The sequence below is a fragment of the Pseudomonas cuatrocienegasensis genome, assembly GCF_900110925.1.
GTDB classification, from domain to species: Bacteria; Pseudomonadota; Gammaproteobacteria; order Pseudomonadales; family Pseudomonadaceae; genus Aquipseudomonas; species Aquipseudomonas cuatrocienegasensis.
This window is the reverse complement of record NZ_FOFP01000001.1, coordinates 166,659-224,329: the sequence shown is the minus strand read 5'-3', so window position 1 is coordinate 224,329 and position 57,671 is coordinate 166,659. Positions and strand designations below refer to the sequence as shown.

Annotated in this window: 53 protein-coding genes and 2 pseudogenes (1 of these 55 only partly in view); 19 read left to right on the top strand and 36 right to left on the bottom strand. The window is 61.1% G+C overall.

Going from position 1 to position 57,671, the window contains the following annotated elements; all coding sequences use genetic code 11:
* Positions 1-396 precede the first annotated feature (396 nt).
* Positions 397-1,035 (top strand): dienelactone hydrolase family protein, encoded by a 639-nt coding sequence (locus BMW49_RS01115; RefSeq protein ID WP_244168293.1) that lies wholly within the window; start codon positions 397-399, stop codon positions 1,033-1,035.
* Between the two features lie 154 nt (positions 1,036-1,189).
* Here the strand turns inward: BMW49_RS01115 and BMW49_RS01110 are convergent, their stop codons facing one another.
* From BMW49_RS01110 to BMW49_RS01065, 10 genes are all read right to left on the bottom strand, one after another.
* The gene (locus tag BMW49_RS01110; RefSeq protein WP_139133795.1) at positions 1,190-1,711 is read right to left on the bottom strand and encodes a hypothetical protein; all 522 of its coding nucleotides are present in this window, start codon (positions 1,709-1,711) and stop codon (positions 1,190-1,192) included.
* Positions 1,712-2,030: 319 nt separating this feature from the next.
* Positions 2,031-2,807, bottom strand: coding sequence for a hypothetical protein (locus BMW49_RS01105; protein ID WP_069516939.1), 777 nt, complete (start codon positions 2,805-2,807; stop codon positions 2,031-2,033).
* The gene (locus BMW49_RS01100; RefSeq protein ID WP_069516940.1) at positions 2,804-3,385 is read right to left on the bottom strand and encodes an RNA polymerase sigma factor; all 582 of its coding nucleotides are present in this window, start codon (positions 3,383-3,385) and stop codon (positions 2,804-2,806) included. The genes BMW49_RS01105 and BMW49_RS01100 overlap by 4 nt, the downstream gene beginning before the upstream one ends.
* Positions 3,382-5,142, bottom strand: a complete 1,761-nt coding sequence (locus BMW49_RS01095; RefSeq protein WP_069516941.1) for a vWA domain-containing protein — start codon at positions 5,140-5,142, stop codon at positions 3,382-3,384. Before BMW49_RS01095 ends, BMW49_RS01100 begins: the two co-directional genes overlap by 4 nt.
* A gap of 359 nt (positions 5,143-5,501) precedes the next feature.
* Complete coding sequence (locus tag BMW49_RS01090; RefSeq protein ID WP_069516942.1) at positions 5,502-6,941, bottom strand: aminotransferase-like domain-containing protein; 1,440 nt, start codon at positions 6,939-6,941, stop codon at positions 5,502-5,504.
* A gap of 468 nt (positions 6,942-7,409) precedes the next feature.
* Positions 7,410-8,213, bottom strand: a complete 804-nt coding sequence (locus tag BMW49_RS01085) for an OmpA family protein (RefSeq protein WP_069516958.1) — start codon at positions 8,211-8,213, stop codon at positions 7,410-7,412.
* Positions 8,210-8,563: a DUF4398 domain-containing protein gene (locus BMW49_RS01080; RefSeq protein WP_069516959.1), complete on the bottom strand. Its 354-nt coding sequence runs from the start codon at positions 8,561-8,563 to the stop codon at positions 8,210-8,212. The genes BMW49_RS01085 and BMW49_RS01080 overlap by 4 nt, the downstream gene beginning before the upstream one ends.
* Before the next feature lie 10 nt (positions 8,564-8,573).
* Positions 8,574-9,401, bottom strand: a complete 828-nt coding sequence (locus BMW49_RS01075; RefSeq protein ID WP_069516960.1) for a substrate-binding periplasmic protein — start codon at positions 9,399-9,401, stop codon at positions 8,574-8,576.
* A 228-nt stretch (positions 9,402-9,629) separates the two neighbouring features.
* Positions 9,630-10,559 carry an electron transfer flavoprotein subunit alpha/FixB family protein gene (locus BMW49_RS01070; protein ID WP_069516961.1) on the bottom strand — a complete coding sequence of 310 codons (930 nt, stop codon included), beginning with the start codon at positions 10,557-10,559 and terminating at the stop codon, positions 9,630-9,632.
* A complete protein-coding gene (locus BMW49_RS01065; protein WP_069516962.1) occupies positions 10,560-11,309 on the bottom strand; it encodes an electron transfer flavoprotein subunit beta/FixA family protein in 750 nt (249 codons plus the stop codon).
* A gap of 311 nt (positions 11,310-11,620) precedes the next feature.
* Between BMW49_RS01065 and BMW49_RS01060 the strand changes: the two genes are divergently transcribed.
* Positions 11,621-13,285 carry an electron transfer flavoprotein-ubiquinone oxidoreductase gene (locus tag BMW49_RS01060; RefSeq protein WP_069516963.1) on the top strand — a complete coding sequence of 555 codons (1,665 nt, stop codon included), beginning with the start codon at positions 11,621-11,623 and terminating at the stop codon, positions 13,283-13,285.
* A gap of 76 nt (positions 13,286-13,361) precedes the next feature.
* Here BMW49_RS01060 and BMW49_RS01055 read toward each other — a convergent pair whose 3' ends face one another.
* The 17 genes from BMW49_RS01055 to BMW49_RS00975 form a co-directional block, all read right to left on the bottom strand.
* Positions 13,362-13,931 carry a DUF1285 domain-containing protein gene (locus BMW49_RS01055; protein WP_069516964.1) on the bottom strand — a complete coding sequence of 190 codons (570 nt, stop codon included), beginning with the start codon at positions 13,929-13,931 and terminating at the stop codon, positions 13,362-13,364.
* A 40-nt stretch (positions 13,932-13,971) separates the two neighbouring features.
* The gene (locus BMW49_RS01050; RefSeq protein WP_069516965.1) at positions 13,972-14,574 is read right to left on the bottom strand and encodes a DUF4823 domain-containing protein; all 603 of its coding nucleotides are present in this window, start codon (positions 14,572-14,574) and stop codon (positions 13,972-13,974) included.
* Between the two features lie 84 nt (positions 14,575-14,658).
* Positions 14,659-15,627, bottom strand: coding sequence for a GTP 3',8-cyclase MoaA (locus BMW49_RS01045; protein ID WP_069516966.1), 969 nt, complete (start codon positions 15,625-15,627; stop codon positions 14,659-14,661).
* A gap of 84 nt (positions 15,628-15,711) precedes the next feature.
* Positions 15,712-16,350: a TetR/AcrR family transcriptional regulator gene (locus BMW49_RS01040; RefSeq protein WP_069516967.1), complete on the bottom strand. Its 639-nt coding sequence runs from the start codon at positions 16,348-16,350 to the stop codon at positions 15,712-15,714.
* A gap of 397 nt (positions 16,351-16,747) precedes the next feature.
* Entirely contained in the window at positions 16,748-17,533 is a 786-nt protein-coding gene (locus tag BMW49_RS01035; RefSeq protein ID WP_069516968.1) for a TatD family hydrolase, read from the bottom strand.
* Positions 17,534-17,615: 82 nt separating this feature from the next.
* Complete coding sequence (locus tag BMW49_RS01030; RefSeq protein WP_003245164.1) at positions 17,616-17,972, bottom strand: PilZ domain-containing protein; 357 nt, start codon at positions 17,970-17,972, stop codon at positions 17,616-17,618.
* Between the two features lie 36 nt (positions 17,973-18,008).
* Positions 18,009-18,995 (bottom strand): DNA polymerase III subunit delta', encoded by a 987-nt coding sequence (locus tag BMW49_RS01025; protein WP_069516969.1) that lies wholly within the window; start codon positions 18,993-18,995, stop codon positions 18,009-18,011.
* Positions 18,988-19,620: a dTMP kinase gene (gene tmk / locus BMW49_RS01020; RefSeq protein ID WP_069516970.1), complete on the bottom strand. Its 633-nt coding sequence runs from the start codon at positions 19,618-19,620 to the stop codon at positions 18,988-18,990. The genes BMW49_RS01025 and tmk overlap by 8 nt, the downstream gene beginning before the upstream one ends.
* Before the next feature lie 9 nt (positions 19,621-19,629).
* Positions 19,630-20,685, bottom strand: coding sequence for an endolytic transglycosylase MltG (gene mltG, locus BMW49_RS01015; protein WP_069516971.1), 1,056 nt, complete (start codon positions 20,683-20,685; stop codon positions 19,630-19,632).
* 3 nt (positions 20,686-20,688) lie between these two features.
* On the bottom strand, positions 20,689-21,504 hold the full coding sequence (pabC, locus tag BMW49_RS01010; RefSeq protein WP_069516972.1) for an aminodeoxychorismate lyase: 816 nt from the start codon (positions 21,502-21,504) through the stop codon (positions 20,689-20,691).
* Positions 21,504-22,748 (bottom strand): beta-ketoacyl-ACP synthase II, encoded by a 1,245-nt coding sequence (gene fabF / locus BMW49_RS01005; protein ID WP_069516973.1) that lies wholly within the window; start codon positions 22,746-22,748, stop codon positions 21,504-21,506. Before fabF ends, pabC begins: the two co-directional genes overlap by 1 nt.
* A gap of 106 nt (positions 22,749-22,854) precedes the next feature.
* Positions 22,855-23,091 (bottom strand): acyl carrier protein, encoded by a 237-nt coding sequence (gene acpP / locus BMW49_RS01000; RefSeq protein WP_003245177.1) that lies wholly within the window; start codon positions 23,089-23,091, stop codon positions 22,855-22,857.
* A 197-nt stretch (positions 23,092-23,288) separates the two neighbouring features.
* Positions 23,289-24,032 (bottom strand): 3-oxoacyl-ACP reductase FabG, encoded by a 744-nt coding sequence (fabG, locus tag BMW49_RS00995; RefSeq protein WP_069516974.1) that lies wholly within the window; start codon positions 24,030-24,032, stop codon positions 23,289-23,291.
* A gap of 14 nt (positions 24,033-24,046) precedes the next feature.
* Positions 24,047-24,985, bottom strand: coding sequence for an ACP S-malonyltransferase (fabD, locus tag BMW49_RS00990; RefSeq protein WP_069516975.1), 939 nt, complete (start codon positions 24,983-24,985; stop codon positions 24,047-24,049).
* Positions 24,986-25,127: 142 nt separating this feature from the next.
* Positions 25,128-26,141, bottom strand: a complete 1,014-nt coding sequence (gene plsX / locus BMW49_RS00985; protein ID WP_083251673.1) for a phosphate acyltransferase PlsX — start codon at positions 26,139-26,141, stop codon at positions 25,128-25,130.
* 3 nt (positions 26,142-26,144) lie between these two features.
* A complete protein-coding gene (rpmF, locus tag BMW49_RS00980; protein ID WP_025167420.1) occupies positions 26,145-26,327 on the bottom strand; it encodes a 50S ribosomal protein L32 in 183 nt (60 codons plus the stop codon).
* Positions 26,328-26,340: 13 nt separating this feature from the next.
* Positions 26,341-26,868: a YceD family protein gene (locus BMW49_RS00975; RefSeq protein WP_083251674.1), complete on the bottom strand. Its 528-nt coding sequence runs from the start codon at positions 26,866-26,868 to the stop codon at positions 26,341-26,343.
* Between the two features lie 111 nt (positions 26,869-26,979).
* Between BMW49_RS00975 and BMW49_RS00970 the strand changes: the two genes are divergently transcribed.
* Entirely contained in the window at positions 26,980-27,558 is a 579-nt protein-coding gene (locus BMW49_RS00970; protein ID WP_069516978.1) for a Maf family protein, read from the top strand.
* Between the two features lie 49 nt (positions 27,559-27,607).
* On the opposite strand, the gene BMW49_RS00965 is transcribed toward BMW49_RS00970, so the two are convergent.
* Genes BMW49_RS00965 through rluC form a run of 3 tightly spaced genes read right to left on the bottom strand, consistent with a single transcriptional unit; the run spans position 27,608 to position 30,228 of the window.
* Positions 27,608-28,597: a S49 family peptidase gene (locus BMW49_RS00965; protein WP_069516979.1), complete on the bottom strand. Its 990-nt coding sequence runs from the start codon at positions 28,595-28,597 to the stop codon at positions 27,608-27,610.
* The gene (locus BMW49_RS00960; RefSeq protein ID WP_069516980.1) at positions 28,590-29,315 is read right to left on the bottom strand and encodes an HAD-IA family hydrolase; all 726 of its coding nucleotides are present in this window, start codon (positions 29,313-29,315) and stop codon (positions 28,590-28,592) included. Before BMW49_RS00960 ends, BMW49_RS00965 begins: the two co-directional genes overlap by 8 nt.
* Positions 29,275-30,228, bottom strand: a complete 954-nt coding sequence (gene rluC / locus BMW49_RS00955; protein WP_069516981.1) for a 23S rRNA pseudouridine(955/2504/2580) synthase RluC — start codon at positions 30,226-30,228, stop codon at positions 29,275-29,277. Before rluC ends, BMW49_RS00960 begins: the two co-directional genes overlap by 41 nt.
* 558 nt (positions 30,229-30,786) lie before the next feature.
* Here rluC and rne point away from each other — a divergent pair.
* Complete coding sequence (gene rne, locus BMW49_RS00950; RefSeq protein WP_069516982.1) at positions 30,787-33,900, top strand: ribonuclease E; 3,114 nt, start codon at positions 30,787-30,789, stop codon at positions 33,898-33,900.
* A gap of 514 nt (positions 33,901-34,414) precedes the next feature.
* On the opposite strand, the gene BMW49_RS00945 is transcribed toward rne, so the two are convergent.
* Complete coding sequence (locus BMW49_RS00945) at positions 34,415-35,758, bottom strand: dicarboxylate/amino acid:cation symporter (RefSeq protein WP_069516983.1); 1,344 nt, start codon at positions 35,756-35,758, stop codon at positions 34,415-34,417.
* 365 nt (positions 35,759-36,123) lie between these two features.
* Between BMW49_RS00945 and BMW49_RS00940 the strand changes: the two genes are divergently transcribed.
* From BMW49_RS00940 to BMW49_RS24410, 4 genes and pseudogenes are all read left to right on the top strand, one after another.
* Positions 36,124-37,122 carry an AraC family transcriptional regulator gene (locus tag BMW49_RS00940; protein ID WP_069516984.1) on the top strand — a complete coding sequence of 333 codons (999 nt, stop codon included), beginning with the start codon at positions 36,124-36,126 and terminating at the stop codon, positions 37,120-37,122.
* Between the two features lie 276 nt (positions 37,123-37,398).
* Positions 37,399-38,127: pseudogene (locus BMW49_RS25420) on the top strand (PAS domain-containing protein); the annotation flags it as partial.
* 147 nt (positions 38,128-38,274) lie between these two features.
* Positions 38,275-38,712 carry a methyl-accepting chemotaxis protein gene (locus BMW49_RS25415; RefSeq protein WP_244168299.1) on the top strand — a complete coding sequence of 146 codons (438 nt, stop codon included), beginning with the start codon at positions 38,275-38,277 and terminating at the stop codon, positions 38,710-38,712.
* 17 nt (positions 38,713-38,729) lie between these two features.
* Positions 38,730-38,831: pseudogene (locus tag BMW49_RS24410) on the top strand (AraC family transcriptional regulator); the annotation flags it as partial.
* A gap of 191 nt (positions 38,832-39,022) precedes the next feature.
* Here the strand turns inward: BMW49_RS24410 and BMW49_RS00925 are convergent.
* From BMW49_RS00925 to BMW49_RS00915, 3 genes are all read right to left on the bottom strand, one after another.
* Positions 39,023-40,339 (bottom strand): ATP-binding protein, encoded by a 1,317-nt coding sequence (locus BMW49_RS00925; RefSeq protein WP_083251681.1) that lies wholly within the window; start codon positions 40,337-40,339, stop codon positions 39,023-39,025.
* A gap of 62 nt (positions 40,340-40,401) precedes the next feature.
* Entirely contained in the window at positions 40,402-41,079 is a 678-nt protein-coding gene (locus BMW49_RS00920; RefSeq protein WP_069516986.1) for a response regulator, read from the bottom strand.
* Between the two features lie 118 nt (positions 41,080-41,197).
* A complete protein-coding gene (locus BMW49_RS00915; RefSeq protein WP_069516987.1) occupies positions 41,198-41,803 on the bottom strand; it encodes an outer membrane beta-barrel protein in 606 nt (201 codons plus the stop codon).
* Between the two features lie 437 nt (positions 41,804-42,240).
* Between BMW49_RS00915 and BMW49_RS00910 the strand changes: the two genes are divergently transcribed.
* The 8 genes from BMW49_RS00910 to BMW49_RS00880 all read left to right on the top strand — a co-directional run bounded on the left by BMW49_RS00910 (position 42,241) and on the right by BMW49_RS00880 (position 53,193).
* Positions 42,241-42,951, top strand: a complete 711-nt coding sequence (locus tag BMW49_RS00910) for a 4'-phosphopantetheinyl transferase family protein (protein ID WP_069516988.1) — start codon at positions 42,241-42,243, stop codon at positions 42,949-42,951.
* A gap of 62 nt (positions 42,952-43,013) precedes the next feature.
* Entirely contained in the window at positions 43,014-44,303 is a 1,290-nt protein-coding gene (locus tag BMW49_RS00905) for a M18 family aminopeptidase (protein WP_069516989.1), read from the top strand.
* Positions 44,303-45,739, top strand: coding sequence for a DUF3375 domain-containing protein (locus BMW49_RS00900; protein ID WP_069516990.1), 1,437 nt, complete (start codon positions 44,303-44,305; stop codon positions 45,737-45,739). Before BMW49_RS00905 ends, BMW49_RS00900 begins: the two co-directional genes overlap by 1 nt.
* A gap of 8 nt (positions 45,740-45,747) precedes the next feature.
* Positions 45,748-46,356 carry a DUF4194 domain-containing protein gene (locus tag BMW49_RS00895; RefSeq protein ID WP_069516991.1) on the top strand — a complete coding sequence of 203 codons (609 nt, stop codon included), beginning with the start codon at positions 45,748-45,750 and terminating at the stop codon, positions 46,354-46,356.
* Positions 46,353-49,736 carry an ATP-binding protein gene (locus tag BMW49_RS00890; protein WP_069516992.1) on the top strand — a complete coding sequence of 1,128 codons (3,384 nt, stop codon included), beginning with the start codon at positions 46,353-46,355 and terminating at the stop codon, positions 49,734-49,736. The genes BMW49_RS00895 and BMW49_RS00890 overlap by 4 nt, the downstream gene beginning before the upstream one ends.
* A gap of 165 nt (positions 49,737-49,901) precedes the next feature.
* Positions 49,902-51,203: an AAA family ATPase gene (locus BMW49_RS00885; RefSeq protein WP_069516993.1), complete on the top strand. Its 1,302-nt coding sequence runs from the start codon at positions 49,902-49,904 to the stop codon at positions 51,201-51,203.
* Positions 51,204-51,206: 3 nt separating this feature from the next.
* On the top strand, positions 51,207-51,938 hold the full coding sequence (locus BMW49_RS24405; RefSeq protein ID WP_139133796.1) for an HNH endonuclease family protein: 732 nt from the start codon (positions 51,207-51,209) through the stop codon (positions 51,936-51,938).
* Positions 51,939-52,011: 73 nt separating this feature from the next.
* Entirely contained in the window at positions 52,012-53,193 is a 1,182-nt protein-coding gene (locus tag BMW49_RS00880; protein ID WP_069516994.1) for a DUF3322 domain-containing protein, read from the top strand.
* A 46-nt stretch (positions 53,194-53,239) separates the two neighbouring features.
* On the opposite strand, the gene BMW49_RS00875 is transcribed toward BMW49_RS00880, so the two are convergent.
* Positions 53,240-53,962 carry a DUF7986 domain-containing protein gene (locus BMW49_RS00875; RefSeq protein ID WP_069516995.1) on the bottom strand — a complete coding sequence of 241 codons (723 nt, stop codon included), beginning with the start codon at positions 53,960-53,962 and terminating at the stop codon, positions 53,240-53,242.
* 95 nt (positions 53,963-54,057) lie between these two features.
* Positions 54,058-54,774 carry a UTRA domain-containing protein gene (locus BMW49_RS00870; RefSeq protein ID WP_069516996.1) on the bottom strand — a complete coding sequence of 239 codons (717 nt, stop codon included), beginning with the start codon at positions 54,772-54,774 and terminating at the stop codon, positions 54,058-54,060.
* 330 nt (positions 54,775-55,104) lie between these two features.
* Here BMW49_RS00870 and BMW49_RS00865 point away from each other — a divergent pair, with 330 nt between their 5' ends.
* The 3 genes from BMW49_RS00865 to BMW49_RS00855 all read left to right on the top strand — a co-directional run.
* Complete coding sequence (locus BMW49_RS00865; protein WP_069516997.1) at positions 55,105-56,163, top strand: ABC transporter substrate-binding protein; 1,059 nt, start codon at positions 55,105-55,107, stop codon at positions 56,161-56,163.
* Positions 56,164-56,341: 178 nt separating this feature from the next.
* Positions 56,342-57,148, top strand: a complete 807-nt coding sequence (locus BMW49_RS00860) for an alkaline phosphatase family protein (RefSeq protein WP_069516998.1) — start codon at positions 56,342-56,344, stop codon at positions 57,146-57,148.
* Positions 57,145-57,671 carry the 5' portion of an ABC transporter permease gene (locus tag BMW49_RS00855; protein ID WP_069516999.1) on the top strand. 343 nt of this gene lie beyond the right edge of the window, so the window shows 527 of its 870 coding nt (coding positions 1-527); its start codon is at positions 57,145-57,147; its stop codon lies beyond the right edge, outside the window. Before BMW49_RS00860 ends, BMW49_RS00855 begins: the two co-directional genes overlap by 4 nt.

Genomic DNA, 57,671 nt, shown 5'->3' with positions numbered 1-57,671 from the left:
GGCTCATTTAGCCAGCTAAACCTCGCATCTCGTGCCTTGCCTCGCGCTAAAACTGGCTCCGGCGCGGCCGCGAACGAAACGTCAACAGACCCTAGCACTGATAAACGAAATGGAACAACGCCCCGCTCTACACGCTAAAGCCCAGCTGCTCTGCGGTTTTCCTGAAGTTGTGCGGTGTGCCTATTCGGATGGGGGGCTTATCCATCCATGCGCTTGAGCTATCTCCCAGCACTGCTCGGTGCGGCACTTCTAGCGGCCTGCACCTCCTTCCCCAGCCCCGACCAACGCCGCCAACAAGCAGCCGATCTGGCGCAAGGGCAATCTTGGCAGGCGCTGCAGCTACAGGCCGGAATATTCCGACTGCAAGCCTATGCGCCGCGGGCTACGAGCGAGGTCTTGACGATCTACCTGGAAGGCGACGGCTTCGCCTGGCGCAACGCTCGCCAGCCTTCATCGGACCCGACACCCCTCAACCCGCTTGCCCTGCGCTTGGCTCTGGCGCAGCCCAGCGGCACAGCCGCTTACCTGGGCCGCCCCTGCCAGTATCTGGATAACGAGCGAGCCCCCTGCCATAAGCGCTACTGGACTGACGCACGCTTCGCCGAAGCGGTGGTGCACAGCCTCGACCAAGCTGCCAGTCAGTTGAAAAGCCGAGCAGGCGCGCAACGTCTGGTGCTGGTTGGCTATTCCGGTGGCGGTGCTCTGGCTCTGCTTCTGGCAGCACGGCGCAACGATGTGCAACGCGTGATCACGGTCGCCGGTAATCTCGATCACGCCGCCTGGACCCGTCATCATCGGATCACACCCCTGCAGAACTCACTCAACCCGGCGCAACTGCGTCAGCACCTGGCAGGCATGGAGCAGACCCATCTACTGGGTGAGCAGGACCGGGTAATACCGCCCCATTTGGTCGAAGCCTTCGTTGCAGGCTATCCACCAGGCCATCGCGCCCAGGTAAAGGTGCTGGCGGATTATGACCACCACTGCTGCTGGGCGCAGGACTGGGCAAGGTTATGGCGACTAATCAATCCGTGATCTGGCGAGCAACCTTAAGCGCCGCCAGCTGCGCAACAGATGACGCACAAGCGAAAAACACCTGCCACCCGACCTGAATCAACTGACTGACCTAACAGCTGGCGCTTGCGCAAAGGCTCAGGTCGCATCTGACTGCAGGCTGCAGAAACCTCCGCTACTGCCTGAACTCAAACTGCAACTGTGCGCCCTCGACCGATTGCCAGTAGTCATCACCATGCTCGTTGGTAATCAGCTTGCCATTGAGTTGGAAAGGGCTTTCAGCTGCGACCTTCTCGCCGAACAGAGGTGGCAACAGGGTGGCAGGTAGATCATTAAGCGGCTCCAGCGACTGGAGCGGATCAAACACATTGGGGTGCAGGCTCAGATCCAGCGGTGCCTTCGGCTTAGTGGGTTCAGGCGTGCGTGCAACAGCAGCAGGTTTTGACTTGGCTTGGGCCGCTGTAGCAGTTTTTGGGTCGCTAGCACCGGGCTGTGCAGGTTTATCCGCGATCAGTGCCGGCTCAGCCTTGCCCACTTTGCTATCAGCAGAGTGTTGAGCCGGTTGCACCTTGGCGGTTTCAGCCTTGGGCTTTTCGGAAGGGTTGGGGCTTTGCTCGCAGGCCACCAGTGACAGCAGTGTAAGCAGCAGTGCGAGGCGTCGAATAGGCAACATAAATAGACATAACGGCAGTGACACAAGCCACCATGCTGCCCCTACCCCACCACCCTGGCAAGGGTGCAATCCGTACGGCAGGTAACAGCACAGCGCTAGGGCCGCGAACGAAACGTCAACAGACCCTAGAGAAAGGCTCTGTCCCAGTACCCTGTTGCACGGCGCCGATGCTTTTGTGGCCGCGCCCCGCGGCGAATGCCATGGGCAACGCCGAAGTAACTGAATGGCTGCAATCGCTTCGCCCCGAGGCGGGGCTCCTACGTGTGTACGGTCGTTCACCCTGGTGCTGCGTGATGGCTGCACGAGATGCAGCGCGATTTTGGGACATGGCCTAGAGAAAGCCTTACTCAGGTTGCTGCAGTTGCTGCAACTGCGCGTCGATATCCAGCTCGGGGTGCTCGCGCATCAGTTGCAACAGCAAGGCATCGGCTTCATCCGTCCAGCCGTTACGGCGTAGTTCAAGCAAGCGTTGCAACTCGCTACGCAACGGCTGTTCGGCCTGACTGCCTGCAACTTCTGCCGCTTTTCCGGAGGCTGATACGGCAGGCGTACGGGCTGCTTGTGGCGGTTGCTCATGCAACACATCGGCTGCCGACTCTTCACGCAACAGCTGATTAGAGGCACCGGCTGAAAGCTTCTTCTCGGCCCTGGCGGCATCGCTACTGTTGCCCTGGGCCAGCGGTGCTGGCGGCGCCGCACGCGAACGCTCCGGCTCATCGGCAAGTGCAGCAGATTCCTCCAAGGGCGCGGGCATAGGCGCAGATTGTGGTGCCATCCGCGCCGCAGCCGGTGCCATGGGGGAGCCGCTGGGCACGGCATCGAAGGCATCCGGAGCCTGCTCGAAGGTGCGCCAGGTCAGGCTCAGGCCAATCCCCAGGCAGGCGACCCCGGCCAATGCCACCGACCAGCGTTGCCGACCACCAGTGCCGAATAGCCAGCTGTGCAGGCGTGCGCTCAGGCCAGGTTTGGCTTCGGTTGTGGCCGCGCTACGCGCTGCTGCGCTGGCCGCTGCGAGAATCTGCGCATCCAGCTGTGCGCTGGGCTCGCCGCCGCTGTGCTGGCGGAAATGCTCCAGCATCTGCCGTTCCTGCTCATCGAGCCTATGTTGATCGTGGTTCATACGGACAACTCCTCGGCGGCCGGGTCAGCCAGCAGCCGACGTAACTTCTGCAGGGCATAGCGCAAACGGCTTTTCACCGTTTCTGTGGGTATCTGGGTCAGCTCGGCAATCTCGGCCAATTCCAGATCAGCGTGGGCGCGCAGCAGAAACACTTCGCGCTGCTCCGCCGGTAAATCCGCCAGGGCGGCCTCTAAACGCTGCTGATCGCGGCTCAGGCTGAGCTGTTGCTCAGGCCCCGGCTGCGGGTCGTGCGGGGCATGCTGTTGTTCATCGTACTCGGCATGCCCCGCCTGGTGCCGCCCCTGCTTGCGCCAAGTGTCGATCAACCGGTTGCGGCCGATCTGGTACAGCCAGGTCTTGAACAGCACGGCATCGCGCTGTTCGCTCTGGCTGCGGATCAGGCTCATCCAGGTGTCCTGAAACACCTCCTCGGCCAGGGCATGGTCGCCACACAGCCCGAGCAGAAAGCGAAACAGGCCAAGTCGGTGACGCTGGTACAACTCGGCGAAAGCCGCCGCATCACCGCGGCGGTAACGCCGTAACAAGGCGGCGTCGTCATCCGTGAGGGGTCGATTCACTGCTGTACTCGTGCGCTAGTTGAACGGTTCGTCGCAGTTTGCAGGCTCTGCGCCAGTTCCACCAGCTGTACAAACTCGCCGCGCAAACCGAAGCGGTCATCGCCCTTGGCGCTGCGCGCCAGCTCGGCGCTGTCGGCCAGGCTGAAGCGCCCGGTGTAGGTAGCGCCCTTGAGCTGCTGGGCGAAGGCGGCCACGGCAGCAGCAAAACGCAGGTCTTCGCTGGCCTGGCTGATAGCACGCGTATCGACGGCCTGAATCGGCTGTTCCAGCAGTTTGCTGACGTCCTGCCCTGGCGCCTTGTAGCGAATACGCAGCCAGGCCAGCTCGCCTGCGGGGTTGCTCGCCTTGGCCGCTTGCTGATAGCGCAGCGGCTCCAGCCAGCCCTTGCCGCCCACCGGCACCACTTCATAGAGCGCGGTCACGGTATGGCCTGCGCCGATTTCACCGGCATCGACCTTGTCGTTGCTGAAATCCTCACGTTTCAGCGCACGATTTTCATAGCCCAGCAGGCGGTACTCGCTGACCTCGGCCGGGTTGAACTCGACCTGGATCTTCACATCGCTGGCGACAGTCGCCAGGGTTGAGCTGAGCTGATCGACCAGCACCTTGCGCGCCTCGCGCAGGTTATCGATATAGGCGTAGTTGCCGTCGCCGGCATCGGCCAGCTGCTCCATCAACTGCTCGTTGTAGTTGTCGGTGCCAAAGCCCAGAGTGGTCAGGGAGACGCCGGTCTTGCGCTTGTCGGCGGCCAGCTGCTTGAGGGTTTCAAAATCGCTGATGCCGACGTTGAAGTCGCCATCCGTGGCCAGCAGGATGCGATTGATGCCGCCGTCGATAAAGCCCTGCTGCGCCTGCTGATAGGCCAGTTGAATGCCCGACTCGCCCGCTGTTGATCCGCCCGCTGTAAGCTGGTCGATAGCCGTGCGGAGCTTGGCTTTCTCGCTGCCGGAGGTCGGCTGCAGCACCACGCTGGATGAGCCGGCATACACCACCAGCGACACCTTGTCCTGAACGCGCAACTGCTCGACCAACAGCTTCAAGGTGCTTTGCACCATGGGCAGGCCATCACGACGCTCCATCGAGCCGGAGACATCCACCAGAAACACCAGATTGGCCGGCGGCAGCTCGTCTACGCGCAGATCCGAAGCCTTAATGGCGATACGCAGCAGGCGGCTTTCGGGGTTCCACGGCGTGGCGGCCAGCTCGGTGTGCACGCCAAACGGCACATCACCCTTGGGCAGCGGATAGGCATAGGGGAAGTAGTTGACCAGCTCCTCCAGGCGCACCGCATCCTGCGGCGGCAGTTGTCCGCCATTGAGAAAACGCCGCACATTGGCGTAGCTGCCGGTGTCCACATCGATGCTAAAGGTCGACAACGGCGTCTCGGCCACGGCATGCACCGGGTTGCCGGCCAGCTTCTGATACTGCTCGCGATTCTCGTCGCGGCTCTTCCCCAAGTAAGCAGGCGGCAAGGCATCGGCCTGCACAGACATCGGCATCGGCGCATAGACCAGGCTGGGCATCACGGCCCTGCCCGCCACCTGGGTTTTGCGCTGCAGTTGCGCAGGGGCAGCGGCCAGTTGTTCATGCAACTCGGCGCGTTCACGGCCGTGGGCCTGATCGCTCAGTTGCGGGCTACCAGCTTCTGTGGTCGGTGCTTCTGGGTTGGCGGCGCTACACGCACCAAGGCTGATCAATACGCCTGCGGCAAAACCGGACAGCAGAGGACGGGTAAGCAATACGGGGGAAGCAGACATGGGCGCATCTCCTGGGCGATAGAACAAACCATTCGCTCAGGTAGACGCAACCCTTGGCTAAATCGGGTTAGGGTCTGTTCCCGTTTCGTTCGCGGCCGCGCCGGAGCCAGTTTTAGCGCGAGGCAAGGCACGAGATGCGAAGTTTAGCCGGCTAAATGAGCCATCGAGAAACGCAGCATCGCGCTAAAACTGGCCCGGCCCTTCGGGTGGGGCCGCCTAGGTTGTGCGCAAAATCTCGCCATGCGGTGTTGGAGGACTTGGCAAGGGAACAACCATTACCGGCGTCCTCCGCCTAGCCTGGCGAGATTTTTCGCGGCAACGCGGCTCGCGACGAAACGTCAACAGACCCTAGGCCACTGTTAAAAATTCGCCGTGCTCTCCTGACACAGCTGTCCGGCCAGCATGCCCAGCGTCATCAAGGCGCGCTCGGCCTCACGGGTCCAAGGGATACCGCAGTTCAAACGCACACAGTGGTTGAACTGCTCGGTATTACTGAAGATCAACCCAGGTGCGATGCTGATGCCCTGCTGCAGCGCGCGAACATGCAGGTCTTTGGTGTTGACCCGAGCCGGCAAGCTGACCCACAAAATGAAACCGCCCGTGGGTCGAGTCATCTGCGTCCCTTCCGGGAAATACTGCTGCACCGCCAATTGGAAGGCGCTGAGATTCTTGCGGTACTCCTGACGAATGTAGCGCAGGTGCCGGTCGTAGCCGCCGTTCTCCAGGTAAGCCGCGACCGCCATCTGGGTGACGCTGCATGCCGAGTGGGTACTGAACGTCTGCAACCGTTCGACCTCCTGCTGATACTTGCCCGCCAGAATCCAGCCAATACGTACGCCTGGCGACAATGTCTTGGAGAAGCTCGAGCAATATAGCACCCGTCCCTGGCGATCATGGGCCTTGAGCGCTTTGGTGCGGCCCTGCTCGAACATCAACTCGCCGTAGATATCATCTTCGATGATCTGGATATCGAAGTTCTCCGCCAGGCGCAGCAATTGCTTTTGCCGCTCCTCGGGAATGGTACCGCCCAGAGGATTGCTCAGGCGCGCGGTCAGTACCAGCGTCTTGATCGGCCACTGGCTGGCCGCCAGTTGCAAGGCTTCGAGGCTGATACCGGTGCTCGGATCGCTGGGGATCTCGATGACTTTCAGCCCCAGCAGATCAGCGAGCTGCAACAGGCCGTAGTAGGTCGGCGACTCGGCGGCGATCAGGTCCCCAGGGCGCGTCAGCACACGCAACGACATCTGCAGCGCGTCCACACAACCATGGGTGATCACCACCTCGGAGGGGTCCACCACCACCCCGGCATCCCGCATGCGGATCGCCACCTGACGCCTGAGCGGCTCAAAACCGGGGCTGAACATATAGCTGAACGCGCGAGCACTGTGGAAGCGCGTGACCTTGGCCAATTGCTGATGCAAGGCACGCACCGGCAAGTACTCGACATGGGGCACGGCAGCCCCAAGTGGAAACACGCCTTCGCGCCGAGACTCAGTCAGAATCTGGGCAATGATGCTACTGCGGGTGACCAGGCTGGGCCGTTCGACTCGGGCGATATCCGGGGTGGGCGCAGTCAGGGCCGGCGTCTGGTGCACATAGAAGCCGGACTGAGGGCGTGCGCGAATCAGCCCAAGATCCTCAAGGTTGGCATAGGCCTGCAGCACAGTCGCATGGCTGACATTGAGCTGCGAACTCATTTTGCGCACTGACGGCACCCGCTCACCCGGCTGGTAGACGCCGCGCCGAATGTCCTCGGCCAATTGCTGCGCGATGCGCTGATAAAGCAACAGATTGGTCATAACGGCCTCCCCTGGCGACTGAACCATAACAGTAGCCAATACACCCGCCGCTGTACCGGCACAGTTCATCTGATTGTGGACGATACAGCCGACCTCTGCCAGCCACTGTGCCGGTACGCAACGCAAAATGAGCAACTGTATTAGGGTCTGTTGACGTTTCGTTCGCGGCCGCGCCGGAGCCAGTTTTAGCGCGAGGCAAGGCACGAGATGCGAAGTTTAGCCGGCTAAATGAGCCATCGAGAAACGCAGCATCGCGCTAAAACTGGCCCGGCCCTTCGGGTTGCGCGCAAAATCTCGCCATGCGGTGTTGGAGGACTTGGCAAGGGAACAACCATTACCTGCGTCCTCCGCCTAGCCTGGCGAGATTTTTCGCAGCAACGCGGCTCGCGACGAAACGTCAACAGACCCTAGCTACAGGCAGAAAAAACCCCGGTACAAAGACCGGGGTTCGTATCCACCAATAAAGCCTCAACGGGTCGAACCTAACCGCCCCTGCTCATCGGAAAAAACTACTTCAACCCGACGATTCTGTGCTCGCCCTTGGGAGGACGCATTTTCAGCGACGGGGAAATCCTCGCCATGGCCCTGAACTTCGATTCGTCCAGCGTCGATACCCAGGTCGATCAGCACATCGGCAACCGCCTGAGCCCGCTCACGCGATAGTTTGAGGTTCTCGGCAGCGTCTCCGCGGTTGTCGGTATAGCCCTCGATGCGTATCACCCGACGCGGATTGAGCTGGAGAAACTGCACCAGTTTCAATGCCGTGCGGTTGGCGGAGGTTTTGAGCTCAGCACGCCCCGCATCAAACAGCATGTCACCCAGAGTAATCACCAAACCCCGGCCGCCCTCGTTACGGGTCAGGCTGACCAGTTGTTCTTCGAGCCAGGCACTCTGCTCTTGCACACCCAGCAGTTTCGCCTCGCGCAGGGCAAGCTGGAGACGCTGACGTTCCAACTCGAGTTTGGCGATGCGCTCTTCGTTGAGCATGAGCGCACTGTGCTCTTCGGCAATGTCACTGTAGCGCTGGCTAAGGTAGGCGTAATGCACCACGTCATCTTCACTGCCCCAATAGCTCGAGAGGCGGTCGGCCCGAGCCAGCGACTCCCCGGCACGGATCACATCCTTGGGCGCACTGCGCAGCACATCAGGGTTCTCTTTGACGCTCTGAAAACGCTGGTTCGCTGCATTCAGGGCTTCAGCACTTTGCCCTGAACTACCTGCACAGCCAGCCAGGAACAGCAGCGCAGCACTCACAACAACAAGACGGCTCATGGCAGCTCCCCCAGTTGCTGACGCAGGCGATTGATACGGTTATTCAGCTCCAGCAATTGCTCCTGGCTTTTCTCCGTCAATACGCGGGCCTCGGCCAGACGGGCGTCCAGCTCGGCTTGCTCGGCAAGCACGCGGGCATCCTTGTGAGCCTCATCCAACATCGCCGCCTGAGCCTGGGCCAACTTGTCATCAGCCAGATTCAACTCGGTACTCTGTTCATCTGCTCCCACCGCCCGGGCCTGGCTAATAGCCTGTTCCGTAAGACGCAATTGCTCACTGGGCGCAGGATCGCTGGCACATCCGCTGAGCACCACAAGCGCCACTACAACGCAAAATGAAAACCTGATCACGTAACACTTCCTACTCGGTTGGTGTGCTGGCCGCGGCAGGCGGCTGCTGCTCTTTCCAGCGCAGCAGATTCTGCTGGAGCAGTTGCTCCGGCAAACCAGCAGCCGACAATTCTGTCATTTTTTTCGCCAGCTGTCCGCGCAGCCAGGCATCGTTACAAGCCGAGTTGTGCGACAAGGTCAGGTAAAGTCCCTCGCTGGAGACGGGCGGCTGAAGAATCTGCAGCTCATTCTCGATACCTAGCCCCTCGGCCAACGCCAGGCCCGGGTACTGCTCGTAGAGTACATAGTCGGTTCGTTCGAGCAGAAGTTTCTGGAATGCCTGCGTGACGCTGGAGACGCCTTCAAGGGTGAGGTTGGCCTTGGCGTAGGTATCAAACTGCTGACCAAAGCTATTACCAACCAGGGTATCGCCGGTACGTCCATGCAGGTCGCTCCAGCCGAAATAGGGAAATTCGCGTCCCTTGTGCACCCAGACAACGCTGGGCGTGACATAGAACGCTGGGTGCACATAATCCATGGTGCCCAAGCGCGGCAGGGTCAGAAAGGCACCGGCGAGCAGATCGACACGCCCTGTGCGCACCTCGTCCTGCGCTCTCGACCAGGGCCCGCTGTAAATCACGTCAATGGCGACGCCCAGTTCCTTGGCGATATGCTTGAGCAAATCAGCATTGGCGCCGATCAAATGCTGCGGATTCTGCGGGTCACGCCAAAGATAGGGCGGGTATTCCGGGTTACCGGTCGCCACCAGACGCTCGCACTTGCCGGCAGCCACACTGACTCCGGACAGGCTAAACAGTCCAAGCAGTACCAGACCTTTCAGCAGACGACATTCATGCATTAACGGCTCTCGCTCGACGTTGAATAGACACCTCATGACCTCAGCGTTAGATCACCACAACTCATCGTAGCGCATCCGCCGGTAAAGAATAATTAGCGATAAGAAAAAGCACCGGTAAAACCGTCATAATCACTTAAGGCACTCAGCGGCTTGAAGTTCAACACAAAGGGCTAGGCAAAAAAAACCCACTCCTAAAGAGTGGGTTTTTTCAACGCGCGATAGCGTCCGTCAGATGGCCTTTTCCAGTTCAGGAATGGCCTCAAACAGGTCTGCCACCAGGCCGTAGTCAGCCACCTGGAAGATCGGCGCTTCTTCATCCTTGTTGATCGCGACGATCACCTTGGAGTCTTTCATGCCGGCCAAGTGCTGAATCGCGCCGGAGATGCCGACCGCGATATACAGTTGCGGCGCAACGATCTTGCCGGTCTGGCCGACCTGCATGTCGTTCGGTACAAAGCCGGCATCGACTGCGGCGCGCGATGCACCTACAGCGGCGCCCAGCTTGTCGGCCAGGGCGTACAGATGTTTGAAGTTGTCGCCGTTCTGCATACCGCGACCGCCAGAAACGACGATCTTCGCAGCGGTCAGTTCCGGTCGATCAGACTTGGCCAGTTCTTCACCAACGAAAGCCGATTTGCCAGCGTCAGCTGCACCGCCAACGGCCTCAACGGCAGCACTGCCGCCTTCGGCAGCAACCGGATCGAAACCGGTGGCACGCACGGTGATCACTTTTATCGCAGCAGAAGACTGCACGGTGGCAATTGCATTACCGGCATAGATCGGGCGCTTGAAGGTATCGGCGCTTTCGACCGCGATGATTTCCGAAATCTGATCGACATCCAGATGTGCGGCAACGCGCGGCAGGATGTTTTTACCGTTACTGGTAGCTGCAGCCAGGATGTGGCTGTAGCCCTTGCCCAGCTCAGCGACCAGCGGTGCAACGTTTTCCGGCAGTTGGTATGCGAAGGCAGCGTTGTCAGCAACCAGTACTTTGGCCACGCCAGCAATTTTGCCAGCGGCTTCGGCAGCTGCGCCACACGCGCTACCAGCAACCAGAACGTGAATGTCGCCGCCGATTTTCGCGGCAGCTGCGACGGTGTTCAGCGTTGCAGGCGCCAGGGCGGTATTGGTGTGTTCAGCGATAACCAGGATAGTCATTTAGATTACCTTCGCCTCGTTCTTCAGTTTCTCGACCAGTTCAGCCACGGACTTGACCTTGATGCCGGCGCTGCGGGTAGCAGGCGCTTCAACTTTCAGGGTCTTCACGGTAGAGCCAGTGGACACGCCCAGATCAGCGGGTGACAGAGTCTCCAGCGGCTTTTTCTTGGCTTTCATGATGTTCGGCAACGACGCATAACGCGGCTCGTTGAGACGCAGGTCGGTGGTCACGATCGCCGGCAGATTCAGTGCAACCGTCTGCAGGCCGCCATCGATTTCACGGGTCACATTGACCTTGTCACCAGCGACTTCGACCTTGGACGCAAAGGTGCCCTGGGCGTAGCCGCTCAGCGCCGCGAGCATCTGCCCGGTCTGGTTGTTGTCGCTGTCGATCGCCTGTTTACCGAGGATCACCAACTGCGGCTGCTCCTTGTCGACCACAGCCTTGAGCAGTTTGGCCACAGCCAGCGAATTCAATTCGTCGGCAGACTCAACCAGGATGGCGCGGTCAGCACCGAGTGCGAGCGCGGTACGCAGCTGCTCCTGAGCGGTTGTTGGGCCGATCGATACCACGACGATCTCGGATGCCACGCCCTTCTCTTTCAGGCGTACGGCTTCTTCCACGGCGATTTCGCAGAAGGGGTTCATCGACATCTTGACGTTGGCAAGATCAACGCCGCTGTTGTCCGCTTTGACACGCACTTTGACGTTGTAGTCGACCACTCGTTTGACAGCTACAAGAACCTTCATGGATTCCTCGTTACTCTCCGGTGAATAGGAATGTCGCCAGGGGCGGGCGATGCAGACTGGCCAAGCCAGTCCACTCAGCCCAGACGGCGAGCGCGAAACCGCCCGTATCTTGACCGCACGACCTAGCCCGGTCAATACAGCGAACCGGCCGGTCATCTGCGATGTAGTAAGATTCTAGCAGGCCTACAGGAAATTCAAACAAACGTTTGTATTGGCCCATTCCGAGGCGCTCGATATAATGCGCCCGCAGCGCCGAGCGAACATGCCTGATCGCCCAATAAAATTAGAAAGCCTTGAGTAGGAGATAGCCTGTGGAACGCGAATTTATGGAGTTCGACGTCGTCATCGTCGGTGCCGGCCCCGCCGGGTTGTCCGCCGCATGCCGTCTGAAACAGAAAGCCGCCGAAGCGGGCCAGGAAATCAGCGTCTGCGTCGTCGAAAAAGGCTCGGAAGTTGGCGCCCACATTCTCTCCGGCGCCGTGTTCGAACCGCGTGCGCTCAACGAGCTGTTCCCGGACTGGAAAGAACTCGGCGCACCGCTGAATACGCCGGTCAAGCGCGATGACATCTACCTGCTCAAGGATGCCGAAAAGGCCAGCCGCATCCCCGACCTGTTCGTGCCCAAGACCATGCACAACCAGGGCAACTACATCATTTCCCTGGGCAACCTGTGCCGTTGGCTGGCCCAGCAGGCAGAAAACCTGGGCGTAGAAATCTACCCAGGTTTCGCTGCCCAGGAAGCGCTGATCAACGAAGAAGGCGTGGTCTACGGCATTCTCACCGGCGACCTGGGCGTCGACCGTGAAGGCAACCCGAAAGAGGGTTATTACACCCCAGGCATGGAGTTGCGCGCCAAGTACACGCTGTTCGCCGAAGGCTGCCGTGGCCATATCGGCAAACAGTTGATCAAGACATTCAACCTCGACTCCGAAGCCGACGCCCAGCATTACGGCATCGGCATCAAGGAAATCTGGGACATCGACCCGGCCAAGCACGAGCAAGGTCTGGTTGTGCATACCGCCGGCTGGCCGCTGTCGCTGTCGGATAGTGAAAACACTGGCGGCTCGTTCCTTTATCACCTGGAAAATAACCAGGTGGTGGTCGGCCTGATCGTCGATCTGTCGTACAGCAATCCGCACCTGTCGCCGTTCGACGAGTTCCAGCGCTACAAGCATCACCCGGTGATCGCTCAGTACCTCGAAGGCGGCAAACGCGTGGCCTACGGTGCTCGTGCCATTGCCAAGGGTGGCCTGAATTCGCTGCCGAAAATGATCTTTAATGGCGGCGCACTGATCGGTTGCGACCTGGGCACCCTGAACTTCGCCAAAATCAAAGGCAGCCACACTGCCATGAAGTCCGGCATGCTGGCCGCCGACGCCGTGGCTGATGCGCTGTTCGCCGGACGCCAAGGTGGCGACCTGCTGACCGGTTATGTTGACGGTTTCAAGGCCAGCTGGCTGCATGACGAACTGCTGCGCAGCCGCAACTTTGGCGCCGCGATCCACAAGTTCGGTACCCTGCTGGGCGGCGCATTCAACTACGTCGACCAGAACCTGTTCGGCGGCAAGATTCCCTTCACCCTGCATGACACCAAGCCGGACTATGCCTGCCTTAAGCCGGCCGCCGAGGCGAAAAAGATCGTTTACCCGAAACCCGACGGCAAACTCAGCTTCGACAAGCTCAGCTCAGTCTTCCTCTCCAACACCAACCACGAGGAAGAACAGCCCTGCCACCTGAAGCTCACCGACCCGAGCATTCCGCTGGAGCAGAACCTGCCGATGTACGACGAACCGGCCCAGCGCTACTGCCCTGCCGGCGTTTACGAAATCGTCACCAAGGAAGATGGCGAGAAGAAATTCCAGATCAACGCGCAGAACTGCGTGCACTGCAAAACCTGCGATATCAAGGACCCCGCCCAGAACATCACCTGGGTGGCACCTGAGGGCACAGGCGGCCCTAATTACCCCAACATGTAATGAAACAGAAAGGCTCCCTCGGGAGCCTTTTCGCTATTAAGGGCATGCCACCCTCACCCACTAAGCAAGCGAGCGCTCAGTCAGGCTCAGGGCCTATCGGAAAAAACTCGCCACCGCTCCACACACCCAGCCAGCGACGGCCATCTTCCAGCACCTTGGGCACGGCCAAATCCACCAGTTGATAGAACACGTTACGATGGATCAGCGCATCCAGGTTACTGCGTACACGGATGTAGGGTGCTGGCTCATCGCGATCAGGGTGCGACTCGACGCGCATAGGGTGATCAACTCCAGCGTCGAAGACTTCATCGACATTGCTGGTAAACCGCAACAGTTGTTGCTCACCGTCGCCGAGCACCTCCAGGGCAACCGCGACAAAGGGTGCATCGTCGACCTGTATCCCGACCATTTCCACCGGCGTAACCAACACGTAATTATCGCCATCGCGGCGCATGATGCTGGAGAACAGCTTGACCATCGACTTGCGCCCAATCGGCGTTCCCAGGTAATACCAGGTTCCGTCGCGAGCAATGCGCATGTCGATGTGGCCACAGAAGCGTGGATTCCACAGGTGCACAGGCGGCAAGCCCTTGCCGCTTCTGGGGATCTGCGCCAGCAAATCGCTGGCTTTACCCGTACTGCTCATGGACCCTCCTTCGGCTTATGCCCTGTCATTTTCAGCCAGTTTAACGACCAACCCCCAGCAGGCTGCGCGCATAGCTGTGCAGGGGCGGACCGATGAGATCCTCGGGCTTGGCATCGTAAAACGTCAGAAAGCCACCCCGACTACGGATGCGCGCAGTATCTACCAAAAAGCGGGTATTGGTCTCGATCAGCATCAATTGGATCACACTTCGGTCAGTTCCCAGGCGGTCCACTGCCTCCTGGTCTTCCCACTCCTCGACTGTGCCAATACGGTCATCGGCATAAGCGAAACGGCTATACAGAAGATAGTGAGCACCTGCCCCACGCGCTTCGCTCATGGCCTCTTCCAGCCCCAGAGGCACCCGCGCCCGACGCACCATGGGGAAATACTCGACAAAGCCTTTGAATGCTTCCTCGGCCACCACATTCGGTCGCGGATAGGTTGAACCAGGTGGGGCGAAATGCCCCTGGGCGATATAGATAAACGAGTCCTGCTGCAGGCGCCGCGAAGCCATGCGCTCGGTACTGCCATGGTCGAGCACACCGGCATCACGCAGGTGATACTCGGCACCATCGGCCAGATCGCTTACTTTCATGCAGCCGCTCAGGGCCAGCAGTACCAGGGAAACCAACAGGACGCGCATGAACCTCTCCCACGACCGGTGACGGAAAACCGGCGAATAGTCGTTCAATGCAGTTTTTGCGCCAGCCAGTCTGGATGAAAAGCGCTAACCGCCAATGATCTTCATCACCGTCACGCCGCCGGCAAAGGCAATCTCCTGCTTGTCAGCCAAGGCCTTGACCAACAGCCCCTGCAGGGCTGGCAAAGCCTGGTGACGCGGCTTATCCAGCAGATCACCGACATAGTGACGGTTACTCGACGACAGGCAGCCATGCAGCCAGCCAGTGGAGGACAGGCGCAGGCGCGAACAGGTTCGACAGAACGGTACGCTCTCGTTGGCAATGATGCCAAAGGTGCCTGCACCCGGAATTTCGTAGCGCAACGCCGTAGCATCCAGCGGCGCATCGGCCTGCACATAGTCGTAGTGCGCGGCGATCAGCTCAAGCAGTTCGGGCATGCCAACGAATTGCTGTGCAAAACCGGCACCCGGCTTTGATAGATGCCCCATGCGCATCAACTCGATAAAGCGCAGCTCGAACCCACGCTCCAGGCAGTACGCCAGCATCGGCAGCACCTGATCCAGGTTCTGTCCGCGCAGCGGCACCATATTGAGCTTGATGCGCATGCCCGCGTCACGGGCCGCTTCGAGCCCCTCGAGGACAGTGGCCAGATCGCCTCCCCGGGCGATACGCCGAAAGGCTTCGGCATCCAGAGTATCGAGGGAAACGTTCAGCCGCTTGATGCCGGCATCCAGCAGCAGCGGCAGTTTGCGGGCCAGCAATTGACCATTGGTGGTCAGGCCTATGTCCTTCAAGCCCAGCGACCCAATCCCGCGCACAAAGGCATCCAGCCTGGGGCTGACCAGAGGCTCACCGCCAGTAATGCGCAGGCGCTCGATACCAGCCGCCTCGATCAGATAGGCCACCCCACGCACCAAGGCGTCCGCCGACAACTCATCCTGCGCCGCAACCAGGCGCTTGCCATCCGGCACGCAGTAGGTGCAGGCGTAGTTACAGGCAGCGGTCAGGCTGACGCGAAGATTGCGAAAGCGTCGGCCCTGGCGGTCAACGATCATGGGGAAGACTCCGGTATGCGAACGGGCCGGAGTATATCGTTGCGCCCGGCCTTGGCACATCGACTATGCAGCCGATGAATAGGTTTAGCTCGGCGGTACGTCGCCTTCGCGCTTGCGCTTGTTGCCCATGCGCACGCCAATATCCATGAGGAACTGAAAGAAACCTTCCTGATCCTCCAGTACGTTGCTCCAGAACGGCGAGTGGTAAAGCGCTACCGCGCCGTGCACCAGCGCCCAGGCTGCACAGTAATGAAAGTACGGCGGTACATCTTCCAGCTTGCCTTCGGCAATGCGGCCTTTGATCAGTTGAGTCAGGCGCTCAAAGTTGGAAGCGCGAATCTTGTGCAACTGCTCGACCATCTCCGGCACTTGATGACCCTTGACCACCTTCTCTTCCAGGCGATCGAACAGGCGATAGCGCTGCGGGTCACGCATGCGGAACTCGAAGTAGGCCCGCGACAAGGCTTCCTTGTCACGGTCGACATCGGCCGAATGCAGCAGGGTATTGAGGTCACGCTCATAGTCGAGCATCAGGCGCAGGTAGATCTCCGCCTTGGACTTGAAGTGCTTGTAGATGGTGCCTTTGCCGATACCCACGGCATCAGCAATCATCTCGACGGTAACGCTGTCTTCCCCCTGATCGAGGAATAGTTTCAGCGCAGTGTCGAGAATCTCCTGCTCGCGCCGGCGAAACTCACGGACCTTACGGGGTTCTTTCTGCATAAAGGGACTAAACGGTCAAAAATCGAAGGGCCATATTATGCCTAAAAAACGCAAAATTGCACGGATCATCGACTATGTGTGCATTTTCAGTCACTTTTGCGTACTTAACGTGCATTCCGGCATCGCAACCTGAATGCCCCCTCCTCCGCCAAACCCAAGCTCGCACCTGATCGCGACTGCACCCGGCCTCAGCAGCGGGTCAGGTATTCCAAATACGTTTAAAAACACCAAGGCGATGACTGGACGATCGGCCAAGTTGACCAATACTCAAAACCACTGGTGTGAACATCTCCCCCAAGTGCTCCACCAGGCAAGGTACCGTGGACCGCGTACCTTGATTTACTCCTAATGGTCTTAACCCGGATTCATCCCCCAGAATCCGGGTTTTTTTTGCCTGCTAACCGGCTACGCGGGCAAGCGGAAATAGCCGCTTGAAATTGGCTGTGGTCTGCTCGGCCAGACACTCAGGGCTGACGCCACGCAGCGTTGCCAGGTAATCGGCAACTTCGCGAACATACTGCGGCAGGTTTGGCTTGCCCCGATGGGGCACGGGCGCCAGATAAGGTGAGTCGGTCTCGACCAGCAGCCGATCGGTCGGGACCTGGCGAGCGACATCACGCAGAGCCTCGGCATTGCGAAAGGTGACGATGCCGGAAAGCGAAATATAGAAACCGAGATCCAGGGCAGCCTTGGCCATCTCCCAATCTTCGGTAAAACAGTGCAACACGCCCGCTTGCGGCAAGTCGGCCTCACGCAGCAGCGTCAGTGTGTCGGCGCGCGCCTCGCGCGTATGCACGATCACCGGCTTGCCGGTAATGCGGGCCGCCTCAAGGTGCAGACGGAACGACGCCTGCTGCAGCTCAGCGGACTCCGGCTCGTAGTGATAATCCAAGCCAGTTTCACCAATGGCAACCGCATGCGGATGTGCCAGCTCGCTTAGCAGCCAGTCCAGCGCAGGTTCTGCGCCCGGCTGCAGATCCAGCGGGTGAATCCCGACCGAGCAATCGACATCCGCATAACGCTCGCTCAACTGTTTGACGGTCGCCGCGTTGTCGGCGCTTACCCCAATGCACAGAAAGTGACCCACTCCACAACCGCGGGCAGCAGCCAGCGCCGCGTCGAGGGAGCCGCCGTGGGCAGCCAGATCGAGACGATCCAGATGGCAATGGGAGTCGATAAGCATCAGAAAACCTCAAGCGACAGGCTTCAAGCGGCAACAAGGCGCTGCGTTCGCGCCTTTAGTTGCCGCTTGTGGCGTGCCGCTGCTACATAGTGTGAGTGGGCCGATCGGACTTCAGCGCACCGGCCAGGTAGGTCTCGATCTTGTTACGCGCGGTGTTGTCACCATCGTTGAACTGCACGCCAACCCCGGCAGCACGGTTGCCCTGGGCACCCTTGGGGGTGATCCAGACTACCTTGCCGGCGACCGGGATTTTTTCCGGCTCGTCCATCAGGTTGAGCAGCATGAAGACTTCGTCACCCAGCTTGTAGCTCTTGTTGGTCGGGATGAACAACCCGCCGTTCTTGATGAAGGGCATATAGGCGGCATAGAGCACGGACTTGTCCTTGATGGTCAAAGACAAGATACCGTTACGCGGACCCAGATTAGGTGGCAAGCTCATGCGGCATTCCTGGTCAGTGTTACATGTCGCCCGATTCTAGCCCGGTCCGGGCAGGCTTGCCCACTGCACCAGCAAGGCTTCGAGAAGCAAGACACGGTTAAGGTTGGCCTTGCCCATGACCTTTTGCCGCTGGGCGAGCAACCAGTCCTGAATCTGCAGCACTTTGCGCTGAGGCGTTTTCTCGGCGAGATACTGCACGACCTTGCGCATATCGTCCGCACCAAGCCCCTGCTCATCAGTCGTCAACTGGTAACGCAGCATGAGCTGAGCCCAGTCGCAGAACCAATCGAACAACAGCTGCAGAGAAATGGCGTTCCAGCTTTCGGCGAGCTGGCTGGGGCCAATCTGCTGTTTGAGCAGCTTCTTCACCCCCTCGATTACCTGCGCACGCTGCGCAGGCACACCCTGCTCATGCATTTTCACCGCGGCCAGCGGTGAACCCGCAGCCAAGCGCAACAGTTCGGCACGCGCCGCTTCGCTGCTTTCAGGCAGCGCCTGAGTCAGCCAGGCCAGGCTCTGCTCGGTACTGGGCAGCGGACAGGCCTGTTGCACACAGCGGCTGCGCACCGTGGGCAGCAGGCGGCTGGACTGATGGCTGATCAACAACAACACGGTATCGCCAGCGGGCTCCTCCAGGCTTTTAAGCAACGCATTGGAGGCATTGATATTCATCGCTTCGGTGGGTTCGACCAGCACCACCTTGCGCCCGCCGAGCTGCGCGGTCTGCACCACGAAGTTGACCAGCTCACGCACCTGATCGACCTTGATCGGCTTGTCGGCCTCTTCCGGCTCCAACACGAAGTTATCCGGATGCGTCCCCGCGGCGAGCAGGTGACAGGCCTTGCAGGTGCCACAGGCTTCAAGACCATTCGGCTTGAGACACAGCAGGCTGGCCATGAAGCGCTCAGCGAGCGCCCGTTTGCCAATCCCGACCGGCCCGTGCAGCAGGTAGGCATGGGCATGCTGACGGCGACCCGCCAGCTGCTGCCAGAGCGTGACCTGCCAGGGGTAGACCTCACCCACGGCACAGCTCCACTATCTGGGGCACCAGGGTATCAATATCCATCTGGACCTGAGCCAGTGCCTGCGCCGCATTCAGGATGCGATAGCGCCCAGGCGCTGCCGCCGCGCGCTGCAGGTAGGTTTGGCGGACAGCCTCGAAGAAGGCCCGGCCTTCCTGCTCAAAGCGGTCCAGCCGGCCACGGGCAGCGGCCCTGGCCAGGCCAATTTCAATCGGCAGATCAAACACCAGCGTCAGGTCGGGGCGCAGATCGCACTGCACGAACTGCTCCAGGGCCTCGATTCGCGCCAGCGACAGCCCGCGCCCGCCACCCTGATAGGCGTATGTGGCATCGGTAAAACGGTCACAAAGGACCACACAACCACGCGCCAGAGCGGGGCGAATGACGCCGGCCAAATGCTGTGCCCGCGCCGCGAATACCAACAGCAGCTCGGTATCGGCGGCCATGGCCTCATCGCTCGGGGTCAGCAGCAATTCGCGGATGCGTTCGGCCAAGGGGGTACCGCCCGGCTCACGGGTGAGCAACACCTCAATGCCCTGCTCGCGCAGACGCGCGGCGAGGTAGTCTCGGTTGGTGCTCTTGCCAGCGCCCTCAGGGCCTTCCAGCGTGATAAACAAACCGCTCACGGGTCGTCCTTATTCGGTTACAGGCTGCGGCGCAGGGGCTGGGCTGGATCGGTAATCGGCCCGGCGATTGAGCTGATACTCGCGTACCGCCCGGTTGTGCGCCTCAAGGGTTGCGGAGAATACATGGCTGCCATCGCCCCGGGCGACAAAGTACAGACTCTTGCCGTCCACCGGATGCAGCGCCGCATGAATCGCCTCACGCCCGACCAGGGCTATCGGCGTCGGCGGCATGCCGTCGATCACGTAGGTGTTGTAAGGCGTTGGCTCACGCAGGTGAGCGCGGGTCAGGCGGCCGTTGTAGCGCTCGCCCAAGCCATAGATAACGGTGGGGTCGGTCTGCAGGCGCATACCAATACGCAAACGACGCACGAAGACCCCGGCGATCTCGCCGCGTTCCTGGGGCACGCCGGTCTCTTTCTCGATCATCGACGCCATGATCAGCGCCTCGTAGGGGTCACGGTAGGGTAACCCCTCGGCACGCTTGGCCCACTCTTCGGCCAGCACACTCTCTAACCGGGTATGCGCCTGCTTGAGCAAATCGAAATCGCTCATGCCGCGAACGAAGCGGTAGGTATCGGGGAAAAAGCGCCCTTCGGGATTCATCCCTGGTGCACCCAAACGCGTCATCAACTCAGCATCACTGACCCCGTTTAGGGTCTGCTGCAGCTTCTCCTGGCGTGCCAGCGCTGTGCGCACCTGGCGGATGCTCCAGCCCTCAACCAACGTCAGGCTGTATTGCACGACCTCACCCTGGCGCCACATGGCCAACAGGTCACGCGCGTTCTGGCCGGCGGTCAGACGATACTCACCGCTGTGCAGTGGCTGATCCTTGAGATTGAAACGCCAGTACAAGCGCAACCAGAAGGCGTCATCCAGCACGCCGTCGGCCTCCAGGCGATTGAGTACGCCACCCGGCGTGGCACCTGCTGGCACATCGATCAGCCGCTCTTCACTGACATTAAGGGGCTGCTCCAGCGCTACCTGCTGGCGCCAGGCACCTAAACCCAGGGCCAGGCCAGCGAGCAGCAGCGCACCTTCGAGCAATAACAAAAATAGACGTATCACGAATCAACAGCCTGCCAGATGGCCAACGAAGCCCTGCAGTTTACGGGTCAGCGGGCCAACCGGCCAGTCATGCGCAGCCAGCGCTCTTACTGGCCAGATGCCGTACTGGCTGTTACAGAGCAACACCTCATCCGCTGCGAGCAACTCATCGAAACTGACATCGCGCACCTCATGAGGTACATCCTGCTCAGCTGCGCAGGCCAGCAACTCGGCACGCATCACCCCGGCGACGCCACACCGGGTCAGCGCTGGAGTGATCAACAGGCCATTGCTGACCAGAAACAGGTTGCTGTAGACACCTTCGACCACTCGCCCCTGGGTATCGCGCATCAACCCTTCGGCACAGGCAGCATCGCTCCACTCCGCACGAGCCATGACCTGCTCAAGCCGATTGAGGTGCTTGAGCCCGGCCAGCAATGGCTGTTCGGCAAGACGCGTGCTACAGGGATACAGCCGCACCCCCTCACAGGTATTGGCGGCAGGGTAAGCAGGAACAGGAGCGGCCTGCAGGATGCGCCGCGGCTGCGCTGGCATGGGTGGTGCGTAGCCACGCAGTCCGTCGCCGCGGGTGAGGATCAACTTGGCTACCCCCTCACCGATTGCTGCCGCGAACGCCAGTAACTCGGCCCTCACCTGCTCAAGCTCGAGGGGAATGGACAGACGCGCGCAGCCGCCGGCCAAGCGTGTCAGGTGACGCTCAAGCAGACGAGGTTCCCCGCTACGCACGGCGATGGTCTCAAATAGTCCATCGCCGTACGCCAGGCCACGGTCGCGTACCGACAACAGCTCAGCCGGCCGACCATCGACCCAGGTCAGCATCAATCGGCGAACCGGCGGAACACCAGAGAACCGTTGGTCCCGCCAAAGCCGAAGGAGTTGGACAGCACCACATCAATCGGCATCGAGCGCGCCTGATGCGGCACGAAGTCCAGGTCGCAGCCTGCGTCCGGGTTATCCAGGTTGATCGTCGGTGGAGCGATCTGATCGCGGATCGCCAACACACTGAAAATCGCCTCGACCGCGCCGGCGGCGCCCAGCAAGTGGCCGGTCATCGACTTGGTCGAACTGACAGCCAGTCGTGCGGCATGCTCGCCAAACACCGACTTGATCGCCGCCACCTCTGCCTTGTCACCTGCAGAGGTCGAAGTGCCATGGGCATTGATGTACTGCACCTGTTCAGGACTCACGCCGGCATCACGCAACGCGTTGCTCATGCAACGCGCGGCACCTGCACCGTCATCGGGTGGCGAGGTCATGTGATAGGCATCGCCACTCATGCCAAAGCCAATCAGCTCGGCATGGATGGTGGCACCACGCGCACGCGCATGTTCGAGCTCTTCGAGTACCAGAGTGCCGGCACCATCGGACAGCACGAAACCATCACGGTCCTTGTCCCAGGGGCGGCTGGCACGGGCTGGGTCGTCATTGCGGGTGGACAGCGCACGGGCCGCAGCAAAGCCACCAATGCCCAGACCGCATGCAGCCATTTCAGCACCGCCTGCGACCATCACGTCAGCCTCACCGTAGGCGATGTTGCGTGCTGCCATACCAATGCAGTGCGTGCCCGTAGTGCACGCGGTAGCGATGGCGTAGTTAGGGCCCTGCAGTCCGAGATGGATCGACAGGAAGCCGGAAATCATATTGATGATCGAGCCAGGAACGAAAAATGGCGAAATGCGCCGTGGACCCTGCTCGTGCAATGCCTTGCAGCTGTTTTCGATATTGGTCAGGCCGCCAATGCCCGAACCCAGGGCAACACCGATACGCTCGCGATTGGCGTCGGTTACCTCAAGCCCGGAATGGCGCACAGCCTGAAAGCTGGCAGCCAAGCCATACTGGATAAAAAGGTCGAGCTTGCGCGACTCTTTCACCGACAGGTATTGCTCGACGTCAAAGTCCTTTACCGAACCGCCAAAACGGGTGGAAAAGGCAGATAGGTCCATATGCTCAATCAGGCCAATGCCACTGCGGCCGGCCAAAATGCCCTGCCAGCTGCTCGGCACATCGTTACCCAATGGCGACACCATGCCCATACCGGTAACCACGACGCGTCTACGCGACACAGCAATCTCCTTTTGTTCGATTGGCAGCGCTTGGACAGCGCTTAAAGAAAAGCCGCACCCCTTTAACAGGCGTGCGGCTTTTCCGTGTCAGAAATCGACGATTGAATTATTGCGCGTGCGCAGTAACGTAATCGATGGCTTCCTGAACGGTGGTGATCTTCTCAGCTTGCTCGTCCGGGATCTCGGTCTCGAATTCTTCTTCGAGAGCCATCACCAGCTCAACGGTGTCAAGGGAGTCGGCACCCAGGTCTTCGACGAAGGAAGCGCTGTTGGTGACTTCTTCTTCCTTAACGCCCAGTTGCTCGGCAACGATTTTCTTGACGCGTTCTTCGATGGTGCTCATACGTTGTTCTCACTCCTAATGGGACAAATCCAGGCCACTGTGCTGCGGCCAAGTGTATAGAAAGGGTTTTTAGCATTTCAAGCTGAATGCCGGGGTGCCCCCAGGAACACTTCAACGATCTGTCTATAAACCTGTTGCAGCTTTATAACGGATTTTAGACAGCATCTATGACAGTTTTCTGAAGGCATCCGTCACATTTAGCTCATATACATCCCGCCGTTCACAGGGATAGTAGCCCCTGTGACGTAAGCCGCGCCATCGGAAGCAAGGAAAGCGACCACTTTCGCGATCTCTTCGGCCTGCCCCAAACGGCCCAGCGGAATCTGTGTCAGCAACGCATCACGCTGCGCTTCCGGCAGCTCACGGGTCATATCGGTGTCGATAAAGCCCGGCGCTACGGCATTCACGGTAATCGCTCGCGACCCCACTTCACGCGCCAGCGCACGACCGAAACCTTCCAGCCCTGCCTTGGCGGCAGCATAGTTTACCTGGCCGGCATTGCCCATGGCGCCTACAACCGAACCGATATTGATAATGCGACCATAACGCGCCTTGGTCATACCGCGCAGTACGGCTTTAGTCAGGCGATACAGGCTGCTGAGGTTGGTATTGATGACATCGAACCACTCGTCATCTTTCATGCGCAGCATCAGGTTATCGCGGGTGATACCGGCATTATTGACCAGGATCAGCGGCTGACCGAGGTGTTGCTGAATGTGTTCAAGGGTACTGGCAACGGACTCATCATTGCTCACGTCCAGTACCAGGCCAGCGCCTTCGATGCCGTTTTCTTTCAACGTTTCAGCAATGCGCTCCGCACCGGATGCCGATGTCGCGGTGCCGATGACGACCGCACCCTGGCGACCCAGCTCCAGGGCAATTGCCTGGCCAATGCCACGGCTCGCGCCGGTAACCAGCGCCACTTTACCTTGCAGGCTCATAAACCTCTCCTAAATCAGGCCAGCGCCGCACGAGTGGCGGCGAAGGCGTCCGGGGTGTCCAGATTATGGGTATTGATACCCTTCACACAGCGCTTATTGAGGCCCGAAAGCACCTTACCTGGGCCACATTCGACAAGATCGGTCACGCCATTCTCAGCCAGGCAAACCATCGACTCGACCCAGCGAACCGGGCTGTATAGCTGTGCCAACAGGTTTCCCGTGAGCGCCTCGAGATCGGCGACTACGGCGGCACTGACGTTCTGTACCAGCGGGATCTGCGGCGTTTGCCAGGCAATGGCCGCCACGGCCTCGGCAAAACGTTCGGCAGCCGGGCGCATCAGCTCGCAATGCGACGGCACGCTGACCGGCAGCGGCATAGCGCGCTTGGCGCCACGCGCCTTGCAGGCCTCAATCGCCCGCACTACAGCGGCTGCGGAACCGGCGATGACCACCTGCCCTGGCGCATTGAAATTGACCGCACTGACCACCTCACCCTGAGCGGCTTCGGCGCAGGCAGCCAGCACGTCGGCATCCTCCAAACCGAGAATGGCGGCCATGCCACCCTGCCCGGCTGGCACAGCCTGCTGCATCAATTGACCACGCAGCTCGACCAGCTTCACCGCTTCGGCGAATGGCAGGCTGCCCGCAGCGACCAGCGCTGAATACTCGCCCAGGCTATGACCGGCGACAAATGCCGGCTGCGCACCACCCTGAGCCAGCCACAGACGCCACAATGCGACTGAGGCGGTCAGAATGGCTGGCTGGGTCTTGTCGGTCTGGTTGAGCTGCTCTTCCGGGCCTTGCTGGGTCAGTGCCCACAGGTCATAGCCCAACGCGGCAGAGGCTTCGGCGAAAGTTTCGCCGATCAGCGCATGCTGCGCGCCGAGTTCGGCGAGCATGGTCAGCGACTGCGAGCCCTGGCCAGGAAAAACGAATGCGAGAGATGCGGACATGGGAAACGGATTCCTAAAGGTCTGATCGTCAGGAAATTAGCGCCAGGCCTGGCCGAGCGCAAGAAACTGACAGTTGGATGGCGGCCCGGCGCTCGCGGTCACATCGCCATGAGCGCCCCCGCCCAAACAGCCTGACAACCCATCATTGCAGGAGCATGGCCTCAAGGCGGCCACGCAGACGCCTGGGCAGATCCTGCTCGACTTCTATACAGGCACGTCGAATGGCACTGCCGAAGCCCTGCGGACCTGCCGCACCATGGCTCTTCACCACGATGCCCTGCAGACCAAGAAAGCTGGCACCGTTGTATTGCGCAGGCGCCAACTCGCTGCGCAGACGCCTTAGCAGCGGCATGGCCAGGAAACCGACGAGGCGCGAGAACAGGCTGCGCCGGAAGCGTGCATCGAGCCTGGCACCGATCATGGCAGCAAGCCCTTCGCTGGACTTGAGCAGGACATTGCCGACAAAACCATCGCACACCACCACATCGGCCTCGCCACGAAACAGACCATCACCCTCGACGAAGCCGATGTAATTGAGACCCGACGCGCCCTGCAGCAGACTCGCAGCCAGCTTGACCTGCTGATTGCCTTTGACCTCCTCGGTGCCGACATTCAGCAGCGCGACGCGCGGCGACTGCAGGCCCAGGACCTCGGCCGCCACCGCCCCCATCACCGCAAACTGATAGAGGTGCTCGGCACTACAGTCGACATTGGCGCCCAGGTCCAACAGATGACAAGCACCCTCCTGGGTCGGAATCGCCGTCACCATAGCGGGCCGATCGATACCCGGCAGCGTCTTGAGCACGAAGCGCGACAGCGCCATCAGTGCCCCCGTGTTGCCGGCACTGACACAGGCATGAGCACGGCCATCACGCACCAGCTCAAGGGCCACGCGCATAGATGAATCAGGCTTGCCACGTAAGGCCTGCGCCGGCCGCTCGTCCATACCGATCACCTCGGATGCAGGCTCAACGTGCAGGCGTGCGCGATCGACACCAGCATGCTGGGCAATCAACTCATTCAAAAGGCTGGGTTGGCCGACTAGGACCAGGTGCAACGAGGGGATTTCAGCCAAGCAGGCAATGCTGGCTGGAACAATGCAGTGGGGACCGAAGTCCCCACCCATTGCATCAATCGCGATGATCGGAGCGGACAAGATTTACTCGTCAGCGCCCTTGTCGATCACTTTACGACCACGGTAAACGCCTTCTGGCGAAACGTGGTGACGCAGGTGAACTTCACCGGTGCTCTTCTCAACCGACAGAGCATTGCCTTCCAGTGCGTCGTGCGAACGGCGCATGTCACGGGCGGAACGGGATTTTTTGTTCTGCTGAACAGCCATAACTTATTAACTCCTAAACGTTTGGGTCACGCTTTAACTGTGCCAATACACTGAACGGGTTGGACCGCGTTACCTCGTCCTCGCTCGGTTCGGGCTCATCGAGACCCGCCGGCTGCTGGCAATCTTTAGGGTCATGTGCAGGCACGATGGGCAAAGCGAGCAACAGCTCATCTTCAACCAGCGCCAGCAGATCCAGAGGATCCTCACCCACTTCCAGCACGTCATAGCCTTGCGGCACAGACTGGGTATTCGCACCTTCTTTCACCACAGCGTAATCACACGCGCTTTGGATAGGCAGAGCAACCAGTTCCAGACAACGCTGGCAAACCATCTTGACGTCCACTTCAAGCTCGCTGTGAATAACCACAGCATTGCGCTCGTCACGCGCAAAGACGAACTTCGCGCGCACCGTGCCGGCATTATCGGCAAGCGGATCACAGAGACGCTGCAAATGGGCCAGCTGCAGCTCACCCTCTAGGGTAGCGCCGCGATCAGCCAACTTGCGGGGATCAACGTGAGGTGGAATCGGACCATTTGACATAGGCGGCGCATTCTAGGGATGAGACCGCCCCCTGTCAAAGGGAAATTCAGCCTGTCGCCAACAGCAGCGGCCTACTAGAATCCCGGCCTATCTATATATAAGGAGAACCCCATGCCACCCCTGCTTATGGCCTCCAGCTCGCCCTACCGCCGCGAACTGCTGGCGCGCCTGCAATTGCCGTTCGACAGCCAGGCACCCGATATCGACGAAAGCCACCAACCTGACGAGCCTGCCGAGGCCCTGGTCCGCCGCCTGGCCGAAGCCAAGGCCCGCGCCCTGAGCGCCCAGTATCCGCACCACCTGATCATCGGTTCGGATCAGGTCGCCGTGCTGGACGACCAGGTGCTCGGCAAACCGCACACCTTCGAGCGCGCCCAGCAGCAACTGCGCAGCGCCAGCGGTCGCAGCGTGACCTTCCTCACAGGGCTGGCCCTGCTCGACAGCGCCAGCGGCCAATGCCAGGTCGACTGCGTGCCCTTTACCGTGCACTTTCGCACGCTCGACGACGCTTGCATCCAGCGCTACCTGCAACGAGAGCAACCTTACGACTGCGCCGGCAGCTTCAAATCCGAAGGCCTGGGCATCAGCCTGTTTCGCAGCACCGAGGGCAGCGACGCCACCAGCCTGATCGGCCTGCCACTGATCCGCCTGGTCGACATGCTCCTGGCTGCCGGCGTAGAGCTACCCTGAACGAACAAGACCCGGCATCGCCGGGTCTTGTCGCATAACAACAGCGACGTTAACGCAGCGACGGCCCCTGAAAGCCCATCCACAACGCCAGATGCTCCGCCACGCTCGCACCCAGACGCTTGGCAAAACGATCGAATGGCGACTCCTGAGTGGTGAAGTCGACCATTTCCTTCTGCCCGATCACTTCACGCGCGACATAGCTGGTACTGCCCAAGCCGTCGACCAGACCAAGCTCCAGCGCCTGCTCACCCGACCAGACCAACCCCGAGAACAGCTCAGGATGCTGCTGCCACTTGAGCCGCTCGCCACGCCCCTGCTTGACGCTGTCGATAAACTGCTTGTGCGTGGTATCCAGCACACCCTTCCAGAACAGTGCTTCCTCTTCTTTAGGCGGCTGGAACGGATCGAGGAATGCCTTGTGCTCACCCGAGGTGTAAACCCGGCGGTCGACACCCAGCTTCTCCATGATGCCGACAAAGCCAAAGCCCGCCGCCGTCACCCCGATCGAGCCGACCAGACTGGCCTTATCGGCATAGATTTCATCAGCCGCACTGGCGATGTAATAGGCACCCGAAGCCCCCAGATCACTGATTACCGCATACAGCTTGATCGCCGGGTACTCGCCGCGCAGGCGGCGAATCTCGTCATAAATGTAGCCGGACTGCACCGGACTACCGCCTGGGCTGTTGATGCGCAGGATCACGCCACGGGTATTGGCATCCTCGAACGCCTTGCGCAGGCTGCCGACAATATTGTCAGCACTGGCCGACTCCTTGTCGGCGATCATGCCGCGCACATCAATCACCGCGGTATGCCCTGAGCCACTCGACTCGGAAGCGCCGCCCGACGACAGCTTCAACAGCGGCGAGAACAGCACCAAGGCGCCGAACAGATAAAGGAAGGTCAGGGACTTGAAAAAGATCCCCCAACGCCGCGCACGCCGCTGCTCCTGCACACCCGCCAGGAGGGTTTTCTCCAGCAGCTTCCAGCTTTTCGCATCTTCCGGGTCGGCCTTTTCGGCCTTCCATTCATCAGCCATGCCCACTCACCCCAATTTCGATTAAACCGCTAGACCGCGCCAACCACGCCGAAAGCTCGGCAAAGGTATCAAGCGCCACAGTCGGCTGATGCGCGCGCAACACCGACAACGGCTGCGCCCCACACCCGACCGCCACACTGTGCATGCCAGCACGGTGCGCCATTTGTATATCAAATACCGAGTCGCCGACCATCAGCGCTTCATGCGCCGCAACGCCGCACTGCGTCAATATCTGCTGAAGCATCAAGGGATCAGGCTTGCTCGCCGTTTCATCCGCGCAGCGTGTGGCATCGAAGTAGTCGTGCCAGCCATGCGCCTGCAAGACTCGCTGCAAGCCAGGCCGCCCCTTGCCGGTGGCAACAGCCAGCAGCCGCCCTTCCTGCCTGAACGCCGACAGCGCCTCGACCACCCCAGCAAACAACGGCGATGGGCTGGCCTCCAGCCTGAGGTAACAGGCAGCGTAGTGCTGACGGAACCCGTCAATCCGCGCAGCGTCAGCCACATCGGGGTAGAGAACTGCAATCGCCTCGGGCAACCCCAGGCCGATAATCCCGCGCACCTCATCATCACTGCGCCGCGCCCAACCACAGACATCCGCAGCATGGTGCATGGCCAGGACGATACGCCCGATGGAATCCACCAGCGTTCCGTCCCAATCAAAGATCAACAGCTTGTAGTCAGGCACCCAGCCGCTCCAAGGTACGACTCCAGACCTCATCGACCGGCGCCTCAAGCTTCAACACACCACCCTCGGGCAGCGGCACAGTCAGCGCATAAGCGTGCAGGAACAGGCGCTTGCCGCCCAGTTCGCGAATTTCTTTACTGAAGCCGTCATCGCCGTACTTGCTGTCCCCGGCAATGCAATGCCCGGCGTACTGCGTATGCACACGAATCTGATGGGTGCGCCCAGTGACCGGCTTGGCCTCGACCAAGGTGGCGAACTCACCGAAGCGGCGCAGCACGCGGAACATCGTCAGCGCCTCTTTGCCTTCGGTATTGACCTCGACCATGCGCTCGCCAGAGCGTAGGTTGCTCTTCTGCAAGGGTGCATTGACCTGTTTCTTGGCGGTCGCCCAGTGCCCGCGGACCAGCGCCATATAACGCTTGTCGACGCCGTCACCGCGCAACGCCTCATGCAAGTGCCGCAGCATGCTGCGCTTCTTGGCGATCATCAACAGGCCGGAGGTGTCGCGGTCGAGGCGATGCACCAACTCCAGATCCTTGGCATCCGGGCGCAACTGGCGGAACGCCTCGATCACCCCGTAATTCAAACCACTGCCGCCATGCACGGCGATACCTGCCGGCTTGTTCAGCACGATCAGCGCTTTGTCCTCGAACACAATCGCCGCTTCAAGGCGCTGCAACAGCCCTTGCGCCAAAGGCTCGGGCTCATCGCGCTCGGCCAGGCGCAGTGGCGGCACACGGATAATGTCACCGGCCTGCAGCTTGTACTCAGGCTTGATCCGCCCTTTATTGACCCGCACCTCGCCCTTACGCAGGATTCGGTAAATCAAGGTCTTGGGCACACCCTTGAGCTGAGTGCGGAGAAAGTTATCGATGCGCTGGCCGGCAAGTTCCGGCGCAACCTCGAGCAGCTGAACGCCGGAGGTTGGAGGGGAAGGATTCGTCATCGCGCAATCATAACAATTTTTTATGGAATTGAAGCACTTAATCATTGCTGCTATAGTCGCGAACGCCGCCAAAAGCGGTCCGGTTCGCGGATGATCGCCAAATTGCCATCCCGACCAACGCAATCCATTCAGGACGTGAGGCCGTCCGACGGGGTTTTCGCCGCAAAGGCCGCGAGACTCTCGGAAATAAAGCCTGAAGCCATGATGCGCAACCGCCCACCTTTGGTCGTTTGCGGTAATGCCAACCCGCTGCGGATTTCGCGAGCGGCACCCGATTTTCAGCGATACGTGTAGGGTGGAGATGTACAGCCGCTGGTCTGCGTAGCTTTATTGAAGACGCTTCATCTCGTCCGCTACCAGCAGCTGATTCCTCCTCCTGACTAGTGCTTACTGTCACAACAGCGAGCAGGAGACGTCTGTCGCGGCCCAGCCCAACTGGCTGACTGCCGCTTGACGATGAAGCGATTTACGACCGTTTCTGACGCGCCTGACACCGACCCCTGAGAGTCGTGTGTGCCGAACGCCCTTTCCAGCAGCACTGGAAACCGACGGTACTACATGAAAAGAATGCTGATTAACGCAACTCAACCCGAAGAGTTGCGTGTCGCTCTAGTCGACGGCCAACGCCTGTACGACCTGGACATCGAATCGGGCGCCCGTGAGCAAAAAAAGGCCAACATCTATAAAGGCCGCATCACCCGCGTCGAACCCAGCCTCGAAGCTGCCTTCGTCGACTTCGGCTCCGAACGTCACGGCTTCCTTCCCCTCAAAGAAATTTCCCGCGAATACTTCAGCAAGGCCCCAGAAGGCCGCGTCAACATCAAGGACGTGCTCAAGGAAGGCCAGGAAGTCATCGTTCAGGTCGAGAAGGAAGAGCGTGGCAACAAGGGCGCAGCCCTGACCACCTTTATCAGCCTCGCCGGCCGCTACCTAGTGCTGATGCCGAACAACCCGCGTGCGGGCGGTATCTCCCGTCGTATCGAAGGCGAAGAGCGCAACGAACTGCGTGAAGCGCTGAATGGCCTGGTCGCCCCGAGCGACATGGGCCTGATCGTGCGCACCGCAGGCCTGGGCCGCTCCAGCGAAGAAATGCAGTGGGACCTCGATTACCTGCTGCAACTCTGGACCGCCATTAAAGAAGCCTCCCTGGACCGCGCTGCGCCCTTCCTGATCTACCAGGAAAGCAACGTGATCATCCGCGCCATCCGCGATTACCTGCGCCAGGACATCGGCGAAGTGCTGGTCGACAGCGTCGAAGCCCAGCAGGAAGCGCTGAGCTTCATCAACCAGGTGATGCCGCAGTACGCCAGCAAGATCAAGCTGTACGAAGACAGCGTGCCGCTGTTCAACCGCTTCCAGATCGAAAGCCAGATCGAAACCGCTTTCCAGCGTGAAGTGAAGCTGCCGTCCGGTGGTTCGATCTTCATCGACCCGACCGAAGCCCTGGTGTCCATCGACATCAACTCGGCGCGCGCCACCAAAGGCAGCGACATCGAAGAAACCGCGCTGCAGACCAATCTGGAAGCAGCCGAAGAAATCGCCCGCCAGCTGCGCCTGCGCGATATCGGCGGCCTGATCGTCATCGACTTCATCGACATGACCCCGGCGAAGAACCAGCGCGCCGTGGAAGAAAAAGTCCGCGAAGCCCTGGAAGCCGACCGTGCCCGCGTGCAAGTCGGGCGCATCTCGCGCTTCGGCCTGCTGGAAATGTCCCGTCAGCGCCTGCGTCCGTCCCTCGGCGAGACCAGCGGCATCGTCTGCCCGCGCTGCAACGGTCAAGGCATCATCCGCGACGTCGAATCGCTGTCGCTGGCCATCCTTCGCCTGATCGAAGAAGAAGCCCTGAAGGACCGCACTGCCGAAGTACGCGCCCAGGTGCCGATCCCGGTTGCAGCCTTCCTGCTCAACGAAAAACGCAACTCGATCACCAAGATCGAACTGCGCACCCGCGCGCGCATCGTCATCCTGCCGAACGATCACCTGGAAACCCCGCACTTTGAAGTGCAGCGTATCCGTGATGACAGCCCGGAAGCCCAGAGCACGCAAACCAGCTACGAGATGGCGACTGCCGAAGTCGAAGAAGAGAAGCAGGCCAGCGCTACCCGCACCCTGGTGCGCCAGGAAGCCGCGATCAAGACCGCGCCGCAACGCGCTGCCGCTCCGGTTGCCGAAGCACCTGCTGCGGCCCCTGCCCCAACTGTCGTGCCTGAGCCGAGCCTGTTCAAAGGCCTGGTGAAGTCGCTGGTCAGCCTGTTCGCCGGCAAGGAAGAAGAAAAGCCAGTCGTCATCGAGAAGAAAAGCAGCGAGCGTCCGCCACGCGAAGAGCGCCGTAACGGTCGTCAGCAGAACCGCAACCGCAGCGGTCGTCGTGACGAAGAGCGCAAGCCACGCGAAGAACGTGCTCCGCGTGAAGAACGTGGCGCCCGTGAAGAACGCGCACCGCGTCCGCCACGCGAAGAGCGCGCCCCTCGCGAGGAACGTGCACCGCGTGAAGAACGCAGCCCACGTGATGCTGTTGAAGTGCGCGAGCCGCAGGAAGTTCGTCAGTCGCGCCCACCGCGTGAAGACGGCCGTCGTGATCGCAAGCCTCGCGAAGAACGCGCCCCGCGTGAACTGCGCGAACCACTCGACGCCGCTCCGGCGGAAACGCCAGCCGCCACCGCAGCCGTAGCGACCAGCGAAGAGCCACGCAGCGAACGCCCACAGCGCGAGCCGCGTCAGCCCCGCCAGCCCCGTGAAGAGCGCCAGCCGCGCCCGGAACAGGCCGCTGCAGCCGCTGACGAAGAAGTCGTAAGCACTGCTGACGCTGCCCAGGACGATGAGCAAGACAACGCCGAAGGCGGTGATCGTCCTCGCCGTCGTTCGCGTGGTCAGCGCCGTCGCAGCAATCGTCGCGAGCGCCAGAGCGACGCCAACGGCAACCTGATCGAAGGCACTGAAGACGCCGGCGAAGAAAGCCAGGAGTCGACTGAAGCCGCACCGGTCGCCGCTGCCAGCGTGGTTGCTGCAACTGTAGTCGCCGAGACCGTAGAAGCAACTGCTCAGCCAGTCGCCGAATCGAGCGAAGCGCCGGTTGCAGCACCTGCTGTTGCCCAGGTTGAAGTTAGCGAGCCTGTCGTCAGCGAAGCTGCCGTCGAGCCGCGCGACCTCTTCACTCCGCAGGCCGAGGTTGTCGCCACGCCAGTGGTTGCAGAACCGGCTGCCGAGCCTGTCAACGAGATCGAAGCACGTGCCAGCGTCGTGGTTGACCTGCCTGCCGAAGCGCCAACAGCTGAGCCTCAGGTTGAAGTCGCCGAAGTGGTTGCGCCTGTCGAAGCCCCTGCGCAAGTGGTCGAAACCCCTGCTGCCCCGATCGAGGCGCCTGTCGCCGAAGCCGAGCCTGCACCAGTGGCGGCCCAGGCTAGCGAAGTTGCCCAAGCCGAACCGGCCGAGGCTGCACCTGTAGTCGAAGCGCCAGTGGTCAGCGAAGCACCTGCAGTGGTTCTGCCAAGCAATGGCCGCGCGCCGAACGACCCACGGGAAGTACGCCGTCGCCAACGCGAAGCCGAGCGCCTTGCGCGTGAAGCGGCGCAAGCAGCGCCGGTGGTTGCCGAGGCAAGCGCAGAAACCGCCCCGACCAGCGAGCCCGCCCAAGCGGACGCGCAGGACGAGAGCGAGAAGCCAAACGCCTAACGCGTCTGGTCAATAAAAAAGGGATGCCTCGGCATCCCTTTTTTTGTGGGCGCTGTTTCAGCCGTGGTCTGCAGGCAGCTCTGCAAAATCGATAAGCAAAGCATCAGCCGCCGTTGGCGCCAGGACCTACACACATCCGTAGGGTGCGCTGTGCGCACCAAGAATCGACAACCGACGCGGTGCGCACAGCACACCCTACCTGGCTTGCTCCGCTCGGTTTTAAGGCAACGCCGAAAAGGCCATGCCTCTATTGATCGTTCCCCACGTCGAAACGTCGAACCGTCCGCGTGGGCATGCAGCCAGAGACGCTCCGCGTCTCGTTACAGCGGACGCAGAGCGTGGGAGCCATCGACATACCTGTAGGAGCGAATTTATTCGCGAAATTCGCGGCACAATCGCGAATAAATTCACTCCTACACAGCGGCACCAACCAAGGCATACACAGCAAAAAAACCCGCCAAGGTGGCGGGTTTGAGGAGCCTCTTTGGCATGCGCAAAGAGGGAAAAGACAACCTCAGACGGATTCGCGCGCCTGTTCTACCGACGCAGCAGGCGCTGCCGGCACTGCAGAGGCCGCAGGTGCACCACTGGCCAGCTCCTGGCGCAGGGTATCTTCGTCCAGCTCATTGCACCACTTGGCGACCACCAGCGTGGCCACGGCGTTGCCGATCAGGTTGGTCAGGGCACGGGCTTCGGACATAAACCGGTCGATCCCCAGAATCAGCGCCAGGCCGGCAACCGGCAGGTGGCCCACCGCCGACAGCGTGGCCGCCAGCACGATAAAGCCGCTACCGGTCACGCCCGCCGCGCCCTTGGAGGCCACCAGCAGCACCAGCAACAGGGTGATCTGGTGAGTGATATCCATCGGCGTATCGGTGGCCTGAGCGATGAATACCGCCGCCATGGTCAGGTAGATCGAGGTGCCGTCGAGGTTGAACGAGTAACCGGTGGGAATCACCAGGCCGACCACCGACTTCTTCGCACCCAGCTTCTCCATCTTGGTCAGCATGCGCGGCAGCACCGACTCGGACGACGAGGTGCCGAGCACGATCATCAGCTCTTCGCGGATATAGCGGATCAGGCGCAGCACGCTGAAACCGTGGCTACGGGCGATACCGCCCAGCACCACCAGTACAAAGAACACGCACGTGATGTAGAAGCACAGCATCAACTGGCCCAGTTGCACCAGCGAACCCACGCCGTACTGGCCGATGGTGAACGCCATGGCGCCGAAGGCACCGATGGGCGCGAGCTTCATGATCATATTGATGATGCCGAACATCACCTGGGCAATCCGCTCGATAAAATCCAGCACCGGCCGGCCGTAATCACCCATGCGCTGCAGGGCGAAGGCGAAGATCACCGAGAAGAACAGCACCTGCAGAATGTCGCCATTGGCGAAGGCGCCGACCACGGTAGAGGGGATCACGTTAAGCAGGAAACCGACCGTGGTCTGCTGCGCACCGGCCGTGGCGTAGGCCGCGATGCTGCTGGCATCCAGGGTCGCCGGGTCGATGTGCATGCCCACACCCGGCTGCACCAGGTTAACCACGATCAGACCGATCACCAGGGCGATGGTCGAGACGATCTCGAAGTACATCAGCGCGTAACCACCGGTCTTGCCGACCGTCTTCATGTCCTGCATGCCGGCGATACCGCTGACCACGGTGCAGAAGATGATGGGCGCGATGACCATCTTGATCAGTTTGACGAAGCCGTCACCCAGCGGCTTGAGCGCAACGCCGGTCTCCGGGTAGAAGTGCCCCAGCAAAATACCCACGGTGATGGCGAACAGCACCTGGACGTAGAGCACCTTATAGAACGGTTGACGCACCGCGTCAGTCGTCGTGACAGTCATGGCAGATCCTTAACGACAGCACGCGCCGACTCCATCGACCGCGCACTCTCTAAAATGGCTAAACCTCCCTGGGCTGGAAGGTGTTGTTATCAGCCCCCACGCGGGGACTCTGCTGTCGCCTATCGCAAAGCCCATGCCACGCCATCGAAAACAGCTAAAATCCTTTAAAAACAGTAATATACGGTTAAAAAATAAGCACATGCCAGGGCATAAATGGCGGGTTTCCGCACGCCCACCTGCGCCGCCGTGGCGGAAACCCCGCCTTTAGCATGGCCGAAATGCCGGCTTGATCGACCTGATGCCGGCTTGTGATCGCGCCCCGCAGTTGCCTACCATCGAACGATCCGTCACTGCCGAGCCGCCCCATGCGCGAACGCACCATCGCCAGCCACTTTGTGCGCGCCGCCCTGCGCGGGGCGCAACGCCATGGCGTCGACACCGCCGCGCTGCTGCGCCAACTCGGTATCCAACCGGCCTTGCTCGACGAACCCCGCGCACGCATCGACCCCGCGCAGTTCGCCCGCTTGATGCAACAACTCTGGCAATGCCTGGATGACGAATACCTGGGCTTTGGCCGCGTGCGCAGCGCCCGTGGCACCTTCGCCATGATGTGCCACGCGATCATCCACTGCCGCTCGCTGGACAAAGCCCTGCAACGCGGCGCCCTGTTCTACGGCCTGTTCGAGCAGGCACCGGCCATTCGCCTGGAACGTGAAGGCGACTGGGTGCGCCTGAGCGTGGACGACAGCGCCCTCTGGGACCCCGACCACTTTATGCTGGAGAGCCTGCTGGTCATCTGGCACCGCCTGGGCAGTTGGCTGATCGGCCAACGCATCCGCCTGGAAGAAGCCACCTTCACCCACGCCGAACCCGCCCACGCCGCCGAATACGACCTGCTCTTCCCCTGCCCCCGGCGCTTCGGTGCCGGGCGCAGCAGCCTGCTGTTCCACGTCCGCTACCTAGACATGCCGCTGCTGCAAGACGAACGCACCCTTAAACAGTTCCTTCAGCACTCCCCCGCAGACCTCCTCGCCCGCCCAGACGGCGGCGACAGCCTCACCAGCCGCATCCGCCGCCAACTCGGCCGCGACTGCACCACCTGGCCCGACCTAGACACCGTCGCCCGCCACCTGCACATGAGCCCACAAACCCTGCGCCGCCATCTGCGTGAAGAAGGCTCCAGCTTCCAGGAGCTCAAAGACCACCTGCGCCGCGACCTGGCCATCTACCACCTGGGCCGCGACGACCTGGCGATTCAGGACATTGCCGAGCAGCTGGGTTTCTCCGAACCCTCAGCCTTCCACCGCGCCTTTAAGAAATGGACCGGCCTGACACCCGGAATGTATCGCGCGCAGCAAGCCTGAGGCCGTCTAGGGTCGCAACACGAATCATCTGCCGCCTCCGTAGGAGCGAATTTATTCGCGATAGACCGTGAAGCCGCTGCAGACATCGCGACTAAAGCTGAACGCTGCCCGCCCCTCCTACAGGCCTGGAGTTGACCTACACTTGATGCATGATGTGACGCCAGCGTGCTCTACATACAGAAACACTTTTCCCTGCAGCACGCAGCGCAGTGCCCTAGACACATAGTGAGGATCACCTCATACAGCAGCTGTTAACTGTTACCGACAAAGGCCTGCATGATGTTCACCACCCGACTGAAAAAAGAGAATCAGGCGCTGCGCGAAGAGTTGTCGTTATTCGAGCAGGTACGTGCCAGCCTCGACGGCGAAATGCTCGCCCTGAGCCTGGACCCACAAGGACGTATCGAGTCGGTCAACGCCAATTTCGAGCAAGAAATGCACTACCGTGCCGAGCAACTGCGCGGCCGCCCCTTGCTGGAACTGATACCGGAAAAAGTCCGTAACCTGGATTTTCACCACAAGGTTCGCCATGCCCTGGAGCGTGGTGAGCACCTGTCTGGCGTCATTCGTCTGCTGCGTGGGAATGGTGAGGACGCCTGGCTGCGCTCGATCCTGCAGCCGATTCGCGACAGCACCGGGCAGATCCAAAGCTTCTATATCTACGCCAGCGACCTGACGCGCACCATCGAGACCTCACGCGAATACGAGAACCTGGTCAAGGCGCTGCAACGCTCCACCGCTGTTATCGAATTCAACCTCAATGGCGACGTCATCACGGCCAACAAACCCTTCCTTGACGCCATGGGCTATAACCTGGCGCAGATTCAAGGCAAGCATCACCGCATCTTCTGCGAGCCCGCAGAAACCAGTTCGGCTCAGTACCAGCGGTTCTGGGAGCAACTGCGCCGCGGTGATTTCGTCACCGGTCGCTTCAAACGCGTGGACAGCAGTGGCCGCGATGTTTGGCTGGAAGCCTCCTACAACCCCGTTACCGACACCCACGGCCAACTGTACAAAGTGGTGAAATTCGCCTCGGTAATTACCGAGCAGGTCAACCGCGAAGATGCAGTCGCCGAAGCCGCCGGCATCGCCTTCGAGACCTCCAAGGGCACTGACACCAGCGCGAAGAATGGTGCAGCCGTGGTGCAGCAAATGCTCGACGCCATGCGCGAACTGTCCAGCCGTATGCAAGAGGCCGCGCAGGGCATCGAAGCGCTGGACAAGCAGTCGCAACTAATTGGTGCCATTGTCAAAAATATCAGCAGCATCGCCGACCAAACCAACCTGCTGGCGCTCAACGCCGCCATCGAAGCCGCCCGCGCCGGCGAACAGGGTCGCGGCTTCGCCGTGGTCGCCGACGAAGTCCGCCAACTGGCCTCGCGCACCAGCGCAGCAACCGAAGAAATCGCCAATGTGGTGGGACAGAACCAGCAACTGGCCGAACGCGCCGTCGAACTGATCGGCCGCGGCAAAACCCAAGCCGAACTGGGCCTGGACCTCTGCGCCCAGGCCGGCCAGGTTATCGAAGAAATCCAGGACGGTGCCAAACACGTGGTCAGCGCGGTCGAGCGCTTTGCGACCCAACTGTAAGGCAACGGCTAGGTGCTCTGGCCGTCTATCACTTGGGCCGTGACGAATTGACCCTCCAGGCCATCGCCGAACACCTGGGCTTCTCCGAACCCTCGATATTCCACTGCGCGTTTAAAAAACCAAAACAAGTAGCCCGGATACCCACCGCGCCCCATTGGTGGATGAAAAAAGCGTCATCCACCCTACGCGGAGCATGCGGTTTGTGGCTTGTAGGGTGGACAACGCGAAGCTTGTCCACCGTGATGCGTCCATAACAGCCATCACCCATCTGGCAATACGATTCGATCATTGGCCACGCCAAAAGATGTGTTTAATCGTAGAGGCGGATACGGAAGCAGGCGCCGCCGAGGGGGGAGTCGTCGAGGCTGAGCTCGCCTTCGTAGCTGTCGATAATGTCTTTGACCACGGCGGTGCCGATGCCTTGGCCGGGGTGTTGGGCGTCGAGGCGGACGCCGCGTTCGAGGATGCGCGCGCGTTGGTCGGGGGGGATGCCGGGGCCGTCGTCTTCCACGCTGAGGTCGCACACGCCATTACGCAGCCGGGCGCTGACTTTGACCTGGCCGAGGCACAGGCGGTAGGCGTTTTCCAGCAGGTTGCCGAGCAGTTCGAGCAGCGCGCCGCGCTCCATAGGCACCAACAGCGCTGTGTCAAAGTCGCGTAGCACGCGCACCTGTTTGTCGCGGTAGACCTTGTCCAGGGCGCTGCACAGGGTATCGAGCAGCGGTTCCAGGGCAACCTGGTGACGGATCAGGCCGCTTTTGCGCAGGCTGGCGCGCTGCAGTTGGTAGTCTATCTGCTGGCTCATGCGCTCGACCTGGCCTTGCAGGATCTGCGCTTGCTCGCGCTGGCGGGTTTCGGCGGCGATCACGTCGCCGACGCTTTGCAGCACCGACAGCGGGGTTTTCAGGCTGTGCGCCAGGTCGTCGAGGGAATGCCGGTAGCGCTCGCGCTGGCGCCGCTCGCTGTCGAGCAGGCGGTTGAGCGAGCGGGTCAGGCGCAGCAGCTCGCGCGGGTGGTCGGCACTGAGGCGCTCGCGGGTGCCGGATTCCACTTCATCCAGCTCGGCACTCAGGCCGCGCAGGCTGCGAAAGCCCCAGGTCAGGCCAAACCAGAGCAGCCCAAGCAGCAGCAACAAAGCGCCGCCAAGCCAGAGGTAGAGCTGGTTCATAAAACCGTTATAGAGGGCCTGGTAGTCGCGGTTGGGCTGCATGGTGACCACGCTGAAGGCCGCGGCCTGACCGCGCAGCAGGTCGATCTCCACGTCATAGACGAAGAACACCTCGCCGCGCCCATCGTCCATGCGCACGAATTCATGGCCCTGCCCGTCATAGCGTGGGCGGTAATGAATACTTTCGTCTTCGGAGGAGCGCGAGCGCCAGACCAGGTTGCCATCGCGGTCGTAGATAAAGCCCAGTAGCTTGGCGTCGAGGGAGTCGAACTCCTCATCAGGCAGTTGCTCGGGCATGCGCAGCTGGCCGCCTTCGCTGCGCGCGGCGGACACCAGCGAGGCGGCGTCGGCAGCCAGGCGTTTTTCGATGGACTGCTCCATGGCGATAACGAAGGCGCCGCGCAGCGCCGGCAACAGTGCCAGCATAAACAGCACGGCGAGCACCGCCGCACCGAGCATCAGGCGCAGGCGCAGGGAAAAGCGCCGCTGCCAGGGCGAGGGAATCGGCAGGGCCGCCTTGGTCACCGGCAGCGCTCGGTGAACAGGTAGCCCTGGCCGCGCACGGTGTCGATGGGTTTGAAGCCCGTCTCGCCTTCCAGCTTGCGCCGCAGGCGGCCGACCAGCACTTCGATAACGTTGGCGTCGCGCTCCTCGTCATCGGGGTAAAGCTGTTCGATCAGCCGCTCTTTGGGCACCACTTGCTGCTGATGCAGCATCAGGTATTCGAGGATGCGGTATTCGTAGGCCGTCAGGTGCAGGTTCGCGCCCTGCATGCTGGCCTGCTTGCGGTTGAGGTCCAGTTGCAGCGGGCCAGCCTCGATGGTCGCCTGGGTAAAACCGCTGGAGCGGCGCAACAGCGCATTGAGTCGCGCTTCCAGCTCCTCGAACTGGAAGGGTTTGACCACATAATCATCCGCGCCGCCAGCCAGACCCTCGACCTTGTCCTGCCAATTGCCACGGGCGGTGAGGATCAGGATGGGGAACTGCTTGCCCTGGCCGCGCAGCTGGCGGATCAGGTCCAACCCGCTGATGCCGGGTAAACCCAGGTCGATCACGGCGAGGTCATGGTGGTATTGCTCGGCGCGGTACAGCGCCTCTTCGGCACTGGCGACCGCATCGACCAGATGTCCCTGCTCACCCAGCCGGGTGTAAAGATGGTGACGCAGCAGCGCCTCGTCCTCCACGATCAGCAACTTCATGGTGCTGTCTCTCCCTGCCTGTTGCGCATACGCCAAAAGCCGGGACCGGCTTGCTGAATGGCAACGCGATGCGCGCAACCGTATCAGCAGGCCGGGCCCGGCTTCCAGCCGTCATCAATTAGAACTTGTAGTTGGCACCCAGGTACAGCTGCGAGCTGCTGTGCAGGTCAAGGGAGCCTGCCTTGCCGGCGCCATGGGGCGACATTTCGGTGCTTGCGTTGGTGCGCAGGTAACGGTAGCCGCCCTCGACCGAGGTGTTGGCGGTGATGTCCTGGATTACGCCGGCCTGCAGGCCGATGGCATAGCCGATGTCGCTATCACGGCTGAAGCCACGGCTTTCCTGGTCCAGCTTGACCAGGCCGGCGGTGGCGCCACCGAACAGCTTGGTGTTGTAGTCGCCAATCGGCAGGAACAGATCGTAGCTGCCGAGCAGGTTCTGCTGACGCAGCTTGAAACCGTTCGCGCTGTCGGAGACGTTTTCATAAGTGGCGTAGTAGCGGCCGTCGGCGGTCTGCTGACCGGCACGCACGCCCCAGGTGCTGCTGTCGTTGATCACTTTGTCCAGCGACGGGTTGTCCAGGTTGCTGTTCAGCGCGCTGGATTTCTGAATATTGTTGTCGGTCTGGCCCCAGGTCAGGCCGACGAAATTATCAGCCGCCTGCGCCATGGCAGTACCGAACGCGAGCGTGCTTGCAAGGGCCAGCTTGGTCAGTGTGAATTTCATGGGGTGTTCCTCTTTCAGGTGGCAAAGGGTTGTTAATCCAACGCCATCCATACTGCCTAGGTGCTCCTGAACACCGCCTGAACCCCCGCTGAACCTAAGCTGAACACGCGCCATGCTGCTGAACGATAGGCAAATCCTGCCGTAGGGTGCGCCGTGCGCACCGCGTTCCTGGTGCTGGTGCGCGCGGCGCACCCTACGGGTTTTCGCTCGGCAAAAAAAACGGGAGCCTTCACAGGCTCCCGCACTCATTCTCAGAGAAAACGCCAGCACCCACCCGGGCGCTCGCTCAACAACCTCACCTACGCTCCCTTGGAAGCGCATCGCCAGTCTGGCAAAGCGCGCTGCATTTCTCCGTTTAGCTTTGTTGTTGCTATGCAACCTTTTGTAAACGCCATCGGCGCTGGCGATACACGGGGCGAGCCGGCAAAATGCCGCCCATGACCACATCCCACGTACCACGCTGCTGCTCGCCGCTGCTGACCCACTGGCCCCTGCCCCATGCGTTGCAGGCGGTGACGCTGGTCAGTACCCAGTTCAACCCTGAACAATTCGAGCCCGATGCCTTCCAGCGCTGCGCCATTACCCCGGTGCGCGGCGTGGCCAAGCGTCAGGCCGAGCACCTGGCTGGGCGCCTGTGTGCCCGGGAGGCGCTGTGGCGCCAGGCTGCTATCGATTACGTCCCCGCCGTTGGTGAGGACCGCGCGCCACAATGGCCGGCCTCCGTGTGTGGTTCTATTACCCATGGCCACGGCTGGGCCGCTGCGGTGGTCGGTGAGCGCAGCCAGTGGCAAGGGTTGGGGCTGGATATCGAGCAACGCCTGGCACCTGAGCGTGCCCTGAACCTGGCCAGCGAACTGCTGACACCGGCCGAACTGCAACGCCTGCAGGGGCTGGATGAAACGGCCCAGGCGCTGCAGATCACCCTGACCTTTTCCCTCAAGGAGAGCCTGTTCAAGGCGCTGTATCCCCTAGTCGGGGTGCGCTTTTACTTTCAGGATGCAGAGGTGCTCAGCTACACGCACGACGGCCACGCCCAGCTACGCCTGCTGACGCACCTGAGCGACCACTGGCCAGCGGGTAGTCCGTTGCAGGGGCAGTTCAGCGTATTACCCGAGCAGGTGCTGACCCTGGTCGCCATCCCGGCGTAAGCCCTGCCCCAATCGCTAAGGCAAATCCGATAAACTGCGCGCATTGCCGCCCGGAGTGCCCCATGCGCGAAGAACTGAACCAAGGCCTGATCGATTTCCTCAAGGCCTCGCCCACCCCTTTCCACGCCACCCGCAGTTTGGCCCAGCGCCTGGAGGCCGCCGGCTTCCAGCACCTGGACGAGCGCGCCAGCTGGTACACCGAGCCCGGTGGCCGCTATTACGTGACCCGCAACGACTCCTCGATCATCGCCTTCAGCCTGGGCAAGCGTGACGCACTCGACGGCGGTATCCGCCTGGTTGGCGCGCACACCGACAGCCCCTGCCTGCGGGTCAAGCCGCAGCCTGAGCTGCAGCGCCAGGGCTTTTTCCAACTGGGTGTCGAAGTCTATGGCGGCGCCCTGCTCGCCCCCTGGTTCGACCGCGACCTGTCCCTGGCCGGCCGCGTGACCTACCGCCGCGACGGTAAGGTCGAGAGCCAGCTGATCGATTTCCAGGCGCCGATTGCGGTGATCCCCAACCTGGCCATCCACCTCAACCGCGAAGCCAACCAGGGCTGGGCGATCAACGCGCAGACCGAGCTGCCGCCGATCCTCGCTCAGTGGGCTGGCAGCGAGCCGGCTGATTTCCGCGCGCTGATCACCGAGCAACTGGCCCGCGAACACGATTTCAGCGCCGATGCGGTGCTCGACTACGAGCTGAGCTTCTACGACACCCAGAGCGCCGCGGTGATTGGCTTGAACGCTGAATTTATCGCCGGCGCGCGGCTGGACAACCTGCTGTCGTGCTACGCCGGGCTGCAGGCGCTACTGGCCGCACCGGCGGATGAAACCTGCGTACTGGTGTGCACCGACCACGAGGAAGTCGGCTCCTGCTCGGCCTGTGGCGCCGACGGCCCGATGCTCGAACAGGTGCTGCGGCGCGTGCTGCCGGATGGAGACGCCTTTGTGCGGACCATCCAGCGCTCGCTGCTGGTCTCGGCCGACAACGCCCACGGCGTGCACCCCAACTACGCCGACAAGCACGACGGCAACCACGGCCCCAAACTCAACGCCGGCCCGGTGATCAAGATCAATAGCAACCAGCGCTACGCCACCACCAGCGAGACGGCGGGTTTCTTCCGCCACCTGTGCCTGGAAAACGAAGTGCCGGTGCAGAGCTTCGTCACCCGAAGTGACATGGGCTGTGGCTCGACCATTGGCCCGATCACCGCCAGCCAATTGGGCGTGCGCACCGTGGATATCGGCCTGCCGACCTTCGCCATGCACTCGATCCGCGAACTGGCCGGCAGCCATGACCTGGCACACCTGGTCAAGGTACTCACGGCGTTCTACGCGAGCGCCGAGTTGCCCTGATGGATTACCAGCAGCTCGCCAGTCTGCGCCAGCACCATCCGGCCTGGCGCTTGCTGTGTTCCGCCCATGCGCCGCTGATTGTCAGTTTCCTTGAGCACAGCTTCCGCATGCCCAACCTGCGTAACCTCGACCAGCACAGCCTGGCCTCGCGCTTGGAAGACCACCTCTATGCCCTACGCCAGACTCAGGGCGAGGACGCTTTCCCGCGCACAGCAGCGGCCTATCTGGACGAGTGGGCAGACAACAGCAACGGCTGGCTGCGCAAGTACTACCCGGCCAGCGGCGACGAGGCGCACTTCGAGCTCACCGCTGCCAGCGAGAAGGCCATCGAATGGCTGGCCAGCCTGAGCAAGCGCCAGTTCGTTGGCACCGAGTCGCGCCTGCTGACCATCTTCGAGCTGCTCAAGCAGATGGTCGAGGGCAGTGAAACCGACCCGCAAGCGCGAATTCATGAGCTGGAAAAACGTAAAGCTGGCATCGACCAGGAAATTGCCCAGATCCGCGCCGGCCAACTCGACTTGATGGACGAGACACGAATCAAGGAACGCTTTCTCGACGTCGCCGCCAGCGCCCGCAGCTTGCTCGCCGACTTTCGTGAAGTGGAGCAGAACTTCCGCGACCTCGACCGCGCCGTGCGCGAGCGCATCGCCACCTGGGAAGGCAGCAAGGGCGAGCTGATCGGCGAGATCTTCGGCGAGCACGAGGTTATTGCTGACTCCGACCAGGGCCGTAGTTTTCGTGCTTTCTGGGACTTCCTCATGTCGCCTGCGCGCCAGGAAGAATTGTCTGCGCTGCTGCAGCAGGTCTTCGCCCTGCCCCCGGTACAGAGCCTGCAACCGGATCGCCGCCTGCTGCGCATGCACTACGACTGGCTGGCCGCTGGCGAAACCACCCAACGCACCGTGGCGCGGCTGTCCGAGCAGTTGCGGCGCTACCTCGATGACCAGGCCTGGCTGGAAAACCGCCGAATCATGCGCCTGCTGCGCGACATCGAGGGCCAGGCCCTGCGCCTGCGGGAAGCGCCGCCCAACGACCTGCCTCTGAGCCTGGAGGAGACCGCCCCGAGCCTCAATCTGGCCCTCGACCGACCGCTGTACAGCCCGCCGCTGAAGCCGCGTATCGAGCAACAGATCCTGCTTGAGGGTGACCTCACTGGCAATACCGAAGCCCTGTTCGAGCAGGTGTATATCGACAAAGCCCGCTTGCTCGGGCAGATCCGCCGGGCGCTGCAGCGCGATGCGCGCATCAGCCTAGGCGACTTGCTGCAGCAACACCCGCTACAGCAAGGCCTCGCCGAACTGGTGGCCTACCTGGAGCTCGCCGCAGGCGACAAACACAGCGCCTTCGACGATAGCCAGACGCAACTGATCACCTGGCTCGATGCCCAGGGTATCGAGCGCCGCGCGGCCATCCCTCTGATCATTTACAGCCGCTAGAGGCGATCATGTCTGAGATTCCGGAATCTGCCCTCTCCCTGCCGCTAATCGCCCTGTTCAAGGGTGTGCTTTATCAGGAGGACGCGCCGCCTCTGTGGCAAGACCTGCTCAGCGTGCAGAACCAGGTGCGCGATTACCTGAACGTGCTCGGCCTGCAGTTGATTCTCGACGAGGCCGAAGGCTACGCCTACCTGCGACAAAGCCAGGACGATGGCAGCGAGACCTCCCTGCCACGGCTGATTGCCCGTCGCCAGTTGAGCTACCCGGTCAGCCTGCTACTGGCGCTGCTGCGCAAGCGCCTGGCCGAGTTCGACGCCGGCAGCGGTGACACCCGCCTGATTCTTTCCCGTGAACAGATCGCCGACCTGCTGCGCCTGTTTCTCGCCGAGGGCAGCAACGAGGCCAAGCTGGTCGACCGCATCGACGCGCACATCGCCAAGGTGGTCGAGCTGGGCTTCCTGCGCCACCTACGCGGCAAGGATGAGCAGTTCGAGGTGCGCCGTATCCTCAAGGCCTATATCGACGCCCAATGGCTAGGCGAATTCGAGCAGCACTTGCGCAGCTATGCCGAACAAAGCGGTGCCACCGCCAGTGGCGATGAGCTGGAGACACCATGAACACCCCTCAAAACCTGCAATTGCTGGACTTTGCCAGCAGTGACGAGCGTGCCGGCTTCCGCCTGCATTCCTTCGAGGTGTACAACTGGGGCACCTTCCATCAGCGTGTTTGGCGCCTCCCTGCCGGCGGCGACAATACCCTGCTGACCGGCGATATCGGCTCCGGCAAATCCACTCTGGTGGATGCTGTCACCACCCTGCTGGTGCCCGCGCACAAGATCGCCTACAACAAGGCCGCAGGCGCCGAGGCCAAGGAACGCAGCCTGCGCTCCTACGTGTTGGGCCACTACAAATCCGAGCGCAGTGACAGCGGTCTCAGTGCTAAGCCCGTGGCGCTGCGCGACCACAACAGCTATTCAGTGATCCTCGGCCACTTCTACAACGAGGGTTTCGATCAACACATAACCCTGGCCCAGGTCTTCTGGCTGACCGAGAGCCGCGGCCAGCCAGCACGCTTCTACCTGGTGGCAGATTGTGCGCTGTCGATCACCGAACACTTTGCCAACTTCGGCAGCGACCTCAACGCCCTGCGCAAGCGCCTGCGCGAACGGCCCAATGTGACCCTGGAAGAAAGCTTTCCCGCCTACGGCGCAGCATTTCGCCGGCGCTTCGGCATCGACAACGAGCAGGCTCTGGAACTTTTCGCCCAGACCGTATCGATGAAATCGGTGGGCAACCTCACCGACTTCGTGCGCGAACACATGCTTGAAGAGCTACCCATGCAGGCGCGCATTGGTGCCCTGATCAGCCACTTCGACGACCTCAACCGCGCCCACGAAGCGGTACTCAAGGCCAAGGACCAGATAGCCCGGCTGCGCCCGCTGAGCGAAGACTGCCAGCGCCATGCCAGCGTTGTCGGCGAAGCCGAACACCTCACCGCGTGCCGCGAAGCGCTGTCGCCCTGGTTCGCCCAGCTCAAGGGTGAGCTGCTGGGCAAACGCCTGCATAACCTGGAGCAGGATGCGGCGCGCCTCAGCGAACAACGCCGTAGCCTGAGCGAGCGCCGCGAACAGGGCCAGGCTCGGCGCGACGAGCTGAACCGCGCTATCGCCCAGAACGGCGGCGACCGTCTGGCGGCGATCAAGACCGAGATCCACACCAAGAGCGCCGAGCAGCAGCGCCGCAAGGGTCGCGCCGAGCAATACGATGCCCTGGCCCGCGCCCTGGAGCTGCCACAAGCGCTGTCGGCTGAGCCCTTTCTGGCCAATCTGCAGGCGCTTGCGGGCACGCGCGAAGACAGCCTGCAGGCACGCGATCAAGCCAAGAACAGCGAGACCGAAAGCTCGGTGCAGTTCCACAGCTTGCGCCAACAGCATCAGGAACTGCTCGAAGAATTGGAATCGCTGCGCGGCCGCCGCTCGAATATTCCGGCGCGCATGCTGGAGATCCGCCAGCGCCTGTGCGCGGCCTTGGGGCTGAACGAAGACGACCTGCCATTCGCCGGCGAGCTGATCCAGGTGCATGAGGATGCGCGCGACTGGCAGGGCGTGGCCGAACGCCTGCTGCACAACTTCGGCCTGTCACTGCTGGTGCCCGACAGCCATTACGCCCAAGTCGCGCAATGGGTGGAAGACACCCACCTGGGCCAGCGCCTGGTGTATTTCCGCGTGCGCCAGCGCCGCGCCCAAGGCCTGCCCGAGCTCCACCCCGATTCACTGGTGCGCAAACTCGCGGTGCGTCCTGACTCCGCCTTCTACGACTGGCTTGAAGGTGAACTGGCGCGGCGCTTCGACTACGCCTGCTGCGCCTCCCTGGAGCAGTTTCGCCGGGAAGACAAGGCCGTCAGCCGTAACGGCCAGATCAAGGCCGGCCAGGAACGCCACGAGAAGGACGACCGTTCGCGCCTTGATGATCGCAGCCGCTACGTACTCGGCTGGAGCAACCAGGATAAGATTGCCGCCCTGGAGAAACAGGCTGACGATCTGCAACACCGCTTGCAGGGCATAGGTGCCGAAATCGCCCGCCTGCAGAGCGAACAGAAAGCCCTCGACAGCCGCATCGGCAACCTCGACAAACTCTCCACCTTCCAGCACTTCCAAGAGCTCGACTGGCGCCCGCTGCTGCTGGAGATCGAGCGCCTGGAACAGGAACGTCGCCAACTGGAGGCCGAGTCCGACACCCTGCGCGCCCTGCAACAGCAGTTACGCGCCCTGGAGAGCGAACTGAGGCAATGGCTGGAACAGTACGACGAGAAGAATCGCGAGCTGGCCCGCTGCGAGCAGAAACGCGAAACCGCCCAGACCCAGCTCGACGAATGCCAACAGCGCCTGGACGCCGCCGAACTCAGCCAGCACACCCTTTTCACCCAGCTCGAGTCACTGCGCGACGCCGCCCTGGGCGAACACACACTGACGGTGGAAGCCTGCGATAACCGCGAAACAGAGATGCGCAAGTGGTTGCAGGCACGCTACGACGCCGAGGACAAAAAGCTCAAGCGTCTGGTCGAGAAAATCACCCAGGCCATGAGCGACTACCGCAACGCCTACCCCATGGAGACCCGCGAAGTGGACGCCAGCGTGGCGGCTGCCGGGGACTACCGCGCCATGCTCGACAGCCTGGAACAGGACGGCCTGCCGCAGTACGAACAGCGCTTCAAGGCCCTGCTCAACGAGAACACCATCCGCGAGGTGGCCAACTTCCAGAACCAGCTGGGCCGCGAGCAGCATGACATCCGTGAGCGCATCGACAGCATCAACCTGTCGTTGCGCGAGATCGATTACAACCCCGGCCGCCTGATCCAACTGGAAGCGGAAAACAGCAGCGACCCGGAGATCAACGAATTCCGCAACAACCTGCGAGCCTGCACCGAAGGCAGCCTGAGCGGCAGCGAAGACGAGCAGTATGCCGAGAGCAAGTTCCTCGAAGTGCGCCGGATCATCGAACGCTTTCGCGGCCGCGAGGGCTCCAGCGACCTGGACAAGCGCTGGACCGCCAAGGTCTGCGACGTACGCAACTGGTTCGTTTTCTCCGCCTCCGAGCGCTGGCGCGAGGACAACAGCGAGCACGAGCACTACAGCGACTCGGGCGGCAAATCCGGCGGGCAGAAGGAGAAACTCGCCTACACCGTGCTGGCCGCCAGCCTGGCCTACCAGTTCGGCCTGGAATGGGGTGCGACCCGCTCGCGCTCGTTCCGCTTTGTGGTCATCGACGAAGCCTTCGGCCGCGGCTCCGACGAATCCGCCCGCTACGGCCTGGAGCTGTTCAAGAAGCTCAACCTGCAACTGCTGATCGTCACCCCACTGCAGAAGATCCACATCATAGAACCCTACGTCGCCAGCGTCGGCTTCGTACACAACGAACAGGGCCGTGAGTCGATGCTGCGCTGCCTGAGCATCGAGGCGTATCGGCGGGAGAAGGAAGAGCGCAAGAGCGAGAACTGAACATTCTCAGCGACACTAAAACAATGCCAGCTCAACTGGCGGATCGATTACGGCAGAAACATCAGCAACCTTCACCTAGGTGCCGTGAGCTGCTCTAATGCATAAAATAGGTCGGGACCATGCGATTTATCGCGTGTAGCCACAGAAAAAATCAGGGAAAGCTCAATGTACATAGATCAGATCAAGCTGAAAAATATCAGAGGATTCGATGACCTCGAATTCGATCTGAAGCGCCCTGACGGAACCTATGCTGGCTGGACGGTATTTACCGGCGACAATGGCTCTGGAAAAAGTACCTTGTTGAAGGCAATAGCCATAGGCCTGGTGGGGCGTGATATTGCGCGCTCACTCCAACCCAGCTTTAGAGCGTGGCGGCGTGACGGCGCTCATAACCAGGAGGCCTCCATTCAACTTGAGGTCATGCCCTGCTCCGATGATGATGCTTTCGTCAGCGCGGGAAGAACCGGGCCTGCACACTTCCCTCTCAAGTTAGTATTAACCGAAGGTGACAAGGAGCCGTCGCTGGCATCGGTCACTCCACCGAAAAAACCAAAAACCTATTCAACTCCCGACCGAAGTATTTGGGCGACAGAGGCCAAGGGTTGGTTTGCCTGTGGCTATGGCCCTTTCCGACGGGTGTTTGGAGCATCTCCCGAAGCCGCACGGCAAATGGTTGCACCTGCAACCGAGCGTTTCGTCACCATGTTTCAAGAAGCTGCCTCACTGGCCGAGGTCGATCAATGGCTGCGCAATCTCAAACATAAGGTTTTTGAAGGCAAGGAGCCCGAACGCCTCCAGCTTGAGTTGCTTCTGAATATTCTTCGTGATGACTTGATGCCCAACGAAATCACCATTGACCGCGTAGACTCCGATGGCCTTTGGTTGAAAGACCGCAATGGCGTACAACTATCCTGGCATGAAATGAGTGATGGTTATCGTGCCGCGCTTGCACTTTTAGCAGACATCTTGCGCCATTTGATTAATAACTACGGCATTGAAGGCTTGGCAATTCAGGATAGCAACGGAAAAACCAGTATCACCCGCAGCGGCGTCGTACTGATCGACGAGATCGATGCCCATTTGCATCCCGAATGGCAACGCGAAATCGGCTTCTGGTTAAAAAATCACTTCCCCAATATCCAGTTCTTGGTCACCACTCACAGCCCCATCATCTGTCAAGCGGCAGACCCCAATGGGCTATTTGTACTACCAGAACCAGGTGGTGCGGAACAGCCAAGAGCGTTGAGCCAAGCGGAGTATCAAAAAATCATCGCCTCGCGGCCAGATACCATCTTGCTCACGGCCGCCTTTGGACTGCAAAACACCCGCTCACCCAAGGCTGTCGAGGCGCGTGCCACACTATCTAAACTGCAAGCGAAAAAGCATGCAGGAGCCAAGTTGACCAAGGAAGAAGAGCAGGTCGAAACACAGTTACACCTATTTGTCGACGCCGACGAGGAGCTCTAATCCATGCGCAAGGTTGCGCGGCTAGGCCTGCCTACAAAAACGCAAAAGGCTTTGGATAAAAAGCAACAAGAAACAAATCGCCGCAGAGCAGAAGACAGTCTGCAAGTCGATGCGTTTTGGAAGAATGCACGAAACACGCTGTATATCGGCAAAGTGCTCAGCACACTAAAAAATATGGCCGGTGACCGTGAGCGTTGCATGTACTGTAGTGACTCTCACGGTACCGACATCGAGCATTTCTGGCCCAAAGCCGCCTATCCCGAACAAATGTTCTGCTGGCCCAATTTGTTGCTTTGCTGCACAGAATGCGGACGTTTCAAAGGTGAACGCTTCCCTATGGAGAACGCTCAGCCGCTGCTGATCGACCCAACAGCCGAAAATCCCTGGAATTTCCTCGACTTCGACCCGGCCACGGGAAACGTCACGGCACGTTTCGATGTTGCTGCAAATGATTGGTCGAGACGAGGTAACGAAACAGTAAAAGCGTTGCAACTCGATCGCCGGGAAGCCATGACCGAAGGTTACAAACGAACCTTTCGCCGACTGGCCAAAGTAATTGTGGACTCGACACCCGCACCAAACGAACAACGCTTGGCACTTCAATTGACGGAGGCGGATGACCACGGCTTACTTGGCTGGTGCTTTTCTGAAATAGGCAAACGAACCCCACCTTTCAATAACTTCAGTGCTCAACACCCAGCCATTTGGGATTCACTCGCGCAAAGATTTTCATGAAGCGCACTCAGCAACCACAAGCTGCCGTGACGCCTACGCGAAACGACATCTCTACCTCTGCACAGAGATAAACGTGACATCCTGGACCACCCCCACCGACCTGCGCACCCAAGTACAACGCCTGTGGGATCAGGGCGTATTGCTGCGTGCACAGTTGCACGGCGAGCCGCTGTTCCCCCTGGCCCTGCGCCTCAAACGCCCGGACACTAAAGCATTGGCCGAGCGTTTCGACGAGGTGCGCCAGTGGATTCGCCAGTTACAGGCCGGCGCAGGCCATTACCAACTCGACTGGCAGACGATCAACCACCGCCAACTCGGCCGCAATCAGGTGCCGGCTGGCGCGCACCTCGACAGCCTGGACGCCGCCCTGGCGATGCTCGGCAAACGCCGCGAAGCCGAACGCTTCGCCCAGTTGTGCCGGCAGACCCTGGCCGGCTTCCCCGAGTTGCACGACTGGCTGACGCGCCATCCATTGCGCGCGCTGGAGCAGGCCGAGCACTGGAGCAAGGTCATGGCGGTGCTGGACTGGTTCCGTGCGCATCCGCATTCGGGTCTCTATCTGCGCCAGTTGGATATTGCCGGGGTGGACAGCAAATTTATCGAGCAGCGCCGCGGTTTACTCGGCGAGTTGCTTGACCGGGTGTTGCAGGCCGAGGCGCTGGATGCCGAGGCGCGCGGCGTGCGCGGCTTTTCCCGGCGCTATGGACTGCGCGATAAACCACTACTGGTGCGCCTGCGCATCCTCGACCCACGGCTATATATCAACGGCCTGAGTGACCTTAGCGCACCAGTCGAGCAGATCGCCCAGCTTGAGCTGGACCTTGAGCGGGTGTTCGTGACCGAGAACGAGACCAATGCCCTGGCCTTTCCCGCCCATGAACGGGCGCTGGTGATTCTCGGTCAGGGCTATGCCCTGGAGCGCCTGGGCGAGATCCCCTGGCTGCACAGGCAACCGCTGCATTACTGGGGCGATATCGACACCCACGGTTTCGCCATTCTCGACCGCTTACGCGCCCATCTACCCCAGGCCAAATCGCTGCTGATGGATCGCGATACCCTGCTGGAACACCAGGTGCTCTGGGGCCAGGAACCGGCCGACAAGCGCTGCAGCGCCAACCTCGGCCGTTTGACCAACGCCGAGCAAATGCTGTACCGCGAACTGCGCGACGATCATCTGGGGGAACGGCTGCGTCTCGAACAGGAACATGTGCGCTTTGGCTGGCTGCAACAGGCACTCGACAGTCTGCCCGTGTAGCCTGTGTACGGCCCACATTACCCATAGCGTTTCGCGGCGGCCGCCATCAGTTCTCAGGCTCAAAGAGCGTCCATGCGCCCTGCGGCCCAGTCTGACCACGCAGGGCCTGCAGCATTTGCGCGGCCGACTGAGGTGATTGGTCGAACTGCTCGCAGAGCTCTTCAAGCACCGGCAGTGTCAGCGCAACGACCAGGTCGATGCCATGCAGCTCGCAGTGGTAGATCAACTCATGCAGACCGTCTCGATCATCCTTGCGCAACAGCAAGCCCAGGGCTACGGCTTCACTCTTACTCAGTTCCAAGACGATACCCAGGCCCATATGCCAGGGGCCAAGATCGATCAGCCGTGCGGCGAACATCAGCCCAACGCTGCCACTACGGGCCAAGCTATGATCGACCAGGGTAAGCTCGCGACCTTCGTCCAGCAGGTCCTTGAGCAAAATCCGACTATCACTGTCGATACCCACGATCTCGAACGCCGAGAAGCAGGCAGTACTCAAGCCTTCTTTCAGACGTACAGCCAGTTCATCGCTGGTATTGAGCTTCGTCAGGATACGATCAATGGCACGCCGCTGACCGCGATAGGAATACAACGCGGTATCCGCTACCCAGTCCATCACATCATCTTCTTGCACGGCCTCCAGGCACTCATAGGCCTGACGCCAGTCAGCCTTGGTCAGCTTGCGCTGGCATTGATTGAGCAGTTGGATCAACAGCTCTCGGGCACGGTCGTACGAGATTGAAGGGGACGGAAATAATGACAGGCTCATCAATAAGGCTCCTTATATCGAGTCGGTGATAAATCTAACGATCCGTCTAGCGTTTCACCAGCGCCCCCAACTGGTTGAGCGCTGAACAGAACCACTCAATCCGGCACCTCGACGCTCACATGCAGGGCGTCGTGGCGCCAGAACTCCATGTCGCAGTCGATCAGCCGGCCGTGCTGGTCGCGGTTGACCCGCACGATGCGCAGCGCCGGGCCGCCCACTGCGACCTTCAGCGCTGTCGCCGCCTCGTTGTGCAAGGCGGTTGGCACCATGTCGAAACGCACCCGCCCATAGCGGATGTCGTATTCGCTGGCATACAGCTCGGTCAATGAGCGGGTCAGGTCGAATGCCAGGATGCCGGGGAAATACGCCGGGTTCAGGTAGTGCTCGACATACAGCACCAGGCGCCCGTCGATACGACGCGCGCGGCGGATCTGGTACACGCTCGACAACCCAGGCAATTGCAGCAACTCGCAAATATCTGCGCTGGCCGGCATCAGCCGGGCACTGAGCACCTCCGTGGCCGGCACCCGGCCCTGCTCCGCGACCATCGCATGAAAGTGCGTGCGCACCAGCGGGTTGTAGGCCACCCGTGCCGGCGAGACGAACCAGCCACGGCGCTCCTCGCGGTAGATCAAGCCCTGAGACTCGAGCTGGCCCAGCGCCTCACGCAGGGTAATGCGGGTGGTGTCGAACACCTCACTGAGCTTGCGCTCGGCCGGTAGCTGGCTGCCGGCCGTCAGCAGGCCGCGTTCGATCTGTTCTGCCAACGCTCGGCAGATGGAGGTAACAGCACGGGGCGCAGGGTCGCGCATGGGGCATTTCCTGACTGGACTAGTCCAACATGGTGCATGTGGGACGGGTAACGGCCTCGGCCGCGCTTGATCGCGACTCTAGGCAGCGTAGATGACACTGGCATGACAGCAATAGGCATGCCGGAGAACCGCCGTAACGAGCGTACAAGCCACCCGCCAATGCGCCTGCAACCCATGGTCTACGCTAGACAGGCGCCCGCAGCCGGCTGGCCCTTTAGGCGAGCGGCAGACTCACGACATAAAAATGTCATCAATACCTTTTAGATTGGCGGGGTTCTTGCTGATCTAGACCAACACCATAACCGCACCCACACATAAAGGAGTTACCCCATGAAGCACCTGCTACTGGCGTCCCTGATGGGCTCGGCCATCGCCCTGGCCACCCAGGCCATGGCCGCCGATACGGATTTGAAATCACTCGAAGCCGCTGCCCGCGCCGAAGGGGCGGTGAACAGCGTCGGCATGCCCGACAGCTGGGCCAACTGGAAGGACACCTGGAAGGACCTGGCCGACAAATACGGCCTCAAGCACATGGACACCGACATGAGCTCGGCCCAGGAAATCGCCAAGTTCGCCGCTGAAAAAGACAACGCCAGCGCCGATATCGGTGACGTCGGCGCCGCCTTCGGCCCCATCGCCGTGCAGCAGGGCGTGACCCAGCCGTACAAGCCCTCCACCTGGTCGCAGATCCCCGACTGGGCCAAGGATGCCGACGGCCACTGGATGCTCGCCTACACCGGCTCCATCGCCTTTATCGTCAACAAGCAACTGGTCAAGGACGTCCCCACCAGCTGGGCCGACCTGAAGAAAGGCACCTACCGCGTCGCCATCGGTGACGTCAGCGCTGCTGCCCAGGCGGTCAACGGTGTACTGGCTGCAGCCATCGCCAACGGCGGTGACGAGAAGAACATCCAGCCGGGCCTGAACTACTTCGCTGCAATCGCCGAGCAGGGTCGCCTGTCGCTGGCCAACCCGACCATCCAGACCCTGGAAAAAGGTGAAGTGGAAGTCGGTGTGGTGTGGGACTTCAACGGCCTGTCCTACCGCGACCAGATCGACCCGAGCCGCTTCGAGGTGCTGATCCCGTCCGACGGTTCGGTGATTTCCGGCTACAGCACCATCATCAACAAGTACGCGAAGAACCCCAACGCCGCCAAACTGACGCGCGAATACATCCTCAGCGACGCCGGCCAGATCAACCTGGCCAAGGGCAATGCCCGGCCGATCCGCGCCGAGCACCTGACCCTGCCCGCCGAGGTGCAGGCCAAGCTGCTGCCTAACGCGCAGTACGCCAAGGTCCAGCCGATCAAGGATGCCGCCGCCTGGGAAGCCACGTCCAAGGCACTGCCGCAGCTGTGGCAGGAAAACGTGATCATCAACATGGAGTAATCCGGCAGTCGTCTCGTAGGGTGGACGACGCTCTATCCGTCCACCCTTTCAAGATCGCAATGGTGGATGAAAAAAGCGTCATCCACCCTACGCCACTGCCAGGCGCCGCCCCCACAGGCACCACCTGTGGGGGCGGTTTCAGCCGTAAAGCTTTTCCATCCGCTCTTCAGGATTTCCCATGCCTTCCAAGGTCATCCTCGTCGTCCTCGACGGGCTCGCCCACTCGGTTGCCCAGCATGCCATGGGCCATCTGCAGGCGTATTGCAGCGCTGGCCGTGGCGCGCTGTACCGCCTCGAATGCGAGCTACCGGCGCTTTCGCGCCCACTTTACGAATGCATCCTCACAGGCGTTGCGCCCATCGACAGCGGCATCGTGCACAACGACGTCGTACGCCTGTCCAACCAGCGCAGCCTGTTCCACTACGCCCGCGACGCCGGTCTGGTGACCGCCGCAGCGGCCTACCACTGGGTCAGCGAGTTATATAACCGCGCGCCCTTCGTCGCCGCCCGCGACCGCCATACCGACGACCCGCAACTGCCTATCCAGCACGGGCATTTCTACTACGCCGATCATTACCCCGACTCGCATCTGTTCGCCGATGCCGAGCACTTGCGCCTGCGTCATACCCCGGATGTGTTGCTGGTGCACCCGATGAACATCGACGATGCCGGCCACAAGCATGGCCTGGACAGCAGCCAGTACCGCAACAGCGCCCGACGCGCCGACATCCTCCTGGCTGACTACCTGCAGACCTGGCTCGATGCCGGCTACCAGGTGCTGGTCACCGCCGACCACGGCATGAACAACGACCGCTCGCACAATGGCCTGCTGCCGGAAGAGCGCGAAGTCCCGCTGTTCGTCCTGGGCAACGCCTTCAGCCTCGATCCGGCGGCGCAGCCCCGGCAAACCGAGTTGTGCGGCACCGTCTGCGAGCTGCTGGGCATCGCCCACGACAAACCCCTGTGCCGGGAGCTGCTGGCATGAGCAATCATCCAGGTTCCACCGCTAAATCTGTGCGCGTCAAGGCCAAATGGCTGGCGCTGCTCTGGCTCGTACCCTTCGCCGTATTTTTTGTCGTCTTCCAGGTCGCGCCGCTGGTCTGGGTCACCATCAACAGCCTGAACAGCCCCGAGGGCTGGGGCCTGGCAAATTTCAGCAAGGTGTTCAGCTCGCGCTTCTACATGCAGGCGATCAAGCACAGCCTGGAGATCGCGTTCTGGTCGAGCCTGATCGGCATGGCCGTGGCTTTGCTGGGCAGCTACTCGCTGCGCCAGGTCGACTCGCGCCTGCGCGACTTCGTCATGGCCTTCTCCAACATGACCAGCAACTTCAGCGGCGTGCCCCTGGCGTTCGCCTTTATCATCCTGCTCGGTTTCAACGGCGCGCTGACGTTGCTGCTGATCAAGATCGGCCTGATCGAGAGCTTCAACCTCTACTCGAAGAACGGCCTGATCGTGCTCTACACCTACTTCCAGATTCCCCTCGGGGTGCTCCTGCTGTACCCGGC

Bases quoted from the DNA above. Each gene is read 5' to 3' on its own strand.
- fabD (WP_069516975.1), bottom strand. From the start codon at position 24,985: ATGTCCGCATCTCTCGCATTCGTTTTTCCTGGCCAGGGCTCGCAGTCG.
- BMW49_RS01030 (WP_003245164.1), bottom strand. From the start codon at position 17,972: ATGAGCTTGCCACCTAATCTGGGTCCGCGTAACGGTATCTTGTCTTTG.
- BMW49_RS24405 (WP_139133796.1), top strand. From the start codon at position 51,207: ATGCGCAAGGTTGCGCGGCTAGGCCTGCCTACAAAAACGCAAAAGGCT.
- BMW49_RS00905 (WP_069516989.1), top strand. From the start codon at position 43,014: ATGCGCGAAGAACTGAACCAAGGCCTGATCGATTTCCTCAAGGCCTCG.
- BMW49_RS00885 (WP_069516993.1), top strand. From the start codon at position 49,902: ATGTACATAGATCAGATCAAGCTGAAAAATATCAGAGGATTCGATGAC.
- BMW49_RS01085 (WP_069516958.1), bottom strand. From the start codon at position 8,213: ATGAGCCGTCTTGTTGTTGTGAGTGCTGCGCTGCTGTTCCTGGCTGGC.
- BMW49_RS00890 (WP_069516992.1), top strand. From the start codon at position 46,353: ATGAACACCCCTCAAAACCTGCAATTGCTGGACTTTGCCAGCAGTGAC.
- BMW49_RS00870 (WP_069516996.1), bottom strand. From the start codon at position 54,774: ATGCGCGACCCTGCGCCCCGTGCTGTTACCTCCATCTGCCGAGCGTTG.
- BMW49_RS01035 (WP_069516968.1), bottom strand. From the start codon at position 17,533: ATGCTTATCGACTCCCATTGCCATCTGGATCGTCTCGATCTGGCTGCC.
- BMW49_RS00965 (WP_069516979.1), bottom strand. From the start codon at position 28,597: ATGGCTGATGAATGGAAGGCCGAAAAGGCCGACCCGGAAGATGCGAAA.
- BMW49_RS01055 (WP_069516964.1), bottom strand. From the start codon at position 13,931: ATGAGCAGTACGGGTAAAGCCAGCGATTTGCTGGCGCAGATCCCCAGA.
- BMW49_RS00860 (WP_069516998.1), top strand. From the start codon at position 56,342: ATGCCTTCCAAGGTCATCCTCGTCGTCCTCGACGGGCTCGCCCACTCG.
- BMW49_RS00865 (WP_069516997.1), top strand. From the start codon at position 55,105: ATGAAGCACCTGCTACTGGCGTCCCTGATGGGCTCGGCCATCGCCCTG.
- rpmF (WP_025167420.1), bottom strand. From the start codon at position 26,327: ATGGCTGTTCAGCAGAACAAAAAATCCCGTTCCGCCCGTGACATGCGC.
- BMW49_RS01090 (WP_069516942.1), bottom strand. From the start codon at position 6,941: ATGACCAATCTGTTGCTTTATCAGCGCATCGCGCAGCAATTGGCCGAG.
- rne (WP_069516982.1), top strand. From the start codon at position 30,787: ATGAAAAGAATGCTGATTAACGCAACTCAACCCGAAGAGTTGCGTGTC.
- BMW49_RS01075 (WP_069516960.1), bottom strand. From the start codon at position 9,401: ATGCATGAATGTCGTCTGCTGAAAGGTCTGGTACTGCTTGGACTGTTT.
- BMW49_RS01050 (WP_069516965.1), bottom strand. From the start codon at position 14,574: ATGCGCGTCCTGTTGGTTTCCCTGGTACTGCTGGCCCTGAGCGGCTGC.
- BMW49_RS01070 (WP_069516961.1), bottom strand. From the start codon at position 10,559: ATGACTATCCTGGTTATCGCTGAACACACCAATACCGCCCTGGCGCCT.
- fabG (WP_069516974.1), bottom strand. From the start codon at position 24,032: ATGAGCCTGCAAGGTAAAGTGGCGCTGGTTACCGGCGCGAGCCGTGGC.
- BMW49_RS01095 (WP_069516941.1), bottom strand. From the start codon at position 5,142: ATGTCTGCTTCCCCCGTATTGCTTACCCGTCCTCTGCTGTCCGGTTTT.
- pabC (WP_069516972.1), bottom strand. From the start codon at position 21,504: ATGCTGACCTGGGTCGATGGTCGGCCGGCTGAGCTGTTGTCGGTACGC.
- acpP (WP_003245177.1), bottom strand. From the start codon at position 23,091: ATGAGCACCATCGAAGAACGCGTCAAGAAAATCGTTGCCGAGCAACTG.
- rluC (WP_069516981.1), bottom strand. From the start codon at position 30,228: ATGACGAATCCTTCCCCTCCAACCTCCGGCGTTCAGCTGCTCGAGGTT.
- BMW49_RS00895 (WP_069516991.1), top strand. From the start codon at position 45,748: ATGTCTGAGATTCCGGAATCTGCCCTCTCCCTGCCGCTAATCGCCCTG.
- BMW49_RS00920 (WP_069516986.1), bottom strand. From the start codon at position 41,079: ATGAAGTTGCTGATCGTGGAGGACGAGGCGCTGCTGCGTCACCATCTT.
- BMW49_RS01065 (WP_069516962.1), bottom strand. From the start codon at position 11,309: ATGAAGGTTCTTGTAGCTGTCAAACGAGTGGTCGACTACAACGTCAAA.
- BMW49_RS00945 (WP_069516983.1), bottom strand. From the start codon at position 35,758: ATGACTGTCACGACGACTGACGCGGTGCGTCAACCGTTCTATAAGGTG.
- BMW49_RS00925 (WP_083251681.1), bottom strand. From the start codon at position 40,339: ATGCTCGGTGCGGCGGTGCTCGCCGTGCTGTTTATGCTGGCACTGTTG.
- BMW49_RS00970 (WP_069516978.1), top strand. From the start codon at position 26,980: ATGCCACCCCTGCTTATGGCCTCCAGCTCGCCCTACCGCCGCGAACTG.
- BMW49_RS00915 (WP_069516987.1), bottom strand. From the start codon at position 41,803: ATGAAATTCACACTGACCAAGCTGGCCCTTGCAAGCACGCTCGCGTTC.
- BMW49_RS00940 (WP_069516984.1), top strand. From the start codon at position 36,124: ATGCGCGAACGCACCATCGCCAGCCACTTTGTGCGCGCCGCCCTGCGC.
- BMW49_RS01045 (WP_069516966.1), bottom strand. From the start codon at position 15,627: ATGATCGTTGACCGCCAGGGCCGACGCTTTCGCAATCTTCGCGTCAGC.
- BMW49_RS00875 (WP_069516995.1), bottom strand. From the start codon at position 53,962: ATGAGCCTGTCATTATTTCCGTCCCCTTCAATCTCGTACGACCGTGCC.
- BMW49_RS00910 (WP_069516988.1), top strand. From the start codon at position 42,241: ATGACCACATCCCACGTACCACGCTGCTGCTCGCCGCTGCTGACCCAC.
- BMW49_RS25415 (WP_244168299.1), top strand. From the start codon at position 38,275: ATGCTCGACGCCATGCGCGAACTGTCCAGCCGTATGCAAGAGGCCGCG.
- BMW49_RS01040 (WP_069516967.1), bottom strand. From the start codon at position 16,350: ATGCAGAAAGAACCCCGTAAGGTCCGTGAGTTTCGCCGGCGCGAGCAG.
- BMW49_RS00960 (WP_069516980.1), bottom strand. From the start codon at position 29,315: ATGAGGTCTGGAGTCGTACCTTGGAGCGGCTGGGTGCCTGACTACAAG.
- BMW49_RS00975 (WP_083251674.1), bottom strand. From the start codon at position 26,868: ATGTCAAATGGTCCGATTCCACCTCACGTTGATCCCCGCAAGTTGGCT.
- BMW49_RS01105 (WP_069516939.1), bottom strand. From the start codon at position 2,807: ATGAACCACGATCAACATAGGCTCGATGAGCAGGAACGGCAGATGCTG.
- BMW49_RS00900 (WP_069516990.1), top strand. From the start codon at position 44,303: ATGGATTACCAGCAGCTCGCCAGTCTGCGCCAGCACCATCCGGCCTGG.